We start from the raw sequence: 49235 nt of genomic DNA, 5'->3' as shown, positions 1-49235 counted from the left end.
TCTCCCAAGGCTTCGCCATGCCCGTTCAACGAGCAAACCCGAAACCCTGCACCGGACAACCAGTCCGATCGCCAACGAACTTGAAACCAGTTCTAAGAGGGAGCATCTGAAGTACCGTTGCTTGCGGGATTTTTGCAGTCCAGTAACCCTGCGGGCGAGAGCTGACCACAAAGTCGTTTCGGGAGTGCTTGGAGATCTGGTCCTCGATCCACCAGGAGACGGCCACGCGGTCCTTCCTACGGGCGACCTCGTCGAGTCCGTCGAGCATGACCACACAGTTGCCTTGCCTGAGCTGTTCTTCCCACCATCCGGCAGGTTCCTTAATGTCCAGTTCCCCTACGCTGTTTCGAATTAGTTGCGCCAACGTAGTATTGTTTTCGGAAGCGATGGACAGGGCATGGTCGCGAAGCAATACCACGACAGGAATTCGACGACATTGTCTCTTGCCTCGGCGCGCTATATGAAGCGCTGTATGCCGTAGCAGGGTGCTCTTGCCGCTTCCCGGCGCACCGATGATCGCGCATACACTTCGCTGCGGATTGTTGACGAATACCCCAATCGATTGTCTCCCAGAGCGATCGATGGGCTCATAGGGGAGCAATCCGCCAACTCTCGATGACTCCGATCCCAGCACTAGCCCTACATCGACATAGATGCCATCGAGCTCGGGGAGATAGCCAGGGGTATGGGTGAGGTCTTTGGTATTGATGTAGCTGTTCCGCTCCGCCACCCATTTAAGATAAACGCGCGTGTACCGCGACATTTTCCGTCCGAGGGCGAGGTCAAGGAAGTTCGCCAACTGCTCGATACGCCGGCGGACGACATCTTGGGTGGCAGAGGCTGCGGTCGCGGCCATAAAAACGACACACTCGTAGAGCACGAGCAACAGCCCAGCGATCCAAGGTTCTGCCAGCTGGTTCCATGCAACCAATCCGGCGAGCGGAACCCCTGCCACTCCACACAGACCAGCGAGCGTTTTGCCTGTTGCCGACATCGCCTAGCTCCCACCCGATTTACGTGATCACATGGCGACTGCGTGGCTCCCCTCCAGCTCAGTCGCCAGGAAGTACAAGGAGTATTTCATGGCTGGGCGAAGGCAGGGTTCCCGTGTCCACTAGCCACAGAGGCCTCCGAGGCAGATGGAGAGTCTTGGGGGCTAAGGTGAAATCATCTGGCACGAAGGCGATCTTCAGTGCTTCAAATCGTTACACTCCGAAGCAGGAGTGGAATCCTGAGACGACCAGATTAACGGCGGTGAGGTTGAAGTGTCTGATCGCGTGGCCTGGGACGATCCGGGGACTGTGACCTTGACGAATTTGTCGGAGATACGGGCGTGCAGAATGTAGCCCAAACCGTCTGACCGGGAGGCCATCGAGCAGACCCAGGCTACTAGTCAGGAACTGTGAAGTTGGGTTCCGGGTAGTGGTGCGAGAATGCTTGCATGGCAAACGGAAAGCCGCACGCGAGTGCGGAGCTTCGGGCCAGGGCCCTGGAGATGAAGGCGAGCGGGTTTACGGCCGCGTTCATCACCGGGGCGCTGGGGGTCTCGTCGAACTCGGTCTACAACTGGGCGCGGTGGGCCCGTGAGGGCTGGCCTGCGGGGCTGGACGACAAACGACCCGAGCGCAAGAGCGCGATGGACTCCTCGATGCGCGCCGAGCTGGCCTCGATCATCGAGTCGACCACGCCCGAGGAGCACGGGTTCGATTCGCTGTTGTGGACTCGCGAGATCGCCGCGGCGGTGGTGAAGGAGCGGTTCGGGGTTGTGTTCTCGCCCAAGTGGATCGGTCGGATCCTCACCGATCTCGGGTTTACCCCGCAACGGCCGCGGTATCGCTCGGACCGGGCCGATCCCGCCTTGGTCGAGCAATGGCGGACTGAGACCTTCCCGGCCATCGCCGCCCGGGCCCAAGATGCGGGCGCCGAGATCTTCTTCGGCGATGAGTCCGCCGTTCAGCTGGGGTTCCATGCCGGGACCACCTGGGGCCGGAAAGGGCAGACGCCGGTCGTGACCGCTGCGGGCCCGGTCGGGGGCCGCAAGACGATCATGATGGTCTCGGCGATCTCGCGGCGAGGGCAGCTGCGGTTCCGTCTGCATTCGGGCTCCTTCGACGCGGTCGCGGTCGTCGACTTCTGCAAACGGTTGCTGTCGACTGCCGACCGGCCGGTGTTCCTCATCGTCGACAACGCCCGTGTCCATCACGCCAAGATCGTGAAAGCGTTCGAGGCATTGACCGAGGGCCGCTTGTGCTTGTTCTACCTGCCGCCCTATTCGCCTCAGCTCAACCCCGACGAACTGGTTTGGAGCACCGTCAAGAACGGACGCATCGGGAAAGCCGTCATCAGGAACGAACACGATCTGAAACGAGTCGTGCTCGGCGCCCTGCGCAGCCTCCAGAAGCTCCCCGAGACCGTCAAGCGCCTCTTCAACCACCCCGAACTCGCCTACATCACTGCCGCCCAACCGGAATGACACCCCGAACCCCAACTTCACAGTTCCGGACTAGTAGCCCACGGCGTCCGCGACGAGGCGATCGATGGGAGGACCGCCGCCGATCTCGCCCGTAAATGGGTCGCCTGCGGTTCTGACCACTACCAGACCGCCATCGATCTCATCGAGGCGAGCGCTGACCAGTGGCCGTGACGTAGATACAAGGCCACCAGGCCATCCCTGAGAAACCCGACCGAAACCCCCGATCCTGGGCATCAGCTACCAACCGAACCCTTCAGGAACTTGGCTGCGGTGCTGGTCAGAATGCCCCGCGTGAACACGAGTGAAGCCCCTGCTTGATAATTCTTGTTGCGACGCAAGAACATCCATATAGCAAGGGCTTCGTTTGTCTGTTCTCCCTGAACCAGGCGCCGCTGCGGGCGTCGGGGCACTGACGGCGTTCCGCGCTGGCTTCTATCAGTGCCTGACCGCTCGAGCGGACATACTGTTCGATCCGGCCGAGGCACTACTGTGCCAGAGCGGCCCGGTTACCTCGCTCCCGGCCTTGTCGCTGTCCGGGGTGTTCCGGCGCGGACACGGTGCGCTCTATGACGCGCTCGGAGCTGGCCAGGTCGACACCAACCATCTCCGGGACCTGCTCGCGGGCCAAACGATCGGGCGCGTTGGCGGCAGGATCGTACTGGCGGTGGACGTCACCAACTGGCTGTGCCCGGACGCGAACCGCAGCCCCGACCGGCTGTTCTGCCATGTCTACGGACGCGGCAGATCGGCCGACCAGTTCATTCCGGGATGGCCCTATTCGATGGTGGCCGCGCTGGAATCGGGCGCGTCGTCGTGGACGCAGATCCTGGACGCGGCCCGGATCGGCCCTGACGACGATGTGCAAGCGGTGACCGCGGGACAGGTCCGCAGTGTCGTCGAGCGGTTGATCGCCGCCGGGCAGCATGCCATCGGTGACGAGCCGATCCTGGTCGTCGCCGACGCAGGATACAACGCGGCCCGCCTGGCATGGTGCCTGCGGGACCTACCGGTCACCGTGACCGCGAGAGTGCGGTCGGACCGGGTGTTCTATGCCCGCCCGAAACATCAGGTAACGGCAGGCGGGCGGGGTGGACGGGCACCGAAGCACGGGACCGCGCACCGACTGTCCGAACCAGACAGCTGGGAAACGCCAACGCGCATCACTGCCTGTAACAATGCTCGTTATGGCAGGTTGGAGGCCAAGTCATGGGATCGGCTGCATCCTCGTCTGACCCAACGGTCCGCCTGGATCGATGCCGGCGCCCAGCTGCCGGTCCTCGATGGCACCCTGACACGCCTCACCGTCGACCATCTCCCGCACGACGGCAGTCCGAAACCGGTATGGCTCTGGACCTCGGCCGCCGGCCTGTCCGAAACCGAGTTGGACGGGATCTGGACGGGGTGGCTGCGCCGCTTCGATATCGAGCACACCTTCAGGTTCCTCAAGCAGACCCTCGGATGTACCACCTCCAGGCCGCGCACGCCCGCACAAGCCGACCTCTGGACCTGGTTGGTCATCGCTGCCTTCACGCAGCTCAGGATCGCCCGCACCCTCGTTGCCGATCTGCGCCTGCTTTGGGAGGCACCTGCCGAGCTCGGGAAACTCACTCCCGCACGAGTGCGCCGCGGGTTTGCAAACCTCCGCCTGGACCTGGACTGCCCGGCCCGTGCTCCGAAACCATCCCGGCCAGGACCCGGCCGACCTAAAGGCCGCCGCAACACCCGACGCGCACCTGTCTATGACCCCGGCAAAACCACGAAACGCGACAGAAACCTGACTCAGCGCAAGAAGCCACTGAAGGTCACCAAACCATCCACAAGTTAAAGGACAAGCTTAGATTGGCTCTTCCCATATCATCTATATTGGCCCCATGTTCCAAGGCCGGGTCATCGAACATGGTGGACGGAACGTATCGATACCGGCCAGTTTTCGGGGCCTTGCGGTGCGTCCGCTCAGAAACATCTCGGGCTGACGGCAACACGGCAACTTCCTTAAACTAGAGGCGGTCACTGTCGCGCAGAAGGGCTGGTGGGATGCGGATCGCCGAACTGTCAGCCTCGATCGATGCTCGGATCCGGGCCTACGAAGACGGTGATCCGTCTCAGGTCCTCGATTCTCAGGCGTTGGCCGAAACCACTGCGCTGCTTCGGGAAGCGACTCAGGGCGAACGCGGCGTCCCGGTGGCGACGGCGGCCCGGGCAGCGCGACTGCGATGGGCGCGGCACGTGTCCTTGCCCGAGCAAGAGGGAGACGAGGACGCCTGGGCCGCCTTGAGCCTCTTCATGCCCCTGCTCGGCGTTCGGGCCGACATCGTGCCTGTCGACGCGCTCAGGTTCTTCGTCGAGGCGACGGCAAGAGGCACGTCGGTCGACCCCGAGCCCCTGGCCTACGCGGCGGCGCGGTTGCTGCCGTCCGCGATCGACCGTCTGGATCAGGTGCTTCTGGACTGGGTGCTGGCGATGCTGGGCGCCGCGTTGACCAGCACTCCGCTCGACCATCGCCATCGCGCGCGATGGCTGTCGCTGTTCTCCACGGCGGCAAGCAGTCGCTTTCAGTCGGCCGGGGCCCCCGGCGACCTTGTACTCGCAGTCGACGCTGGATCCGCGGCGATGAACCTAGTGGCCGACGACCACCCTGATCGTCCCGTGATCGCATCGAACTTCGGCGCAGTCCTCAAAGTGCGATTCGAGCAAACCGGTGACCTCGCGGATCTGGACGGGGCGGCCGCGGCGATGCGTGCCGCCGTCGCGGGAACGAGTCCCGACGCACCGCAGCACGCAGACTTTCAATCGAATCTGGCCGCCGTGCTGACCGATCGGTTCGGCCGGACCGGTGACTTGGCCGATCTCGACGCCGCCATCGAAATGGTGCGGGCCGCGTCCGCCGCCAGCCCGGCCGACCATGAGCACCGTGCGGTAATGCTCTTGAACCTCGCGGCCGCCTCAGCTCGGCGGTTCGAGCGGACAGGCGACTCCGCGGACCTGGAGACGGCGATCGCAGCGGCGAACGCGGCCCTGGCGCACACGCACGAACAGGTCACTGACATCTTCGCTATCCGTTCAACGCTCGGATCGGCCCTCGGGTCACGATTCCAGCGGACTGGCGACCTCGCCGACCTGGACGCCGCGATCGGATCACTGAGCGCGGCCCTGGACCAGCTCGCACCGGACGCACCTGGCCGTCCCGAAACGCTCTCGGCGCTGGGGTCGATGCTGCGGGGGCGATTCGAGCGGACCGGTCGCCTCCAGGATCTGGATGCGGCCGTCGTCGCCGGACGCACCGCCGTGACCGCGCTTCCCGAAAGGCACCCCGACCGCGCCGCCGTCCTCTCGAGCCTCAGCACCGCCCTGTGGTGCCGGTTCGAACGGATCGGTGACCTCACCGACCTCGAAGAGGCGCTCAGGGTCAGCCGAGAAGCTCTGCAGGCCTCGCCCTCCGACCATCCCAACCGCGCTTACTGGATAGGGCATCTCGGCGCCGTCCTACAGTCTCGGTACGAACGCATCGGCGATCTGTCCGATCTCGACGCGGCCATCGATGCCGGACGCACCGCTGTGGCCGCCCTCCCTGAGGGACATCCCGGCCGTGCCGCGTGCCTGACCTCGTTGGGATATTCGCTGCGATTGCGGTCCAATCACACCGGCTCCATCACGGAACTCGACGATGCCATCGAATCGACCCGCGCCGCCGTGGTCGCGACCCCTCAGGATCATCCGGCCCGTGTGGGCCGATCGGCGAACCTCGCGCTGGCCTGGCGCAAACGGTACGAAGGCACCGGCGACCTCGCGGATTTGGACGCCGCCGTCGACGCCGGACGAGACGCCCTCGATTCGTGTCCACAAGACCACCCCGACCGAATCAGACTGCTGGCCAACCTGGCCCAGACGTTGCGCACCCGCTCCGACCGGACCGCGGCGGCGACAGACTTGGCAGACGCACTCGCGACCGTCAAAGCGGCGATGGCGGCCCTCCCCGCCGATCACGCCGACCGGGCGATGGTCTGGATGACCGCGGCGCATGTCCTGTTCACCTGGGCCTACCGCTTCGACGACCCGGCGGTGCTGCAGGGCGCCATCGAATACGGGAAGGCGGGCACGGCCGCCACTCCGGAAGACTCGCCCGCCCGTCCCTTGCGGCTATCGAGTCTGGGATCGATGCTGTTGGAACAGTCCAACATGACCGGCGACCTCGCGGACCTCGAAGCGGCGGTGAACGCCTGCGGGGATGCGGTGACAGCGGCGGACGACCATCCCGATCAGGCCGTACGGCTATGGAATTGGGGCCTGGCGCTGCAGGCGCGGTTCGAGCGGCTCGGCGACCTCACCGACCTCGACACCGCCGTCCGATCGTGGCAGCGGATACCCGACATTCCCGGTGTCGGGAGCGAAGTACAGATGTTCGCTTCTCGGCATGCTGCTGAAGCGAGCGTCCTGCGCGCACGACGGCGGGCTTCGGAGGCCGCTGACCAGCGATCATCCTCCCAGATGCTCGCCGAAGGCTTCCAGGAGGCGCTGCCGTTGTACCGGCGGTCCATGGACGTCCTTCCCATGCTCATGCTTCGGGGTCTGGACCGCGCCGACCGGCAGCATCTCCTGCAACGCCACGCTGGTGCTTTGGGCCGCGACGCCGCCGCATGTGCCGTCGCCGTCGGCGATTTCGAGCTGGCGACCGGGTTGCTCGAGCTGGCTCGCGGAGTGCTCTGGGGTCAATTGCAGGACCTGCGCGCCGACCTGGCAGGACTCAGGACGTCCAGGCCCGATCTCGCCTCCGAGTTGGAGCGCTGCAGGACGGTCCTGGACACTCCCTCTCCCGAACTCGCCGACTTCACCGGCCCGTTTGAGGCTGAGCGGTCCCGCCAAGCCCGGATCTCCGCAGGTCGGCGCTTCGATGCGCTCCTCGCGCAGATCCGCGCGCTGCCGGCCACCGACGACTTTGCCGACCCCGCCGCATTCCTGCGGCTGCCGCGATGGGGGCGACCGCTCCCGCCGTCGGCCCGGCCGTAGCGATTGACGTGGCCGGTTTCGCTCTGTCACACTGCAATATCGGTGCGACATCGAACCATGTAGGACGAGCGGGGCTATGACGGATTTCGAACTCGGCCCGGGCATGCTGTCTCCTGACCAGCGCCTCGCTCTCGCGCGCGAATGGGACGAACTGCTGGACGAGATTCAAGGTGTTCCCGGGTTCGAGGATTTTCTTCGCCCGCCGTCTTACGAGGCGCTGCTCCCTGCTTCGGCAGAGGGCCCCGTCATCGTCGTGAACGTGAGTCGATGGCGTTGCGACGCCTTGATCGTGACCTCCGCCGGGGTCGCCACCGTGCCGCTGCCGGGTCTCAGTCTCGAGGACGCCCACGATCGGCTTGTCGGCCATCTTCATGCTCTCGAAGTACTCGAGACGGCGGTGCAGAAGTGGGAGACTGCGAAATCCGCGCGTCGGGAGGGCGACCACAAGTCCATTCTCGATCTCCAGTCCGCGGGGCGAGCGCGCGGGACGGCCGCGGTCATGGTCGAGACGGCACTCGGGGAGACCTGCGAGTGGCTCTGGGACGCGGTCGTCGCGCCGGTCCTGCCATACCTTCCGATACCGGAGGTCAGTGCCGAGTCGCCGCGCGTGTGGTGGTGTCCCACAGGGCCACTCGCCCTGCTCCCGATCCATGCCGCCGGTCGCGGCGACGACTGGCTCGCCGACATGGTCGTCTCCTCGTACACGCCCACCCTCCGGGGACTCGTCGAGGCCCGCTCTCGCGACGTCGACCGCGCGGCCGCACGCGACCGCTTCCTCCTGGCATCGACGATGCCCGAGGGTGCGGCGCTGGGAGAGGGTCCCTTGGCCGGGCTTGACAGGACCGACCTCATCGATTGCAGCACCAGAGAAGCAACCCTCGCTGGGCTATCCGAAGCCCGCTACGTCCACTTCCACTGCCACGCCGACCAGAACCTGCAAGATCCCGCGCAAGGGGGCTTTCAGCTCGACGACGACGTCATCCGGGTCTTCGACCTCGCCGAACTCGCACTTCGCGGCGAGTTCGCCGGCCTCGCGGCGTGCAAGACCGCCGTGGGCGGCACGGAGCTCTTGGACGAGTCGATCACACTCGCCGCCGCGCTGCACTACAGCGGGTTCCGCCATGTGGTCGGCGGGCTGTGGATCGTGGCCGAGGACGCGGCCGCATCAGTATTCTCGTCCGTGTACACCGAACTGGCGGCCACGGGGCGCTTTCTTCCTGACGAGTCCGCCCGGGCGCTCGCCACCGCCGTAAACGACCTGCGGCGCAGCGGAGAGGAACTGCACCGGTGGGCCCCCTTCATCCATATCGGCCCTTGATCTGACCGTGAACGGAGCAGCGATGAGCCCGCCCCCGCAGCACCAAACCGTGAAGTACTCGCTGACCAGGCTGGCCGACGTCTCGGCCGGCTCGATGCCGCAGGCCAAGGTCGCTGGCGGCATCGAGTACACCGTGATCTGCCGCCGCTGCAACGGCAGCTTCAAGGTCATGAACTACGAGGGCCAGTATCTCTCGGGGTTCGGGGCCCGAAAGAAGGCCACAGCACCGCAACCTATAGGTGTGGTGTGCGATTGCGGGCTCGACCACAAGAACCGTCCCGCCGGCTCGGCCGGGTGCGGCGCTGTCTGGGACATCGTGCATTGAACCCGGAACAGGGCGGTGAACGTCCGATCGAGCAGGTCGTCGCCGACAACGAGCGGCGTCGGCGGACGACGGCCGAGGAACTGCTCCTGTCCCGGACCAGGGCCGCCAGCTGGGCGAAAGGCGTCGGTGCAGTTCTGGTAGTCGGGCTAGCATTCAGCCTGGTCAAAGGGCGGTCGGACATCTCGGCCCTCGCGCCGGCCTGGGCGATCGCCGTCGGCGCCGTGCTCGCTTTCACCGTCGTGCTCTCCGCGGTCACCGCGTACTACCTCTTCCAGGCCGCGTACGGGCCCTTGAAGTCGGTGCCGCCTGCGACCACTGACCGGGAGCTGTCCGATACGACGATGAGGAACCTCCGCAAAGGACTCGTGAGCGCCTGCGTCGCGGTGGCGGCACTGATGGTGGGCGTCGCGATCTCCTGGTACGGACCCGCGGCCCGGGGCCCCTTCCTCGAGGTGTCCGAGGACTCAGGGGGAACCTGGTGTGGTAAACCGGTACACATCGACAATGGAGTGCTCGCGCTCGAGTCGAACGGGCAGAAGGTCACCATCGACCTCGACGAGGTGGCGCGGCTGCGACCGGTGACCTCATGCCCTCCCCCGCGTTGAGCCGGTGCCTCAGCGGGCGCGCGCCCGCCGCAGCTCCTCAAACCTGAGGGCGAGATCGGCACGTACCGCGTGCAACCGCGCCTGTTCGGCCGACAGTCGCACTTCGCGGGCCCACATCTGCGACAGCGTGCCGTCGAGCAGGGCAAGTGCAGTCTCGGGCCCGTGCGAGGCCAGTTGCGCGGCGCTCGCATCGCGTGCGAGGCCCTGCCAGGCCTTCAGCCGTCGCAGGCGGCTTTGCGGACCGATGCCGTGCCATGCCGCTTCGGGAAGCAGTTCGGCGGCCGTCCTGTAGGCGGCCGCCCGCTCGCCCGACCCTGGGGGATGCGCCTGCGCAACCGCCACGCCGGCTTCGATGCGCAGCGGAACCGGGCTGGACCGATTCGCCGCGACCTGCTCCCAGAGGCGGAGCGCCCGGTCAGGCTCACTGTTGAGATTGTCGAGCATGCGAGCGAAGTTGGCGGTATAGGCCGCGTTCGCGGCACCGCCGGTCTTGAGCGAGCGATCGTATGCGGTTCGTGCGTTCGCCAGAGCTTCCTGATATTCGCCCGCGACCCAGAGGCTGAGGGCGAGGTTGGTCTCGAATCCGGCGAGGTCGCCGTCTTCCGATGAGGCCTCCGCGACCGCGCGGCGTGCGGCCGCCATGGCGACGGCGAGGTCGTCGGCGACGGCGGTCCGTTCGAAGCGGGTTCGACTGCACAAGGCCAGGTTCGAGTAGGCGGTCGCGAAGGAGGCGGACGGACCGCTCACGTCCGCCGCGCCGACTTCGGCGTGGTGCACGGCTGCGTCCAGGTCTTCGGGCTGCTCATACGCTTCAAAGCGCGCGAGCAGGTGCATGGAGAGATTGGTGTGGAGCAACCACGGGCGGGCGGCGGGCGTCGCGTCGCCGACCGTTTCCCTGCCCAGCGCAACCGCGGCGTCGATCGCGTCCAAGTCGCCGGTCCAGTCGAACCAGGTCATCGCCGCACCGGCGGCATTGCTCAGGAGATCGAGCCGGTCGGCATGGCCGTGCGGCAGACGGTCGGCCATCTCCCTGCCGAGCCGCAGCGCCTCCTGAAGATCGGCGACCTGACCGTAGCGACCGCCTCGCGTCTGGAGCGCCAGCATGAGATTGGAGACCCGGCTCTGGGCTCCGTCGGCGAGTCCCGGCTCCAGCGAGAGCCGGCCGAACTCGACGGCACGGTCGAGGTCGGATCGGTCGCGGGTGACGTCGAACCGTGTCGCGAGGACGACGCACAGGTTGCTCTGGCGCCGGGCCCGTTCGGGCAGGCCGGCTTCGCCGTGTTCCAGCGCCTGCTCGGCGAGGTCCACCGCCTCCCTGAGTGCGTCCGCGTCGGCGCTCACCTCGTACCGGGCTCGATACACCATCGAGAGGTTCGAGAGCCGCGCCGGCAGCGAAGGGTCGCCCGCGGAGGTCGATACGACCGCCGAACGGCCGTGGCGCTCGGCGCGGTCGAGGTCGGGAGGTTCAGCGAGGGCCTCGAAGCGGGTCAGGTGCGCCATGGCGGCGTTGGCATGGTCGGCGGCCGATCCTCGATCGGCGGCGGACGCGGCATAGAGCCCGACCGCTTCGTCGAGCGCGGCGCGATCAGTCCACCGCTGGTACCTGCTCAACAGGGCCGCAGCGAGATTGGCGCCACCCGCCTGTACTTCTTGGACGGAGGCGTGCGGATCCGCGAGGACCGCGCGGCCGGCCCGCACGGCATCGTCGAGATCAACATCGCGGCCACCGCGCTCGTACCTGGCGACGAGATAGGCGGCAAGTGCGACCAGCCAGCGCGTGCGCTGTTCCCCGCCGGCAGCCAATTCCTCGAGTTCGCCGATGGCGGTGTTCATCTGCTCGTCGGTGAGGAACTCCGGATCGGCGAACTCGGGATCACCGGGGATGAACTGGCCATTGTCGAAGAGCGCCGCGATCCCCGCCGGGACCAGGTCGGGGCGGAGGCGCCGCAGCCTGCTGAACCAGAGGACGGCCTGTTCCAGTTCGCGCATGCCTTCCGGTTCGGGGAGCACCTGAAAGCGTGCGAAGCGGGACTTCCCCAGCAGGGCGATGAGTGTTGGCGGAGCTAGGATCTCGCGTCCGCGAAGCGGTGCGTCGATAGCACCGAGGAGCGTCAGCGTGTCGGGGGCCAGCAGGCCGGACGCATCATCGTCGGCCAGGTAGCGCTGCAAGCGCACCTGCAGTTCGGCGATTTGCGCTCGAAGGTCGGAGTTCACAATGAACCCCTGCGGGCCAAAGGATCCGCTTCGGTCGCTTCGAGTCGCTCCGCGATCACCCGCAGGCGCCCGACGAGGTCCGGCCGTTTGTCCTCCAGGCGCGTCCACTGCTCACGGTGGCGGCGCTCCCGCCCCAGCAGGAGACCCCGCCACAGGTGGAAGCGAACCAGGCCTTCGTCGACGCGCCCCAGGTTGATGCTCGCGGCCATGGCGTCCTGGCTCGCCTCGGCGAGCTCTTTGACCAAGTGCATGCCGTCCAACGGCGGCAAATCGGGAGTGAGCAGCAGTGGGATCAGCCGCTGGCCGCTGTCGTACGCCGCGATCGACCGCTCCCAGTCCGATGCGATCGCGGCGCAATGCGCCAGCAGCAGCGCGGAGCGAATACGGGTTCTCGGACCAGCCGAAGGGACGTCGAGTGATCGCGCGAAGAAGGTGGCGGCGTCGTCCAATGCCTCGGCCCGTCCGGATCCGCGGAACTCGGCCAGGACGACTTCTCCCGCGGTGCCCAGGAGGCGGGCCTTCGCGGGGCTGTCGTGCGGTGCGAACCGAACCGCCGCAGCCGCCGCGTCCCTCGCGGTTGCGAAGTCGTTCCGCTGCTCGGTCTCGTCGCCGCGGTCGACCAGCCCGTCGGCGTAGGCGCCCCAAAGCCAGGGCGCCATGGACGGATCCAGGTCGCCAGCAGTGAGTTCGGCGAGTAGTGCGATGGCGCGATCCAGGTCGCCGTGCTTGGCGGCGGCGGAGTCCGCTCGCTCCATGAGAGCGACGGAGAGATTCGCGCGGTGGCGCACTTCCTGCCTCGTCTCGGCCTCGCCTGCTGCGAGCGATTCGAGCAAGGAGATCGCCGTATCGATATCGTCGCCCTCATGCGTGCGCTGGAACTGCTCGGCAAGCGCGACCGCCAAACTCGCGGTTCGGTCTCGACGGTAGTGGACGTGCGTGAGCGGTGTCGCCTCCAATGCGAGCCGCAGTTGTGCGATCGATCGGTCGAGGTCGTCGATCCGGCCGGTGCGCCGCAGCGCGCTAGCAAAGGCGGCACGCGCATGCGACACCTCGTGACCAGCCGCTTCTGCGACACTCACGGCGGTGTCGAGCCGGTCGACCGCGGCTTTCAAGTCCGCGGACCGACCTGTCAGTTCGGCGATGTTCAGCAGCGCCTTGCCCCACGTGACCTGAACGATCACATCGGATCGATCATCGGATCCCAGCTCCTCGACGGCGAGGGTGCACCAGCGCACGCACTCGCGGGCGGCACCGAGGTCGTTGTGCGCCTGGGGATGCAGTGCCGCCGCAGCGGCGAGGTTCGTGGCGATGACCGCTCGATCCGGATGACCCTCGGTGCAACCGAACCATGCCCGCTCCAATGCCGATGTGGCCGCCTTGAAATCGCGGTCACTCCCGGAGCGTTCGAAGCGCTCAAGCAGAGCGGACCCGAGATTGCTGAGGACGGTCGTACGCTGGGGATCCCCGGACGGCATGCACCGCTCCGCGGTCGCGTGAGCGGCGATGGCCGGTGTCAGCAGCTCCGGGAAACCTCGGCGCGACAGCTCCTCATAGGTTATGCCGAGGTTCGACAACAGTTCCGGGAACAACGAAGCATGGCGGTTGATGCGCACTACCGCGTTGCGCTGCAACCATTCCGCGATCCGTTGACCGCGAATGCCGCTGCTCCTGACCGCGAGTGCGACACCGGCGTACCCGGCGAGGACCGCCACCGGGGCGAGCGCCCATCTCCACACCAGGCGAATACGGTTCACAGGACACAGTGTCGCACTTGTGATGACCGCACCTACGCGAGCATCGAGCCCTCACAAAAGGGCTCACCGACCGTCGCACCACCCTTGGGCCCATGGAACGGGGTAGCTTCTGGCATGATTGAAGCATCGGGATCTCGCGAAAACAACGTCGCAGACTCCGGCGAAGATGGCTCCACGTGTCGTTGAGCGCCGCCGGAGCGGTTGCCTTTGCAACTTGGCTGGCAGGCCCGGCCAAGGATATCCCGCTACTGACGCCGTACAGCCATCTCCTGGGCATAGCAGGATCCCTTCTAGCGGGAGCTGGAGTGTTCATCCCACTATGGGCGTCCCCCCCTTGGGGGGCAGAGCCAGGAAAAAGTGATTGGACCGAGGTACTCGGCCTGCTTGAAAACCTTGCCATGGCTGCATAATCTGCTTCACGCTCAAGTGGCTTCGCGAGCAGCCGATATCGCCACGACTTTGTGTTTTTCAATAGTCCCGACAACGAGGATGCGAAAGTTGTCGACCTCCTCCTAAAGGCTGTCCCGTTATTGTTCCGAGCGTTGCCAATAACAGTGGTGTTCTGGCGAACTCGGTGTCGTTCAGGCGGTGCGTGCGAGGTTGTGAAGCCGGGCGATTCCGAACATCGCCACCGCGACGCCGTCGCCGCGGAGGCGGCAGTCTCGCAGCACTTTCCAGGTCTTCATCCGCGCGACACCGACCGCCACTGGCACCTCGGCGGCCTCGTCTACGCCAACCGCGACGACCCCGCCGTACTCGTCCACCAACGCGTCGGTGGATCACAGTGGACGGTCAACCTCGGACATCCCATCGGCCGCATCACCGGAGCGCTCCTCGCCGCGCTTCTCCTGGCCGCCCTCGCCGCCGCCGTACTCGACGGCATCGGCATCCTCGACCTGCCTGACACACAACGTCTCTAGTGCGCTGGCGCCCAAGAAGGAACCCCGACGAGTCCGGCCAACAGTTCGCACGGCCCGGCTGACGGTGTGGTCGTTGCCGCCGGATTCGCCGTTGCCGTGGGTTGGCCAGCGGTCGACGCGCCCCTCGCAGTAGCGCTGCTCCCTAGCTCCGGAGTCGTTCATGGAGGAGGCTTCACGGTCCCCATGCCACAAGGCCGTCGGTGCGTTCGGTGCGTGGCCTTCGAGGTTCGATGGAGCCGGATTCGGAGTACGTGGGATGACTCCAGTCGTCAGGTTCGGATGGCGAGCGGTCCACGATCCCTCCGGTTGAGCGGAAAGCGGCGAGAGACACTCGAGAGTTCAGCGGACTGTAAGAAGGATTCGCGGGCCCGGGGCCGCGGGCGCGGGACAATTCCCGCATGGTCGAACTCCCTCTCGCGTTCGCGCTCATCGCGGGCGCGGTCGCCGCGGTCAACCCGTGCGGTTTCGCGCTCCTGCCGGTGTACGCCGGCTTCCTCATCAGCGGCGAAGCCGGGGAAGTGGTCACGCGGCGGCAGGCCCTGGCCCGGGCCGGCCTGTTCTCGCTCGCGGTGACGACCGGATTCGTGGCGGTCTTCGGCGCGTTCGGGCTCGTCATCTCGTTCGTCGCGGTGAACCTGGCAGCGGTACTGCCGTGGGTCACCGTGGGTGTCGGCGTGTCGGTCGCCGCAGTCGGGATGTGGCTACTGCTCGGCCGCGAGCTGCCGTCGTTCCTGCCGCGCATCGGCGGCCGCGAGGTGCGGCGCTCGTTCGGATCGATGACCGTGTTCGGGCTCCTGTACGCGCTCGCGTCGCTGTCGTGCACCGTGGCCCCGTTCCTGGCGGTCATGGCGCAGACGTTCCGCTCGGCCTCAGTGCTCGGCGGGACCCTGGTGTTCCTGACCTACGCGCTCGGCATGGCGCTGGTCGTCGGCGCCGTCTCGCTCGCCATCGCTTTGGCGCGCCAAGGCATGGTGGCCTGGATGAAGCGGCAGTACCCGAAGGTCACGCGAGTCGTCGGCGCCCTGCTGCTCGTCGCCGGACTCTACGTGGCGTACTACGGGTGGTGGGACATGCGGGTCCTCGGCGGCGGCGACCCGTCCGACCCGGTGGTCGAAGGGGCGCGGACGGTGCAGCGCTCCCTCGAGGAGATCGTGCGGTCGGTGTTCGGCGGATGAGCGTTCAGCTCAGTTCGGCGACCTTCTCGTCCAGTTCACCGCCCGAGAACGAGCCGCTGTCGACGATCTCACCCGATGAGTCCAGGAGCACGTAGGTGCTCTGGGAGGTCACACCGAACCGGGTCCACAGCTCCCCATCGGGGCTCTGCAAATGTGTGGCATCGCCCGTGCCCGTGTCCTCGACGAATGCTTGACGCTGCTCGTCGGTGCTCGTGCGGTACAGGCCGGTCCCGGCGATGCCGACGACGGCGACCCGGTCCCCGTGATCGGCGATCAGCGCCGCCACATCCGGCCCCTGGCTCTGGCAGATCGGGCAGTCCTCCTGCCAGAACCACAGCACCGCGGGCGAACCGGCCAGCGACGCGCCCTCGAAGGCGTCACCGTCGATGTCGGTGGCGGTGAAGCCCAGCAGTTCCGGGACGGCGGCATCCGGTTCGGTTTCGGCCGTCGGCTCGTTCGGGGCGGTGGTGGTTTCGCCCGAGGAGGTGGTCTCGTCCACGGCGCCGTCGGGCGCTCCTGCACTGCAGGCGCCCAGTGTGAGCACGGCCGCGACGGCCACCGCTCCGATGACGGTGCGCTTCATCGCAGTACTCCATTCGACAGGGGGTTCGCCCTTCCATCCTGCCTGTCGGGCACGGTGAACGCACGCCGAGATCCTTACGATCCGATGAAAGAACGCGGAGGTTCCTCGTACAGCCCCACAGCGGGTTCTCGTCCAGGAACTATTGCGGCGGCTTTCGCAGCTTGTCGCCAAGCGTGGCGATGACCTCGGCGACTTTGGCCGGTGCGAGACTGGTCGCGGCGTGACCCTGGCGGCGCAGTCGCACCCGTTCGGTGTTCGGCATGACGCGTTCCAGTGCGTCCAGTCGTTCGCCCAGATGTGCAGGGCTTCGTTCACCGCCGAGCAGGACGACGGGCAGGTCGATACGCGCGTACACGTCCAGCCGCAGGCCGACTTCGTCGATGGTCGCGCAGTCGTCGAGTTGGTGCTGGGCAAGGCGACGCATTCGAGGAAACAGCGGAATCGCGGCCGCCGACATCCAGGCGGCCGACGCCGGGGCCTGCACGATATCGCGCATGAAGATCGCCAGCGCCCTGCCCGGCTTCGCGGCGTCCATAGCGGCCTGCGCCCTGGCCAGCGCCTTTCCGCCGAGCGGCGGTCCGATCACGCAGGGCGGCTCGTACAGCACCGCGCCGGCGAACGCCTCAGGCATCGCCGCCAGTGTCTCCAGCGCCAGCACCGCGCCGGACGAGTGTCCGACGATCAGCGTCGGCTCGCCGACGAGTTTCACGAGAGCGCGCACGTGTTCGACTTCTTCTGCCATCGTGCATCTGCCGCCGGCCGTGAGGTCCAGCCGGTACTGCCGGCGGTGCAGGCGCAGCGTTCTGAACCGCGGGCTGAGGCGACGGGTGACGAGTTTCCAGGACGCGCCGTCGTCCATGCCGCCGTGGAGGAGCAGGATCGCCGGGCCCTGTCCTTCGTCGTGGGCGCGCACACTGGTGCCGTCGAGTGCCGTCGCCGTGATCATGGGTGGGCCTTTCTGCAGGGGCTCAGGCTTTCTGCGAGGCGAGTCGTTTGAGCAGCCACCAGCCGATCGCGCCGGCGTAGGCCGTTCCGGCCGCGAGGTAGGGCCACGGGTTGCCGCCGTCCCAGACCTCCCAAAAGGCCTTGGCGGGCCAGTAGGTGGGGATGAGTCCGAAGCCGAGCATCGCCGGGTGGTCGAAGAAGAACGGCACCATGGGGAGTCCGAACAGCAGCATGCCGATCGCACGGACGATCGCCAGGCCCTCGACCTTGTTGCGGGCCAGGGCTGCCAGGCCGAAGCCGACCATCGCGGCGTTGAGTCCGCATAGGACGGTAATTGGGACGGAGGCGGCAATGATCTCGGCGGGGACCTGCCCGGTCAGCGCCATCGCGGCCATGAGCGAGACCGCGGTGGCGGCGACGGTGGTCGCCGCGCGGTACAGCGGGTAGCCCGTCGGCGGTGCGGGCGTCACCCGCAGCGCTGCGAGGGTCCGCTGGTCCTTGTCGTCCATGAGCAGCATCCCGCAGACGGCGCCCAGTACGGCGATCGGTCCGACCACGATGAAGGCGCTGAGGATGAGTCCGTGGTAGGGCACCAGGTCGAAGCCGTGGTCGCGGTCGAGGTATCGGGTGAACACGGGCAGCAGCCACATCGTGGCCGCGTAGATGAACGGGCCGAAGACGATCCCGGCGAGCAGGCTGTCGCGGCGGATGTTGCGCAGGTCGTTGCGGCCGAACGCCGCGATGGCGCCGGGCATGTCACTCGCCTCCTTCGCTGGCGGCGATGTGCCGATCGAACATCCTGCGGGAGAGGAGGCCGAGCGCGGCGAGCGCGGCGACCGGATAGGCCAGAGCGTAGACCCACTGCCACGCGGCCAGCTCGACCTGGCCGAACGAGTGGCCCATCAACAGGAGCACTCCCTGGGTCGGCACCAGGTAAGTGATCGGGTGCTCCCACAGGCCCGAGTAATTGATGAGCGGGACGTTGAGGACCGCGAGCACGCCGGTGGAGGGGATGATCCACTCGCTGATCGAGGTGAACGGCGTCGCCGAGATGAAACTGCACGTCAGGAACAGCAGCGCGCACAGCACCACTCCGGCCGTGAACGAGAGCGGCTCGAAGTCGAGTCCGACACCCGAGAGCGCGATGACCAGCGACAAGAGCAGGCTCAGCGCGGCGAGTGCGGTGAGTTTCGCGGTGTAGTAGTCGCCAAAGCGCAAGGGGGAGACCAGGAGCGCGAAGAGCGTGCGTTCGCCGCGTTCGAAGAACACCGCCCCGGCGATGAAGAAGAACCCGACCAGTGCCAGGTCGCCGAAGATGATGTAGGTCATCGAGGCGGCCTTGAGCTGGGCGGGAATGAGGTAGACGACGACTTCCCAGAGCAGCGCGGAGAACGCCGCCGCGTAGAGGAACCCGTACCGCCATTGGAGGCGCAGTTCGAGTCGCAGGGCTTGGACGAGAACGCCGGTCATGACAGCTTCCTCCCGGTGACGTCGATGAAGACGTCCTCCAGGTCGGCCTCCTGGCTGTGGACGGACTCGACGGCGGCCTCGCGCAGGAGCGAGCGGAACGCCTCGTCCTCGCCGAGTCCGTCGAGTGGGAAGTCCTTGGTGGACAGCTGATCGGACTGCTCGGCCCGGTACGTGACCGTGACCGTGCGCCGGGAGCGGGAGAGCTTGTGCTCGGTGGGAGAGGCCAGGGCGGTGATGCGCCCGTCGACGACGAAGGCGACCCGGTCGCACAGCTGGTCGGCGGTGGTCATGTCGTGGGTGGTGAGGAAGACGGTGCGGCCCTCGGCGCGCAGTTCGCCCACGATGTCCTTGACGATGCGGGCGTTGGCCGGGTCCATGCCGGAGGTCGGTTCGTCGAGGAACAGCAGCTGCGGGCGGTGCAGGAGGGCGCGGATGAAGACCAGGCGCATCTGCATGCCCTTGGAGTACTTGGCGACGCGGGTGTGGGCCGCGTCGGCGAGCCCGACCCTCTCCAGCAGTTCCATCGGGTTCTCGGTGGGGCCCTGGTAAAGCGAGGCGAAGAACTGGAGGTTTTCCAGACCGGTGAGCTTGAGGTAGTGGTTGGGCAGCTCGAAGGACACGCCGATGCGCTCGTAGTACTCGGACTTCCAGGCGGCGGGGTCCTTGCCCCACACCGCGACCGAGCCGCCGTGGCCCGTCAGCAGTCCGGTGAGGATCTTCTGCGTGGTGGACTTGCCGGCGCCGGAGGGGCCGAGGAAGCCGAAGACCTCGCCGGCGTCGACGGTGAAGCCGATGCCGCGGACGGCCGGTTCGGCGGCCTTGGGGTAGGTGAAGGTCAGGTCCTCGATGTCGATGACCGGGGTCATAGTCGTCACTGCTTTCGCTGCTCGTGCCAGAGGGATTCGATGCGTTCGTACTGGTCGGCCAGGAAGGTGTACATCTCCTTGGCCTCTTCGAGGCGCCGTCGCGATTCGGAGGGCGCTTCGGCGAGGAGGTCGAGGCCGCGGTCGGCCTTCTTGATCCATTCGCGCGCCTGCTTGGCCTTCGCGGCGGCCTCCTCGAGCCAGAAGCCCGGGCGCAGTCGCCAATGCGTGGCACGCGAACCGGCCACGGCGACGCGCTCGACGGCGTTGTTGCTCTGGAGCATCCGCATCGCCATGCTCACCGAGCCGCGGCTGATGTCCAGTGCCTCGGCGAGCTGCTCGGGTGACTGGTGCGGCGGTTCGCACACCATGAGCCAGCCGAGGATGCGACCGGGGATCGGGGGCAGGCCGAAGTCGGCGAAGTACACGCCGATCTCATCGGCGTAGTCGTGACGGGCGGTGCGTTCACCGCTCATGGGGGTTCTCCTCTTGGCGCGGATCGGACCGCTTCGAAATGTCAATGAATTCAGTAAATACTGAAAACTGAGAAATCTCAAGAGTCTTGACGGAATATTGACGCCGCCGCAAAGCGGGTCAGGTCCGACCTCCGGAACCGCGATTCTCGCGATTTCGGGCTCTCGAGGCAGTCCTGAACTGCAGCGATGTCCACGCATGAGGCTCGGCGAAGGAGCGGTGGCATCGGGGCGGGCGCGGTTATGGTCCAGGGGTGATCCGAGCGCTGCGACATCCGGCCCGACTGGTGCCGTCGGCGTTCTTGGCGTTCATCCTGGTCGGCACCGTCCTGCTCATGCTGCCGATCGCCACCGAGAGCGGCCGGGCCGCGCCGCCGTTGACGGCGCTGTTCACCGCCGTATCCGCGGTATGCGTGACCGGACTGGTCGTGGTCGACACCGCCACCTACTGGTCGGGTTTCGGCGAAGTGGTCATCACCGCCCTCATCCAGGTCGGCGGATTCGGCATCATCATGGCCGGAACGCTCCTGGGAGTGCTGGTCATCGGCCGCCTGCGCCTGCGCGGCAGGCTTCTGGCGCAGACCGAGAACAGCTCCGTGCGGCTGGGCGACGTCCGCAGTCTGGTCGGGCAGATCGCGCTCATGACAGCCACCGTCGAGGTCGTCGTCGCGATCGCCCTCGCCGCGCGCTTCCGCTTCCATTACGAGTACGGCGTCGGGGAAGCGGCCTGGCACGGCGTCTTCCACTCGGTCGCGGCGTTCAACAACGCCGGGTTCGGCCTCGAAGCCGACAGCCTCATGGGGTTCGTCGCCGACCCGGTGATCACCCTGACGATCAGCGCCGCCGTGATCATCGGCGGCATCGGCTTCCCGGTCATGGTCGAAGTGCTCCGCAACACCCGCCGCGCGATGCGACCGCGGACCGCCGGCCGCAGAGGCGCCCGGATCTCCTGGTCGCTGCACACTCGCATCACCGTCCTCATGACCGGCGTCCTCCTCGCGGTCGGGTTCGCCGCCTACGCGGCCTTGGAGTGGCGCAACCCCGCCACCCTCGGTCCGCTCGGCGCCGGCGACAAGCTCCTGGCCGCCTTCACCGCCGGCGCGCAGACGCGCACCGCCGGGTTCAACAACCTCGACGTGAGCGCGTTCCGCCCCGAGACGCTGCTGGCGACCGACGCGCTCATGTTCATCGGCGGCGGACCCGCCGGGACCGCGGGCGGTATCAAGGTCACCACGTTCGCGATCCTGGCCGTGGTGATCTGGTCGGAGATCCGCGGCGAACCCGACGTCGCCGTCTTCGGTCGCGCCCTGCCCGCCGAGACCCAGCGGCAGGCGCTCACCGTCGCGCTCCTGGGCGTCGCCGCCGTCGCGATCGGGACCGCGGTCATCATGCTCGACACCGGATTCGGTCTCGACCAGGTCCTGTTCGAGGCCGTCTCGGCCTTCGCGACCGTGGGCCTGTCCACCGGCATCACCCCCGATCTGCCCCCGGCCAGCCAGGTCGCCGTGATCGTCCTGATGTTCATCGGCCGCGTCGGCACCGTCGCGGTCGCCGCCGCGCTCGCCCTCAGGACCCGCCGCCGCCTGTACACCCATCCCGAGGAACGCCCCCTCGTCAGCTGACCAACGGTGGCGAATCACCAGAATGTTAGATGCTAACATTTAGGGGTGAGTGCGAAACGCGAGCGAACCCGCCAACACCTGGGAGAGTGCGCGCTCGACCTCTTCGAGGCGCAAGGATTCGAAGCCACGAGCGTCGCCCAGATCGCGAACGCCGCCGGTGTCACCGAGATGACCTTCTTCCGCCACTTCGGCAGCAAAGAACAGGCGGTCCTGACCGACCCGTTCGACCCGGTCATCGCCGAAGCCGTCGGGGCCAGGCCCGCCGGCGAAGCACCGCTCGACCGGGCCGTCCGGGGCCTGCGGTCAGCGTTCGCGGCGCTGTCCGCGGCGGACCTTGAGACGGCCCGCAGGCGTATACGCATCGTGGCCTCGACGCCGGCACTCCGCGGCGCGGCCGCGGTGCAGAACGAGACCACCGCCCTCGCCATCAGCGACGCCCTGGCCGCCGACGGGACCGACCCGCTCGCCGCCCGGGTCGCCGCCGCGGCGGTCCTCGCGGCGGTGACGACCGCCCTCTACGCCTGGGCCGCCGACCAAGACGCGAACCTGCCCGACCTATTTGACACCGCCCTCGACACCTTGGAGAGCGGACATGGCTGAGCGCCTCGCCATCACCGACGCCGTGCGCGAATACAGCGCCGACGCCGGCGTGCTCGGCGCGTCCCTCCACGTCGCCGCCGGCGAAGTGCACGCGCTGATCGGGCTCAACGGCGCGGGGAAGACCACGCTCATGCGCGCCGTCCTGGGCATGGTCCGACTCGACTCCGGCACCGTCCGCATCGGCGGCGTCCCGCTCGACCGAGTGCCGACCGCGGCCTGGTCCCGCGTCGGACACCTCATCGACCACCCTTTCGCCTACCCCGACATCGATACGCGCAGCAACTTGGCCATCGCCGCCCGCCTCCGTACCGTCCCGCACGGAGAGGTCGCCGCGACCGTCGAGGCCGCGCTCGAGTACTGGGGACTGGCCCCCTACACCGCCGTCAGGGCCGCGACACTTTCCAAGGGCAACCGGCAGCGGCTCGGCCTGGCCGCCGCGTTCGTCGCCGGTCCCGACCTGGCGGTGCTCGACGAGCCCACCGACGGACTCGACCCCGCCGGGGTGATCGCCCTGCGCGAGGCCCTGCGCGACCACGCCGACCGTGGCGCCGGCGTGCTCGTCTCCAGCCACCACCTCGACGAGGTCGCACGCTTCGCCGACCGGATCTCGGTGATGAACCACGGCCGCATCATCGCCGCGCTCGACCCCGCCGGCACCGACCTCGAACGGGAATTCTTCGCGCTCCTCCTCGACGACGACGCGCAACGCGACCTGGAGGCGCAGGCATGACCGGCCTCCTTGCAGCCCTGCGGGTCGAGACGCGAAAGGCCGCGGCCGCGCTGGTCCTTCGCGTCGGCGGCGCGAGCCTCGCACTGGGCACGGCCGTCCTCGCCGCGGCCCTGGTCGCGGCCGTCGAGACCGGGAACGAGCAGATCGCCGCCAAACTCGGCACCTTCGCCGAAGCCGCAGGCTGGGACCTGCTCATCGCCATCGCCACCCAAGTCGTCGCCGCGGGCGCCCTCCTCGCCTTCGGTACCACCCTCGGGTGGAGCTTCGGCCGCGAATTCACCGACGGCACGATCAACGGACTGCCCGCGATCCCGGTCTCCCGTGCGGCAACGGTGGCCGCCAAACTGCTCGTCCATCTGATGTGGACGGTCATCGTCGCGGTGTCACTGGTCTGCCTGCTGATAGCGGCCGGGCTCGCCACCGGACTCGGCGCCCTCGACGCGCCGGCCGCGGCGTCGCTGGCGCGATTGTTCGCCCTCACCCTCCTGACCGGCCTGATCGCGACACCCGCAGCCTGGGCCGCCACCCTCGGCCGCGGGCCCCTGCCGGGCGTCACCGCGGCCGTCGCCCTCATCGTCACCGCACAGATCGCGGTCGTCGCCTTCCCCGCCCAAGGCGCCTGGCTCCCGATCGCCGCACCCGCCCTGTGGGCCATGCAGCCCACCGCCGTCACCGGGGTGCAACTGCTGCTGGCACCGGTCTTCGCGCTCGCGTTCACCGCCGTGACCGTCAGCGCGTGGCGGCGGCTCCAACTCGACCGCTGACCCGGGCAATAAGGCGATCAGTGTTGCCGGGGCCGCCGTGACCCTCGGACCGGGGTCCTCCCGCGCGCCTGCTCAGCCTCGCGGACCTGCGCGTCGACCCGCGCTTGCAGTTCATGGCGTTCGGTCGCCTCCCGGACCTGCTCCTCGACCGGGGGCCTGCGGGGTCGGGTTGATCCGTTCGGCCAGTCCAGCCGCTGCGAGGGCCTCGGCGGCGAGGATGAGCACCGCCCCGAGCGGACCGGCCACGCCGACGGCCAGCGCCATCCACACCTCCCCCAACCCGTCTGCACCCGCTTCCGTTTGCACCGCCCACGCCAGGCGATGAGCCCGGCGGCGAGCACGATCACGGCCCCGGCCAGGGCCGCCAGCGCCCACATGGCGAACGCGAGGCCCCATCCGGGCATCGTCCACATCGCCTCCGGGTTCACCGCGGCTCATTCATCGTCGTGGCGCTCTTCGGCCGGTTCGGCCTCGGTGTCGTTCTCGTAGGCCTTGACGCCGCCCGCGGCGCCGCGCCAGCCCGTCGCGGGCAGTCCCCCGGCGGTGTCGGCGAGGTCGCGCAGGCCCTTGGTGTTGCCGAGGGCGTCCCGACCTCAGTTCGCGCGGTTGGCGTACACGTCCTGGCGGCGTCGTAGGTGGTGTTGATGCCGTGGTCGTTGCCGAAGCGGGGTTTGTTCGAGAAGGCCAGCACATTGTCGATGTTCTTGACCATCGCCTTGGCGTCGGTCTTGGCCATGCTCTTCATCATGCCCTGGGCCATCTCGTCGAGGGAGTTCGCGAGCTTGCCGAACGCGCTCTGGAAGACCTTGATCTTGCGCAGCAGCTCGGCGACCTTCTGCATCGTCTTCGAGTAGCGGTAGTTCTTCGACTTCGCGGCCACCGATCGATCCCGGGTCGGGACGAGGGTGTCATCGACGATAAGGACAGTCCCGGGCGCAAAGCGCTGCCGGGGCCGAAGCGCGAACCTTGGGGCAAGGTCGTCGACAATGCGGTTCGCGGCGGATTTCGAAGTCCGAACAGGGCCGCGATCTGGCGAACAGTGAGGTTGGTGTGCCAGTAGGCGGCGACCAGCAGCACCCCATTTTCGAAGGCGACCTTCCACGGCCGGCCCTTCAGTGGCGGTTCGGCGCCCTCGACTCGCAACTGTCGCACCAGGTTCGCGAACCGTCTCGCCGACAAGCCGCTGAACAGCTCGATCATCGTCTCGTCCGCCACGCTGATCACTCCCGCCATTCGGGCATGATCGCATGTGCCCCAATAACATGCGGCAGCGTACTCCAGCGCCTACGGAGCTGAGCGTGTCGGTTCCGGTCAGGATCCCAAGGACGCCCGGAATGAGCTTCAGCGAGCGCTCCGGGCATGCATCAATAACACCAGGTTCAACTTGTTTGAGTTCCGTTGCTGTGCAATAAATATCGTGCTGGCGGGCAGGTTCTGGCCTGAGGTAGCACGTGAGGGGCCGTCCGCGGTTCGGCGGGAACTCTTCGCAGGCTTGTGCCGGTCAGGCGGGCGGGTACGTCACCGTGCGCACTGGATCAGTTCAGTCGCAGGTAGATGCGCATGGTGGTTCCGCGGGCGCTGGTGTACGTGCGCAGGAGGTCGACGACCTGATTGACCAGTACCAGGCCGCGGCCGTGGGCACGGTCCGGGTCGACCGGGAGGCGTCCGGCGAGCGGGTCGGTGAGGTGCCCGGTGTCGCTGACTTCGCAGACAAGCTGGTCCTCCTCGGTCCAGATCCGCAGCAGACCGGTGCCACCGCCATGGGCGACGCTGTTGGTGATCAGCTCGGTGACGGCGATCTCCAGGTCGATGAGCCGGGTCGCCGTGAGTCCCGCATTGCGTCCGTAGGCAGTGGTGAACCAGCGGGCGTTGTCGATCGTGTCGCGGTCGACGGCCCGCTCGATCGCGGTCCACGGCCGGTCCTGGAGCGGCTGATTGTAGACGGTGACGATGTGGTCGGGGTCGTAGGCGTCGCTGGCGCGGCGCCCATCGCGGCTCTTCAAGAGTGGATGCGTCAGCAGTGAGTCGGCGATGACCCGCTCGTCGAGCCCGTCGATGTCATACGGACACAGGGCGGCGATGTCGCGGCCGGCGAAGGCACGATTGACCAAGGCCTCATGCTGCGCGCATGCGGGATACTCGGCGGCGGTGCGCGAGGGCCAGATCGGTTCCCCGACGATGCGCATGCGCTGCCCAGGGCGACAGTCGGCGAACGCGCGCAGCACGTTGGGGATGATGCCGGCAGGGTTGGCGCCGATCGCGCTCATGTCGAGCGTGTGGACGCGTGCGGTCGCCGCCCCCAGAGAACCTTGCAGCAGTTCGAGTTTCGGCCCCGGTACGGCGACGGCCACCGGCTCGTCGAGGGCCAGCGCCTCCTCGATGAACGGGACCGTGCCCTCCAGGTACTCCCGGTGCCCGGAGTAGTGCAAGGCGGTGTGCTCGAACGGATCTGCGGTCATGCAGCTGGCTCCTCCACTGGACGGGGTCGACGGCGGGCCAGGATGGTGCCGCCGACGATCGCCGAGAGCGCGGACCCGGCGAGGACGCCGGTTTTGACCAGTCCCTGCTGGACCGGGTCGGTGAAAGCGAGCTCGGTGATGAGCAGGCTGACGGTGAAGCCGCATCCGCACAGCACCGCCACTCCCGCGATGTCGCCCCAGCGCAGGCCTGGGGCGAGGCGCCCCCAGCCGAGGCGGTGGGCGGCGATCGCGCCGACGCTCACACCGATCGCCTTGCCTAGGAAGAGCCCGGCGACGACGGCGAGCGCGACGCGATCGGAGGCGAAGGCGCTCAATGCCGCACCGTTGAGAACGACCCCGGCGGAGAAGAACGCGAACACCGGGACCGCGACGCCGGCGCTGAAGGGTTGGAGGGCGTGTTCGGCCCGGGTCGCCGGGGACTCATGCTCGCCCGGGTCGGGCTTGACGCGGGTCGCCAGGCCGATGGCGACACCGGCGAGGGTGGCGTGCACACCGGCCTCGTACAAGGCCGCCCATGCCGCCAAACCGAGGGGAATGTAGATCCACAGGCCGCGGACCCGCTTGGCCTGCAACAGGACCCATGCGGCGATGATGAGCACGAAGGCGGTCAGCGGCAACGGCTCGGGCCGGGAGTACAGGGCGGCGATCATCGCGATGGCACCGAGGTCATCGGCGATGGCCAGGGTAAGCAGGAAGATCCGCAGGCTCGAGGGCAGGCCCCGGGCGCAGATCGCGAGGACCGCGAGGGCGAAGGCGATGTCGGTGGCGACCGGCACCGGCCATACCGCGGTCGCCCCCGCTTCGCCCCAGGCCACCGCGAGGGCAATGAGCGCGGGGACGATGATGCCACCGGCCGCGGCGATGACCGGCAGCATCGCTTGTTTGAGATCGCGGAGCTCGCCGACGACGAGTTCGCGTTTGAGTTCGAGGCCGACGACGAGGAAGAAGAACGCCAGGAGGAAGTCGGCGGCCCAGTGCTGGAGGTTGAGCGTGAAGACGCCGTCGATGCCGATGTCGGTGTGGCGCACGTCGTCGTAGAACCCCGCCAGTGGTGAGTTCGCGACGATGAGGGCCAGGGCTGCGGCGATGAGGAGCAGGATCCCGCCGGTGGTCTCGATGCGCAGGAAGCGGATTGCCTCGGCGGGCACCTTCTTGACGGCCCGGCCGACACGGTGCCGGGATATCTGTGGCATGGGAGTTCCGGGGCGGCGACGGGGTGGATTCGGCGGGGTCGGGCGTGCGGGCACGGGTGAGCCTGTCCGTTCGGAGGGGTCAGCGGGCGTCGAGTTCGGCGACCATGAGGTCGACCAGGGCGGTGACGGCTCCGGGGCGTTCGTCGGCGGCGAGGTGCCCGGCGCCGTTGATCGTGTGGAGCTCGGTGCCGAGCTTGGCCCGGGTCGCGGGGGCGAGGCGTTCGGGAGGCAGGAAGCAGTCGTGGGCGCCGGTCGCGATGATCAAAGGCGATCCCAGGCGGCGGTGCAGGATCGCTTCGGGCAGGGGCGGGGGTGCGAGGGTGGACCGGCAGTGAACGGCGACCAGGTGGAGCCACTCGACGATCGAGTCGGGGACGGGTGTGGCGGGTGCGGTGAAATCCTCGAGCATCGAGGCGGTCCGCTCCTCGCTGGGGGCGAGGAGCCAGTGGAGTGAGGGGACCATCATGCGCATGTCCACGTGCAAGGGGATGATTCCGGCCGGTGCCAGGAGCACGCGTCCGGCGATCCGATCCGAATCGCACGAGAGCACCACCGATCCGCCGAGCGAATGGCCGAGGGCGACCACCTGCTCGGCACCGGTCACTTCGAGCACTTCGGCGAGCTTGCTCCCGTACCAGCCGCGGTGGGCGGCGTGGGGACGTTCGCCGCTGCTGAGACCCGGCTGCCCGGGGAGGTCGACCAGTACGACGCCCCAGCGGCGCGCGAGGGCTCGGGCGAGGGTGAGGCCGGCGGCGGCGTTGAAGTTCGTGCCCGGCACGAACACCACGCGCGTCGATCCGGTGCCGGCGTAGGTCAGGTGCACGATTGCGTCGTCGAGGGCGACGGTCTCGCGGCGGTGGGGAACGTCCCAGGCGTCGAGGCGGGTACGGCACCAGCGGGCGATGACCTCGCGGTCGGCGTGGGACTTGTACAGGCTGCGCAACATGGCTCCGTTCGGCGGGCAACACCTTCACCGCCGACCAGACTTCCCGGCACACCAGTAGCCACCCTACCCCAGAGCGTCAGTGCGCAGGGTGACCAGAACAAGTGCCGAGCTGATGATCGGCCCTGGACTGGGGTTCTCCGCCTCTGGCAAGAAACCCGCCACCGAGGCGGGGACTGTCGACCGCGATCACGGCGGTCGTGTGTGGAAGGGGTTTCGCGGAGGACGTCGACGAGCGGGTACCGGTGGACTCGGCGCCGAGCTGGCATTGCTGATGGCGTCTAGAGCCTCGCCGCGCCCGGCCGACACTCACCGGTTCCGAATCGGGTCATCAATGCCGGGACTGCTCAGCGGCGGTGGCTGTCGTGGAGGCGTTCGAGGATGTCGGCGCAGATCTCCCCGGTGGCGGCGGTGAGTGCTTCACGGTCGGGGACCCCGAACTGGGCGAACCGGCAGACGACGTGGGCGATGTTGACGGCGCTGCCGGTCGCGAAGGTGGTCGGATCGGACCCGTCGAGGGCAATGGCCGGTTCGGTGCAGGTCTGGTATTCGGTGCCGTCGCTCAAGGCCGCGGTCTCGCAGCCGTCGGAATGCGACAACCGGTTCGAGGGCGAGCCGGTCGAGTACCGGAGTCAGGTCGGCGAGCAGGCAGGGGTTGAGGATCGGCTCGTAGGTGCCATCGAATGCGAGGTAGTCAGTGTCAAAGCGACCGGCTGCCGGGCCGGGGCCGCCGACGCCCCAGACGAGAATCCCCAGTTGCACCGCGGCGGTGCCTACCGTCGAGGGTCGCAGTGGCTCGAGCTCGTACGCACTGCCTTGGGATTCGGCTTTCTCGATGAGGCGCACCGGGCTCCTGCTGAGCACAAGAACCAGCGTGATGAGCCCGGCGATGCCGACGCCGCCGACACGGAGGATCCGCGCGCTCGGGTACCCGTCGTCGGTGGGGAACGCGAACCCGTAACAGATGATGAGCGCAGCCCAGGCGAGGAGCGCGAGGCCGAGCAGCGGCCACCGGAGCCGCTCCACCTCGTCACGGTGGACCCAGACAAGCACGCCGATGCCGACCGCACCGAGCGCAACGGCGAGCAGTGCGGGCAGAACGAACCAGTACGCTACCGCACCCAACCGCCCGTAGTTCACGAGCGCGAGCTGCGCCTAGGGCAGGACGGAGGCGGCGCAGATCGCGAGGATCGCGTACAGGCCGATCGCGACCAGCAGCGCGAGGCGATATCGATGATAAGGGGATAGGGAGCCGAGGGGTCGAGAGGACTTCATGAATCGAAGCCGAGCCCAATGTCCTGATTGGTCGTCCCCCTAAGGTCGGCGGCCCTGCCTGGCGGCCATGTCCCTGGTCGACCAGTGCGTAGCGTTGTCCGGTGGCGTCTCCAGGGTATCGACTACGACCCGCTCGACCTGGTCGATCGTCGCCGAGGGCGGCCGGCCCGGCCCTCCAGACGATGCTCGACGAACTGCTGCCGCCATTTGCCATCGACGCTGTCGCCCCTCTTGAGCTCTGCCATACCGAGCCGCCAGATCCGAGGTACCGGTCAAGGCGATCAACACGACGCACGCCTGAGGTCTTGGCGCTACAGCAGCCCGATCGCGAGCGACATCGCCAGGAGCAGTGCAAGCTGGTAACCGGTGTTGATGAACGTCAGCTTCGCGGGCTTCAGCTCGAAGGCGTTGTGCTGCAGGAGCGTGGTGGCCGAGAAGGCCAGCCATGTCGCGAACCCGACCAGCAGCGCCAGCCCCACCGAGTCGTCCCCGGTCGCCTCGGACGTGATCGCGATCCCCGCGGCGAGGCCGATGGCGGTCACGGCGTTCGCGACGAGGAGCTGGGTCATGTTCCTCGCCCGGGCGGGCCTGGAGCGCTCCGGCGTGACGCCCGTCAGCTTCTCCCAAGCGTCCGCGATGAAGCCCTTCTGGTACCAGATGAACGCCACGACCATGCCCGCTACGAACGCGAGCGCGGCTCCGAGCCAGTTGATTTCCATTGCACAGCTCCTCTGAGGTCTCCGAACGCGACGTTGACCGAGTCCAGACGCGACATCCGGAACAACAGGTTGATATTATCAACCATGATGGAAATCGTAAAGCAGTCAGGTGGCCGCTCCTACGGCCAGTACTGCGGGCTGGCCCGGGCATTGGACGTGGTCGGCGACCGCTGGAACCTCCTGATCGTGCGCGAGCTGCTGCCCGGGCCGCTGCGGTACAGCGAGCTGAAGGGCTCCCTCGCAGGCATCGCGACCAACCTCCTGGCCGAGCGGCTGCGGACGCTGGAGGAGAACGGGATCGTGGAACGGCGGCTGGGGGGCGCAGGCGTCCGCTACGCGTTGACGGCGTGGGGCACCGAACTCCGAGAGCCAATGGAGGCTCTGGGCAGGTGGGGCGCGCCGCTGCTGGCGACAGGCCGGGGCGACGACTCGTTCCGACCGCGATGGCTGGCCCTCGCCCTACCCGCCATGCTCCAGGGCAGGACCGCAGCGCCGCCGGTGGAGATCGGCTTCGAAGTGGAAGGCATCCTCATCGTGCTTCGCATCGACGGCGGCGGCCCGAGCGCGGGCATCGGTACCGACCAGCGACCAGCGACCGTCTTGACGGCCGACCCGGAGACCGTCGTCGGACTCGTGGCCGGTGCGCTCAGCGTGGATCAGGCGCTCGCATCGGGAGAGCTTCAAGGAAACGCCGACGTACTCCACCAAGCCTTCCCAGAGAGGCGGCCCGCGACTCCCTCGTCCGATCCCCAGTAGGGGCACGCTGATCTGCGGAACAGCCAGTAGACCGTGGGCCAGGGACCGAAGTGTTCGGGCACGTCCTGCCAGGGCGAGCCGACCCGCACTCGCCAGGCCACACCGTTGAACAACGCCCGCCGCGACCTGGTGACCGGTCGCCCTTTCACCGATGGTTCGGGGACCCACTGGCCCAACCGAGCCCACTGATCGTCGGTCAAATCCCCGCGCCCGGCTTCACTTGCCACAGAAGCCTCCTGATATTCGAACCTTGTTGCAGCACAACAGATTCAACAAGAGACTTCCTCCAAATTCTCAAACACCCCCTAACGACCTCGTACGTGGTTGTGGTTGGCGCGCAAGGACCTCGGCGCGGATCATGGGTTCATGGTGGGGACCGGTGTGCGTGAGGCGATCGTTGGCGACCCACGCCCGGAGTGATCGCCGCGACCGCAACCGAGATCGGACCGATGTGGGAGCAGCAGCGCATCGACCGCCTGGTCTCCCGGCCACGGAGCAGAGCGACCGGCGCCGGCGCAAAGCACCGCCTGGTCTTCATCGATCGGCTCCTTGTCACCCTGGTAAGCGACTGATCGGACAGTAGTTGTTGGTGAGCGAACGCCCAGACTCGTACGCGGGGCGGACCGCAGCACCTACCCGTCGCGCTCCAGGCCCCTCGGGGTCCTCCCCCTGGGGTTCGATGTTCATCCCGGGACCGGTCCCGGCCGGCTTAGGTAAGCATGTTCGGATGGTCCTGAAGAAGTTTCGACGCTCCAGAGAGATCGTCGTTGGTCGCGAAGGATCTGAGTTCGTCCCGGACCGGAGTCGTTAGCGAAAATACCGGCCTACTTCATGGGGAGGAGGGCTATGGGCGCCTATGGATTGTCACACGACGAAAGCATCTGGCCGTACCGCTTCGAGATCGATCTGAAACCTTTCCGACGTCGAGCGAACCTGCCACGGAGTACGCCTAACCCGTACTTCGATCTCTGGCTTTTCGATGATCCGGACGCGGATCATCAGCTCTTGGAACGCTACAGCGGGTTGCAGCCAGGACAGAGTGCTAACCCGCGGTCCAGCTGCTACGTCGCAGCAAGCAGCGAGGAAGTTCGACACTGGGCCAAGAAGTTGCGGGCGGTACTCGCGGAGCTTCGCTGGATCGCGACCGACACGGAGCGCGATCTCGAAGCCGGAGTCGGCATAGTCGCGGTCCAACTGTGCCGCGAACTCATGGTCGTCGTAGCGGAAGACCATTGGACAGTGTTGATGGAAATCAACGAGGCGCTCAGAGACAACCCTGTCAGAGTTCGCTATCCCGCACCGTGGACGGCAGAAGCCCGACGACGACGGGAGGTACACAACCACAACGCGCAATATGGAGGCGGCTACTCCTCGGGATGATGCCGCGATCTGGACGCGTCGATACAGATGGACCCGAAGCCCGCTACTGACGGCCCGGGCTTCGCCATCCAGTGCAGATGGTTCACCTCTACTGGAATTTGTGCTCAGCGCCTGTCTTCCCGCTCCCCGCCCCATCACGTCCGGGCCCGTTTCAGTTCCATTGGTGTCGCCATCCGCCGTACCCACTTCATGTGCCCCGTCCACGATCCGCGGTCTAGACCCACCACTACCGCTGGCTGCAGCGCGCCGCACGCCGCGCCTCGACGATGTCAGACGACCCGGAGACACGAATTGCGGACGTGGCCACCTTCGTCGCGCCGACCAGCGACCAGGAGCGCCGGGCGAACATCACCCTCGAATACCGTGTCATGGCTCGCACGGACCCGGGGCTTGCTGAACAATCCCGAAGCCGACGAGCAGTCACGGAGCTACAGCTAGTCGCGCGGATTCGAAGTAGTTGCAATCCGCCAGGTCGGGCAAGACTGCCGAACGGCCTACTCGGTGAAGTTGAGCATCGAACCCTTGCCGCTCCCCCAGGCACCGGCCAGACCGACCTCCGACATGATCAAAGTCTGCCCGAAGCATCCGACACCGACTTCGACGACGCGCCCGGCGCCAAGCTCGCCATAGTGCTCTTGATGATCGTGCGCCGGCCGGTCGCAGCCCGCCGGGACCGGGGACCGCTCGGCCGCCGGCCCTGCCCCGTGCCTCAGGTGTTCGGGAAGGCGTGCCGTTTCCCGCCGATCACCGCGATCGCGGCGGCGGTGAGGAGCATCAATGACGCCCAAGTAATCGAGGCGGTGCCCGGTCCTGCGATCAGGAGCCCGCCGACGAGGCCGCCGATCGCGATCGAGGCGGAGAAGACCGTGATCGTGATCGCCTGCGCGACGTCGGCGGACTTCCCGGTCGCGTTGATGGCGGCGCCGACGAACAGGCTCGGAGAGCTGCCGAACGCGAATCCCCATGCCGCCACCGCAATGTAAACGAGCACCGGCGATCCGGACACCAGTGCGAGAACGAGCACGCCGGCGGCGAAGAGCAGGGTGCTGCCGACCGTCAGCATGCGCAGGTGGCGGTCGATCTGCGCCCCGACCACGATGACGCTGAGGACCGAGGTGACCCCGAAGGCGAAGAGCGCCCATTCGGCCTGTTCGCCCATGCCCACGTAGTCGAGGAGGTCGGTGATGTACGTGTAGACGATGTTGTGGGCGATCATGTAGGCGGCCAACGCGAACAGGATCAGGCGGAATCCGGGGACGCCGAGGGCTCGGGAGAGCTTCAGCGGCGCGCCTGCCAACCGGCCGGGCAGGTCGGGGAGGGTCGCTCGGACCCAGGCCATGTTCAGCAGCGTCAAGCCGGTTGCGGCGTAGAAGGCGAACTGCCACCCGCCGATCCCGCCCAGCCAGGTGCCGAGGGGAATGCCCAAGGCGAGCCCGATCGGGGTCCCGGCCAGAGCGATGGCGATCGCACGCCCTTGGCGCCCTTCGGGAGCGAGCTGGGCGGCGTAGCCTCCCAGCAGCGGCCAGATGAGGGCGGTGCCCAGTCCGGCGGCGAAGCGGAACGCCATGGCCACGGCGTAGTCGTCCGTGACGGCGGTCAGCGCGTTCGCGACCGCGACCGTGGCGAGCGCGATGAGCAGAACGCGTCGGCGCGGCCACTTGGCCGTGGGCTGCGCGAGCGGGATCGCGCCGAGTGCGGTCGCGAGCGCGTAGATGGTGACGGTCTGCCCGGTCAGGGCGACACTGGTGTCCAGGGTCCGGCTGATCTGCGGGAGCAGGCCCGCGGGGAGGCATTCGGTCAAGATGCCGACGAAGCCGCTGAGGAACAGGCCGAAGAGCGCCCGGCCGGGCAGGCGGTCGCGTCCGAGGTGGGATGCGACAGGTGTCGATGCGGTGTGCTGTGCCATGTTGCAGTCCATGAGTCGTGTGACGCGGGCGGCACGGTTGGGTCGCCGCCGCGGTCGTGGTTGAGCTCGCGGACTTCGGCGTCGGCGGGCGTGGATGGCTTCACCGCGGAACGTTGTTCGACCCTTGCCGACCGGCCGCTTCGTCAGGCGTATGCCGGTTGGTGGTGGGCCGCGTTCTCGCGGGAGCGTCTCCAGGATGCGTCTCCAGCAGGGGCTTAGCCAGAGGGCTGTTTCGCATACGTTCACGGTGCCTACCACTGGCAGGATCAGGCTGAAGACGGACCAGAGGTGCCGACGAGGGGGATACTGGCGGTATGACCACCGAATCCACCCCGGCCGAGCCCGCCGGACCCGGGCATGGGCTCGATGTGCGTGCCGAGTTGAGCGAGTTCCTGCGCACCCGGAGGGCCCGCCTCCAGCCGGCCGATGTGGGGCTTCCCGAGTTCGGACGACGCCGACGCGTACCTGGGCTGCGGCGCGAGGAGCTGGCCCAGCTCGCCGGGGTGTCGGTGGCGTACTACACGCGCCTGGAGCAGGGGAACGGCCGCAACGTCTCGAACGAGGTACTCGATGCCATCGCGACCGCGCTGCGGTTGTCGGAGGCCGAGCACTCCCATCTGTTCCACCTGGCACGGGCGAAGCGCGGGCAGCGCCGTCCGGTGGTGCGCCGCCAGCAGGTCCGGCCCGCGCTCGCGGAACTCCTGGCCTCGCTCGAGGGCGTTCCCGCTTACGTGTGGGGGCGCCGCACCGAGGTGCTGGCGTGGAACAGGACCGCCGCCGCGGTCTTCGGGCGGTGGATGGACCGTCCCGCGGCGGACCGGAGCTGGGCGAAGATCGTCTTCCTGGACCCCGGGGCACACGAGTTCTACATGGACTGGGAGCACAAGGCGTCGGACGTGGTGGGGCAGCTCCGCTTCGACGCGGGGCAGCACGCGAGCGACCCTCTGCTCACCGAGCTGATCGGCGAGCTGTCGGTCAAGAGCGGCGACTTCCGGCGACTGTGGGCCGCCCACGATGTCAAGCGCAAATCGCACGGGGACCTGCGCATCAGACACGAGCTCGTCGGTGAGCTGCCGCTGCGGTACGAGACGTTCACCCTTCCCGACGACGCCGAGCAGTCGCTCTCGACCTACCACGTCGAACCGGGACCGGCACGGGAGTCGCTACGGCTCTTGACGAGCTGGAACGCCGACACGGCCGACGACCTGTCTCCCGCCTCGGACGTCTGACCCGCGTTCAGGTCGAGGACAGCCCGGAGGCCCGCCGAGACGGCCCTCCGGGCAGTTCATTCCTCTATGCTGCGTCGCCCTCGAACCGAGGACGCGCCGCGTCGGGCTCCAGCCAGTCCTGGGCGCGGCGCCACCAGACCTCGGCCGCAGGGCGCAGCCCGCTGGTGTCGTCGAGCGTCCCGGCCTTGACGATCACCACGTCGGGCCGCTCGTGCAACACGGTGAAGATCGGCGTGCCGCAATCCCCGCAGAACTGCCTGTCGCGAAGGTTGCCGTTCTCGGACCCGACCGTCCGGTAGGACCTGGGGCCCCCTCGATCTGCAATGCCCCGCGCGGCACCAGGACGTTCACCGAGAACGCGGCGCCGGTGTGCCGCTGGCAGTGGCCGCAGTGGCACAGGACCACCGCTTCGGGCGCGGCGTCGAACCGGTAGCTGATCGACCCGCACAGACAGTGCCCTGACCGCACCGCACCGCCGACGGCGGTGTCTGCCGGGCTCATACGTTGGCCCCCTGGCGGTCCGCGTCGGCGACGCGGATCAGCTTTCGATTGAGGAACTCGCCGATGCCGATCTCGGACAGTTCGCGTCCGAGCCCGGAGTTCTTGACCCCGCCGAAGGGCAGGCCGGGTGAGTCCGCGAAGCAGGAGTTGACGTACACCATCCCGGACTCGATTCGAGAGGCGATCTCTTTGGCGTGCGCGGTGTCGGCGTCGAACACGTAGGCGCCCAGACCGTACTTGGTGGCGTTGGCGAGCGCGATCGCCTCCTCTTCGTCGTCGACGATATAGAAGGACAGCACGGGCCCGAACGCCTCCTGATGGAAGAGCGGGTTGTCCTCGTCGATGCCGGTGATGATCGTCGGCTCGAGGAAGAAGCCCGGACGGTCGACGCGCTTGCCGCCGTAAGCGATCGTGGCGCCCGCCGCCTCGGCGGCCTGGATCTGCTCGAGCAGTCCGTCGAGGGCGCGTTCACTGGTCAGCGGTCCCAGCTGCGTGGCCTCGTCGGTGGGATCGCCGATCGTGATCGCCGCGAACTTCTCCTTGAGTGCGGCCAGCATCGTCTCGCCGCGTTCCCTGCCTACGACGATGACGCGCTTGATGTTCACGCAGCCCTGCCCCGAATTGTAGGTACGGCCCATGACCACCTGGTCGACCGCATGGTCCAGGGGCGCGCGCTCCAGGATCAGCGCCGGGTCGCTGCCGCCGAGCTCCAGGATCACCTTCTTGAGGTTGCGACCGGCGCGTGCGCCGACCGAGGCACCGGCCCGCTCGCTGCCGGTGAGCGCGACACCGCGGACCCGGAAGTCGTCGATCAGGTCGGCGACCTGGTCGACGCTGCAGAACAGGTTGGTATAGACCCCTTCGGGGGCGCCGGCCTCCTCGAAGAGGCGCGCGAAGGCGAGCGCGCACTGCGGCACGTTCTCGGCGTGCTTCATCAAGACCACGTTCCCCGCGACCAGTTGCGGCGCGGCCACCCGCACCAGCTGGTAGAAGGGGAAATTCCACGGCTCGATCGCCAGGATCGGCCCGATGGGCTCGGAGACGAGGACCGCGCCGGGCTCTCCGGGTATCGCCTGCTCCGCGAGGAGGCGCTCGCCGTGCTCGGCGTAGTAGGCCAGGATGTCGGCGACGAGGTCGACTTCGAAATAGCTGAAACGCGCTATCTTCCCCATTTCGAGCACAGGGTACTGCGCGTACTCGTCGCGCTGTTCGCGCAGGATCTCGGCGGCCCGGCCGACGATCCGCGCCCGTTCCGCGACCGGCCTGTACCTCCAGTCTCCGCGGAATCGGCGGTCCGCGGTCCCCAGCGCCGCGAAGACCTCCTCGTCGGCCTGCATCGGGAACTCTTTCAGGAGTTCACCGGTGTTGGGATTGATCGTGCTGAAGCCCATGTCCTTTTCCTCCATCTCACCGTCATCGTCGCATCAGAGCACCGTTTTCACCCACCACAAGGGATGTAAATGCGCTGATCCGATTACGAATACGGCTTCCGACTCGAGTCTCACATCGAACACAGGGAAGCGCCTCCCATCAGTTGTCGTATGCAGCGGGAGCGTATGCACGGGAGTGACAGTCTGGCCCGAACGCGAAGCAGGCCCATGGTGTGAGGAGCGGTCACGGCCGCACGGTCAGCACGAGCGTTCCGGTCGCGGAGGGCGCCGCGGACCTCGCTTATGCCGGTGGCCCCTCGGGTCCGGGACCTTCGTCTCTGCTGCTCTCAGTGCCCGGCGAACAGACTGGAGTTCCGAAGGAAAGGGGATGGACATGTCAGATCGAGAGCGCGAAGGCGGAAGGATCGTGGTCGGCGTCGATGGTTCGGCGTCGTCGCAGCGGGCCCTGGAATGGGCCCTGCGGCAGGCCGGATACCAGGGCGCCGACGTGGTCGCCGTACACGCTTGGCAGACGCCCGTCACCTACGGGACGGGCGCGATGCTCATGCCGACCGAGGTGTTCGCCGAAGACGCGAAGAAAGCGCTCGACGACATCCTCGAGACGGTGGCCCCCGACGAGCCGGGCATCCGCATCGAACGCGAAGTCGTGGAGGGCAACCCGGCGAAGACGCTGATCGATCGTTCGAAAGGCGCCGACCTGCTGGTGGTCGGCAACCGAGGGCACGGCGGCTTCGTGGGTGCGCTCTCGGTCAGCAGCTACTGCGTTCACCACGCGCACTGCCCGGTGATCGTGATCCGCGGCGAAGATTGAAGGCCGGGATCCACGGGCGGGGCGGCGTGTGCCGCCCCGTCTCTTCTCATCGCTCAGTCGCGTCGTCCGGACGTTCCTGTGGAGCCACGCCCCTGCGGCTCTTCCGTGAATCGTCGGCAGGGCCAGCATGGCATGCCCGGGAGAGTCCTAGCCGCGGCCGGCGCGTTGAGTGCGGTTAGGACGGAATGCCCTGCGTTGCAGGACCAACGTCGCTGTGTTCCGGGTAGACCCCGAGCCACGGTTGGAGTGTCCAATCCTGTTGAGCGCGCGATGCGCTGAGAGAGGAGCGAACAGTGGACGGCTTCACTCGGTTCACGCTCAGTGGCGATACCGGCGGCGGGGGGCGACCGCCGCCTAAGAGTCCGGCCGAGGTGCCGGCTCCAAAAGTCGGCAGTGATTTCGCCGAACTGTCGCGCAGAATCAACTCCGCCGGTCTCATGCGCCACCGTCCCCGTTACTACACGATCCGGTTCCTGCTCGTCGGTACCGTGTTCGCCGGTTCCTGGGCTGCTTTCGCGATAATCGGCGACACGTGGCTCCAGATGTTCACGGCCGTGTTCATGGCCCTCGTCAGTGCCCAGGTGGCGCTCCTGGGCCACGACCTCGCGCACCGCCAGGTCTTCCGATCGCGCTCCACGTCCGAGCGGGTGGGCTGGTTGACCGGCAACCTCGCCAACGGCATGGGCTACGGCTGGTGGAACGACAAGCACAACCGCCACCACGCCAACCCCAACCACGAGGAGCTGGACCCGGACGTCTCGCCGGGCCTGTTCGTGTGGTCGAAGCGCCAGGCGGGCTTGGCGCGGGGCATCGGCCGGTTGTTCGGCAGGTACCAGGCGCAGCTGTTCTTCCCGATCCTCCTCCTCGAGGGCATCAACCTCAACTGGTCGGGCATCAAGTCGGTCGTCAAGCCGGGCCTGAAGAACCGCGCGGTGGAGGCGGCGCTGCTCGCGGTGCACTTCACCGCCTACATCGCGGCCGTGTTCCTGGTGCTCTCGCCGGGGAAGGCGGTCGTGTTCCTCCTGGTGCACAAGGCCGTGTGGGGCCTGTACATGGGATCGGTCTTCGCGCCCAACCACAAGGGCATGCCGACGCTCGTCGGGAAACACCAGCTCGACTTCCTGCGCAAGCAGGTCCTGACCTCGCGCAACGTCAAGGGCGGCCGGTTCATCGACGTCGCCCTCGGCGGCCTGAACTACCAGATCGAGCACCACCTCTTCCCCGGCATGCCCTCAGTGCACTTGGGGCGAGCCCAGGCGATCGTGCGCGACTTCTGCGCCGAGAAGGCCATCCCCTATCACGAGACCGGTCTGATCCGGTCGTGGCGCGAGGTGCTCACTGAGCTGCATCGCAACGGCGAACCGCTTCGCAGGCCGCGGGGCCGCACTCACCTTCCGACCGGCTGAGCGGATGCGGCTCGGGATCGACGCGGTCCCGGTCATGATCGTCGCCCTCCCCGCGGGCCCGCGGGGAGGGCGACGCGCCGCTTCCGCGCGGTCTCGGCCACCGGCATCAGACTGAACGCGTTCTCCTCCTCCTGGGCGTTGTGCAGCAGCACGATCGCGTACAGGCCGTATAGCGCTCCTCGCAGGTCGGTGACTTCGTCGGGTTCCGGCGGGTCACCGATGTCGACGCAGGCGCGGCGCAGCCGTCGCACCCGGTGCTCGATCTCGGCGTGGCTGCGGCTGAGCGCACCGAACGGGTCGGGCCCGAGCGCGTCGGCGACGATCGGCACCAGCTGGACCTCTTCGGCCCGCTCGTGCGGCAGGAGCTCGGTCTCGAGCCGGTCGACCAGTTCACGCAGCGGCGCCGAGTCGGGAGGGTCGTCGTCGAGGCCGTCGGCGACTTCTCGAATCCGCTCGACCAGCGGTGCCACGGCGGTGTGCTCGGCATGGAGTCGCCGCACGACCGCCAGGTCCGCAGGCGGCATCGCGACGGTGTGGACGCGACCGGGCAGCAGGGCCGTGAGGGCCAAGGCGATCGCGGCGACGTCGATGGCTTCCTGGAGGATCGCGCCGGCTGCGGGCGCGAGCATCCCGGCCGCGGCCGGAGCCATGGCGGCGAGGGACAGCGCCATGCCGAATCCCGCCGCGCGGCGGGCGATGCGGATGCTGCGGCGGGCGATGAGAATCGCGTCGGCGAGGCCGTCGATGCGGTCGGTCGTCAGCACGACGTCGGCGGCCTCGGCCGAAGCGCCGGCGCCGCGTGCGCCCATGGCGACTCCGGCGCCCGCCGCGGCCAGTGCCGGGGCGTCGTTGACGCCGTCGCCGACCATGATCGTCGGGGCGCGATCCTGCTCGGCCCGTACGATGTCGAGCTTGTCGGAGGGGTCGCGGTCGGCGAAGACGGCGTCGGCGCCGACGAGGCGGCCGACGGTCTCGGCCATGTCGGCACGGTCGCCGGTGATCAGTACGGTCCTGGTGATGCCGGCTTCGCGCAGGGTCCGCATCATCCTCGGCGCGTCCGGTCGCAGCGGGTCGGCCAGGAGCAGCACTCCGGCCGGTCGCCCGTCGACGGCGATGTAAACGGTCAGCGAGCCGTCGAGCGAGGCGCGGCGCCGCGCCCGGCGCGCCCAGGACGGCGGGGGGCCGTCGATGACCCACGCCGATTTGCCGAGCCGGACGCGGTGGCCCTCGACGATGCCCTCGACGCCGTAGCCCGGCCGCTCGCGCACCTCCTCGGCCGAGGCGGGTTCCAGGCCGCGGTCGCGGGCGCCGGTGACGACAGCGGACGCGAGGACGTGCGCCGACATCTGATCGAGCGAGGCGGCCGCCCGCAGCACCTCGTCGCCGGAGAAGCCGTCCGCGGCAACGACGCCGACGAGCACGGGGCGGCCGCGGGTGAGCGTGCCGGTCTTGTCGAGCAGCAGTACCCGGCCGTCGGCGAGCCGCTCCAGGGCCGACCCGCCCTTGAGCATCGCGCCGCGACCGGCTGCGCGCGAGAGCCCGGCCGTGATCGCGATCGGCGCGGCCAGCAGCAGGGGGCAGGGAGTCGCCACGACCAGGACCGCGACCGCCCGGACAGCTTCCCCCGACAGCGCCCATGCGAGTCCGGCGACAACCAGGGTCAGCGGGACGAACGCGGAGGCGAACCGGTCGGCGACGCGCACGAACGGCGCGGTGGAGGCCTGGGTCTGCTCGACGAGGCGCACCACGCCGGTGTAGGTCGAGCGTTCCGCCGTCTCGGTCGCCACCAGTCGCACGGCGTTCCCCGCGTTGGCGACGCCGCTGCGGATGTCGTCCCCGGCGGGATGCTCGACCGGCAGCGCCTCGCCTGTGAGCGCCGACTCGTCGAAGACGCCCGCCTCGAGCAGTCGGCCGTCCACGGGGACGAGCTCGCCGGTTCCGACAACGATCCGGTCGCCGACGAGCAGCCGGCCCACTGGGATCGTGTCAACGCCGTCCGGGCCCTCGCGGCGTGCGAGGCGGGGTGCGCGAGCGGCCAGGTGGCGCAGCGACCGCTCGGCGTGCGCCGATGCCCGGGCCTCCAGCGTCCCTCCGGTGAACAGCATGACGGCGATGACGGCCCCGGCGAGGGGCTCGTCCGTCAGGAGTGCGCCGGCCATCGCCAGCCAGGCGATCAGGTCCACTGACGGCTGCCGTCGCCGCAGCGCCGCGGTGATCGCCGCGGTCGAATACGCCAGGCCCAGCGCTGTGGCGAGAGACCATGCGATCCGGCCGAGCGCGGCGGCCTCGAACAGGAGGGTCGCCGCGCCGGCGACCAGCAGCGAGGCCGCGACCGCGAGCAGCAGCGCCTCCCTGGCATCCCACAATCGGCGCATCGTTCACCCCGCCTTCCCTTTCCGAGGGTCCACCTTCGATCGGGCGGCTTCCAGGGGCGAACGTCCTCGTCGGGTGGGTCTTGGACAGGTCGGCGCGTGCGGGGTCGCCGCAGGATCGGATCCGGGTCGACGGGCCGCGCTCATCCGACCGTGAGGCGCAAGCCCGTCACGTTCTGCGGACTGATCGCGATGACCGTGTCCAAGGGGCGGTCGATCCACGACCGGACCTGCGGCCCGAGACGTTCGGCGCGGTGTTCGGCGGTGATGTCCGCGGCGGTGCCGGTGACCAGGACGCTCCAACCGAGCCTGGTGTGGAGGCCGATCTCGTCGGCCTGGTAGGCCACTTGCAAGCCCGCATGGTCGCGCACGGCTTTCGCGAACGCCGAGGAATGCCCTGTGCAGACGATGATCTGGCCGTCGACGACGACGTGGTTGAGGGGCCTGATCGTGGGCCGGCCCTCGGCGTTGAAGGCGACTCGGCCGAATTCGGCGTGCCCGAGCAGGCCGAGCGCGAGTTTCGGGTCGAGTTCGACCGGGATTCGTCGGTTCTCCACTGTCACTCCCCCATTGATCTTCTTCGGAATCGCCGTGACCGCAGAGGCGGTCAACCATGGAGCCGGCGACCGTGCCGCTCGGTCATCAGGAGGCCGCGGCCCTTCGCAGGGTCGCGGCTTCCCGGCGGTGCGGGCTATTTGAGCCAAGGGTTCTTGGTGACCAGTGCGGTCCGTCCCCAGGCCTTGCCGAAACCGAGCGTGTTCTCGGCGCGGGCCAGGGCCAGGCCGATCAAGAGCCCGGCGTAGACGAGGTGATCGTCCATGAACGGGTTGTTCTCCGGAGGCAGCGCCGCCGTCCACATCAGCACCAACAGCAGTGCACCCGCAGCTGCGGCGATCCGCATCCCGATGCCCAGGATCAGCGCCGCGCCGATACCGGCCAGGCCGATCATGAACAGCCAGTCGGCGAACGCCGACCCCGCCATGCCCTGGTAGAAGTCCGCGAACGGACCCTTCGTACCGAAGGCCAGGAAGCCCTCCGTGGGGCTCCCGCCCTCGAGCCACGCCCCCTCACGCTCGGTCGCGAAACCCAGCCCGAACGTCTTGTCCAGGAAGGCCCACAAGAAGACCCAACCCAGAGCGATCCGCAGGCCGGCCCACACATAGGCGACGAGGCCACGAGCGGGCGTGTTGTGCGGAGTGGCGATGTGATCGGTTTGGTAAGAGGTGGTCATTTCGCAATCCTTTCGAGTCGGCCACCGCTTCCGGTGACAGTTCCATCAAACTGCCGGTTCGGCTCCGATTCGAGAGGCCGGAGGGTGTGAGGTGCGGGGACGAACGTCCCGACCCGCGCCGCGCGCATGGGCCGCGCGTCCGTGAACGCGGTCGTACGGGACCGACGTCCCCTTCGAGGAGCCGTTCGACTCTGGCGAACCAGTGCGGCTCGGCCGAGGGTGATAGGCAACCGGATCGCGGAAGACCCTCGTGACGGCCGGGACTATCGGCCGTTCGACGTCCTGGCCGCGGGCGGGCGAGCCGTCCACCGAGCGGTGGACTGGAAGGAGTTGTCGATGATGATGTACGGGAACGGGTCGAGCGGCTGGGGAATGGTCGTGATGTCGCTGCTGTGGATCGCTCTGATCGCGACAATAATTTGGGCCGCCGTCGCCGTGGCAGGGCGGCGCGGGGCGGTCGCCGTCGATCGCCGGGCTCCCGAAACCGCGCGGGAGATCCTCGACCGCCGGTTCGCGCAAGGCGAAATCGACGCCGACGCCTACACGCGGGCAGTCGATCTCCTCGCCAGGGGTGGTCCGGCACCGCAATGACGATGCTGGACCGTCAGGCGGCCGTGCTCTGAAATGAGCGATGGCCGCCTTTCCTCTGCCGCCTTCGGACCGCGATCAAGAAGCGGGTCGAACAGGCGAGGTCGAGCGGCGAGCGGTCCCCTTGCGACAGCCGAGGAGCCTGCCCGGTTCGGGGTCTCACCGTTCTCCGGTCGCGACCGGCGGAAGCGATCGGAGTGCCGCTTCGAAGTCGGCGAGGTCGGCTTCGACGTGTTCGGCGATGTGCTCGGCCGCCGATGCGACCGCCGGGGACATACGGTCGCCGAAGGCGTATTCGCTGATCTCCACCGCGTAGACGATGAGCCGCTCGGGGAGCCGACCGAGTTCGCGTGCGAGCCGCGCCGCGGTGCCCAGGCCGAGCCCGTGCGAACTCGCCGAGGGGGCGTGAACCCCTTCGACCGCGTCGATCTCGATCCGGTGAACGGCCCCTGGAATCGCCGCGCGCACCGCCAGCGCGTCGACCACGATCGCGAGTTCGGTCCGCGACCACAACTCCACGAGCTGGGCGGGCTCGCCGTCCGACACCGCGCTCGTGACCCAGTCCGGCAGCCCTGTCTCGCGCAGTCGCTGCACCACGGCCACGCCCACACCGTCATCCCGCCGGTAGACGTTTCCGACTCCGATGATCACCACGGGTCGCATGGCGGTCTCCTTCCCCTTGAGGCCACGGTAAGTCGGCTGAGTCCATGCGGCGCAGGCCGAACGTCCCGGTCAGAGGGGTACCAGGACCCGTGCGCGGGACGCGCGCCGCGGCGATGCTCGAGATGACGGACGGGAGGTGCCCATGAGGACCGCTGAGCGCACGGCGCAACGCATCGAGCTGCACGGCATCGTGCAGGGTGTGGGCTTCCGCCCCTACGTCTACCGTCTGGCCCGCGACTGCGGCATCGCCGGGCAGGTCTACAACGCCGGCGGCGACGTGGTCATCGAGGCCCTCGGTTCGAACGAGGACCTGGAGTCCTTCATGAACCGGCTGCCGCGCGAGACACCGCCGGGAGCGGTCATCACGACGATGGTCAGCACCCCGTTCGACGCCCAGGTCGGGAAGCGGTTCTCGATCGGTCCCTCGGTGGCCGCGCGAACGGCGGCGCACGGCCTTACCCCCGATCTGGCGACCTGCGACGACTGCCTCCTCGAGCTGTTCGATCCCGGCGACCGCCGCTACCGGTACCCGTTCCTCAACTGTTCCTCGTGCGGGCCCAGGGCCAGTGTCGTCGAGGCCCTCCCCTACGACAGGGAGCGCACCACGATGCGGCGCTTCACCCTGTGCCCGGACTGCCGCGGAGAGTACGAGAACCCCGCCGACCGGCGCTTCCACGCCGAGCCGATCGCCTGCCCGGCCTGCGGTCCCCGCCTGAGTTGGAGCGGCGGGTCCGAGGAGGGGGCGGCGCTCGCCGCCGCCGTCCGCACTGTCGCCGCCGGAGGCTTGATCGCGGTCAAGGGCGTGGGCGGCTACCAGCTGGTCTGCGATGCCGCGGATGAGGACGCGATCGCGCGGGTCCGAGCCGTCAAGTCCCGCCCTGTCAAGGCGCTCGCGGTGATGGTGCCCGACGTCGGCGGCGCGATGGCCGCCGCCCGGCTCTCGGACGCCGAACTGCGGCTCATGCGCGAGGCGGCGCGGCCGATCGTGCTGGCCGAGTCGCGCGGGTCGCTGCCGCGGCAGCTGGCACCCGGATCGGACCGCATCGGCCTGTTTCTGCCGTACAGCCCCCTCCACCACCTGCTCCTGACCGATCTCGACCGTCCTCTGGTGGTCTCCAGCGCCAACCTCCGCGGGGAGCCCATGATCGTCGACGACGAGATCGCCTTCAAGCTCGGCCCTTCCGTGGACGGGATCCTCGCCCACGACAGGCCGATCGCGGCGCGCTATGACGACTCCGTGGCACAGGTCGTCGACGGCAGGCCGCGGCTGCTGCGCCGCGCCCGCGGGTATGCTCCGGCTCCGATCCCAATTCCAGACATGGTCGCGAAGCCGCTGCTCGCGGTCGGGGCGCAGCGCAAGCACACGTGCGCACTGGCGGTCGCCGACCAGGCCGTCCTCGGACCGCACAACGGGGACCTCGCCAGCGCCCAGGCGTTCGCATCCTTCACCGGCACGGTCGACCGTCTGAGCCGCCTTTGCGGGGCCGATCCGGTCGCGGTCGCACACGACCTGCACCCCGGGTATCTGTCCACGCAGTACGCCGAAGGACTCAAGGGACTCGACCGCGTTGGCGTGCAGCACCACCACGCCCACGTCGTCGCCTGCGCCGCCGAGCACGGCGTGCCCGCCCCGTTCGTCGGAGTCGCGTACGACGGCCTCGGATACGGCTCGGACGGCGAGCTGTGGGGCGGCGAGGTCATGGTCGCCGACTACACGGGTTTCGAGCGCACCGGTCGCTTCGCGATGGCCCCGATGCCCGGCGGCGAGCGCGCGGCCGAACGCCCTGCTCGCATGGCCATGGGATACCTGTTCGGCCCCGAGCCGGGCCTGGGCAAGGTCGATCTGGGCTACGCCAGGGGCTTCCTCAACCAGATGGACGGGCAAGAGGTCGCCCTCATCCGCCGCATGATCGAACGCGGGGTGCACTCGCCGCGGATCTCCAGCGCCGGCCGGCTCTTCGACGCCGCTGCGAGCCTGCTGGGCCTGTGCGACGACAACACCTTCGAGGGGGAGGCGGCGATGCGTCTGGAGGCCGCCGCGCGCGACCACGGCGGCAGGGCGTTGCCATGGCAGATCACCCGGCGCGACGGCCTATGGGTCCTCGACCCGGCCGTGACCTTGCAGGCCTTGCTCGTCGAGGCCCGCACCCGGCCGATCGGGCAGGTCGCCGCCCGCTTCCACGCAGCGATCGTCGAGGCCACCGCGACCTTGGTGATGATCACCGCCGATCGCGCCGGCACCGATCGGGTGTGCCTGGGCGGCGGGGTGTTCGCCAACCGCATCCTCGCCGAAGGACTCATGGACCTCCTGCGCGGCCAGGGGTTCGAGGTCTACCTCGGGGAGCGCGTTCCGCCCGGGGACGGCGGGATCGCGTACGGGCAGGTCGCGATCCTGGCAGCCCGCCTCGCAAGGCAGGGGGCGTCGTGATGTGCCTGGGCATTCCCGGCGAGATCATCGCGGCCGACGGCGGCGTCCCTCCGATGGGCACTGTCGATTTCGGAGGCGTGCGGCGCGAGGTGTGCCTCGTCTACACCCCGGAAGCGGTGGTCGGCGACTTCGTGGTGGTCCACGTGGGCTTCGCGATCAGCCTGATCCGGCCCGACGAGGCCGCCCGCACCCTCGCCGTCATCCGGGCGCTGCCGGGGGCCCTGGAGGCCGAACTGGGGGTGGAGCGGTGAGATACCTCGACGAATATCGCGACCCGGCTCTGGCCCGGACCCTGCTCGCCGAGCTCTGCGCGACGGCGACGCGGCCGTGGACGCTCATGGAGGTCTGCGGCGGGCAGACCCACACGCTGGTCAGGCAGGGCATCGACGAACTGCTCCCGGCCGGGATGCGCATGGTCCACGGCCCCGGCTGCCCGGTGTGCGTCACGCCGCTCCAGGCGATCGACCGCGCCATCGCCATCGCCGCGCGGCCAGGCGTGATCTTCACGAGTTTCGGCGACATGCTCCGCGTTCCCGGGTCCGAACGGGACCTGCTGGGCGTCAAAGCTTCCGGCGGCGATGTCCGGGTGGTCTACTCGCCGCTGGACGCGGTCCGCCTGGCAGTGGCCGAACCGGGCAGGCCGGTCGTGTTCTTCGCGGTCGGCTTCGAGACCACCGCGCCGGCCAACGCCATGGCCGTGCTCGAGGCGGCCCGGCTCGGTCTCGACAACTTCTCCATGCTCGTCTCGCATGTGCTGGTGCCCCCGGCTATGACCGCGATCCTCGAATCCGAGCACAACGAGGTCCAGGGGTTCCTCGCCGCCGGACACGTGTGCGCCGTCATGGGCTGGCGCGCCTACGAACCACTCGCCGCGAAGTACCGCACCCCGATCGTCGTCACCGGCTTCGAGCCGCTCGACCTCCTCGAAGGCATCCTCCTGGCCGTGCGGCAGCTCGAGACGAGCCGGTGCGAAGTGGAGAACCAGTACGCCCGAGCGGTCCTGCGCGACGGCAACACCGCCGCCCAGCACGCCATGGCCGAGGTCTTCGCCGTCGCCACCCGGTACTGGCGCGGCATCGGGTCCATCCCCGATTCAGGGCTCGTCCTCGCCGAGCGGTACGCGGCATTCGACGCCGAGCGGCGCTTCGACGTGGACGGCCTCGACGCCGCCGAGGACCCGCGGTGCATCGCCGGGGCGATCCTGCGCGGCAGCGCGGTACCCACCGAATGCGGCGCCTACGGCACCGCATGCACCCCGCGCCACCCACTCGGCGCACCCATGGTCTCAACCGAAGGCACCTGTGCCGCTTTCCATCTCGCTGGGAGATCCCGATGACGACCGACCCGCTCACCGCCACCTGCCCGCTGCCCCGCACCGACACCGACGCCGTCCTCATGGGGCACGGCGCGGGCGGGCGGCTCTTCGCCGAGCTCCTCGACACCGTGATCGGCCCGATCATCGGCGCCGACCCGGTCGCCGAGGACGCCGCCGTCGTCGCCGTCGACGGTGTCGGGGTGGTGGTCTCCACCGACAGCTTCGTGGTCACGCCGCACGACTTCCCCGGCGGCGACATCGGATCGCTCGCGGTGCACGGCACCGTCAACGACGTGGCCATGCGCGGGGCGCGGCCCGTCGCCCTCACCCTCGCCTACATCGTCGAGGAGGGCTTCCCCGTCGCCGACCTCGCCCGCATCACCGCCTCCGCCGCATGCGCCGCCGCTGGGGCCGGCGTCGCCATCGTCACCGGCGACACCAAGGTGGTCGAACGCGGCGGCGCGGATGGGATCTACATCAACACCACCGGGATCGGCGAACTCCTACCGGGCGCCGTGGTCACCGCCGCCGGGGCCGACCCCGGCGACGCCGTGCTCGTCTCCGGTCCGGTCGGCCGCCACGGCGCGGCTGTCATGGCCGCCCGCGAAGGCTTCGCCTTCGACCTCCGATCGGACTCGTGCGCACTGAACACGATGGTGGAGGACATGATCACCGCGGCCGGACGCGACGTGCACGTACTGCGCGACGCCACCCGCGGAGGGATCGCCGCCGTCCTCAACGAGCTCGCGTTCGCCTCAGGGGTGGGCATCGCGATCGACGAATCCGCCGTCGCCGTCCCCGACCAGGTCG

At 68.4% G+C, this 49235-nt stretch carries 45 protein-coding genes and 3 pseudogenes (1 of these 48 only partly in view); 22 read left to right on the top strand and 26 right to left on the bottom strand.

From position 1 onward, the window contains the following. Positions 1-25 precede the first annotated feature (25 nt). Positions 26-994: an NACHT domain-containing protein gene (locus BLQ63_RS14310; RefSeq protein ID WP_091035925.1), complete on the bottom strand. Its 969-nt coding sequence runs from the start codon at positions 992-994 to the stop codon at positions 26-28. A gap of 447 nt (positions 995-1441) precedes the next feature. Here BLQ63_RS14310 and BLQ63_RS14305 point away from each other — a divergent pair, with 447 nt between their 5' ends. The 6 genes from BLQ63_RS14305 to BLQ63_RS14280 all read left to right on the top strand — a co-directional run bounded on the left by BLQ63_RS14305 (position 1442) and on the right by BLQ63_RS14280 (position 9725). Further along, on the top strand, positions 1442-2473 hold the full coding sequence (locus BLQ63_RS14305) for an IS630 family transposase (RefSeq protein ID WP_091035921.1): 1032 nt from the start codon (positions 1442-1444) through the stop codon (positions 2471-2473). A 364-nt stretch (positions 2474-2837) separates the two neighbouring features. Next, positions 2838-4298 carry an NF041680 family putative transposase gene (locus BLQ63_RS14300; protein ID WP_091035915.1) on the top strand — a complete coding sequence of 487 codons (1461 nt, stop codon included), beginning with the start codon at positions 2838-2840 and terminating at the stop codon, positions 4296-4298. A 209-nt stretch (positions 4299-4507) separates the two neighbouring features. Then, on the top strand, positions 4508-7477 hold the full coding sequence (locus tag BLQ63_RS14295; protein WP_091035912.1) for a tetratricopeptide repeat protein: 2970 nt from the start codon (positions 4508-4510) through the stop codon (positions 7475-7477). A gap of 76 nt (positions 7478-7553) precedes the next feature. Further along, positions 7554-8795, top strand: a complete 1242-nt coding sequence (locus tag BLQ63_RS14290) for a CHAT domain-containing protein (protein WP_091035908.1) — start codon at positions 7554-7556, stop codon at positions 8793-8795. A gap of 49 nt (positions 8796-8844) precedes the next feature. Beyond that, a complete protein-coding gene (locus tag BLQ63_RS14285) occupies positions 8845-9120 on the top strand; it encodes a hypothetical protein (protein ID WP_143014900.1) in 276 nt (91 codons plus the stop codon). Continuing rightward, positions 9117-9725, top strand: coding sequence for a hypothetical protein (locus tag BLQ63_RS14280; protein ID WP_091035900.1), 609 nt, complete (start codon positions 9117-9119; stop codon positions 9723-9725). The genes BLQ63_RS14285 and BLQ63_RS14280 overlap by 4 nt, the downstream gene beginning before the upstream one ends. A 9-nt stretch (positions 9726-9734) precedes the next feature. Here the strand turns inward: BLQ63_RS14280 and BLQ63_RS14275 are convergent, their stop codons facing one another. From BLQ63_RS14275 to BLQ63_RS14260, 4 genes and pseudogenes are all read right to left on the bottom strand, one after another. Further along, positions 9735-11939 (bottom strand): hypothetical protein, encoded by a 2205-nt coding sequence (locus BLQ63_RS14275; RefSeq protein ID WP_091035897.1) that lies wholly within the window; start codon positions 11937-11939, stop codon positions 9735-9737. Next, positions 11936-13693: a coiled-coil domain-containing protein gene (locus BLQ63_RS14270; protein ID WP_143014899.1), complete on the bottom strand. Its 1758-nt coding sequence runs from the start codon at positions 13691-13693 to the stop codon at positions 11936-11938. Before BLQ63_RS14270 ends, BLQ63_RS14275 begins: the two co-directional genes overlap by 4 nt. 581 nt (positions 13694-14274) lie before the next feature. Continuing rightward, positions 14275-14385 (bottom strand): annotated as a pseudogene (locus BLQ63_RS27855) (IS5/IS1182 family transposase); the annotation flags it as partial. 87 nt (positions 14386-14472) lie between these two features. Continuing rightward, entirely contained in the window at positions 14473-14775 is a 303-nt protein-coding gene (locus BLQ63_RS14260; protein ID WP_143014898.1) for a hypothetical protein, read from the bottom strand. Between the two features lie 236 nt (positions 14776-15011). Between BLQ63_RS14260 and BLQ63_RS14255 the strand changes: the two genes are divergently transcribed. Next, entirely contained in the window at positions 15012-15788 is a 777-nt protein-coding gene (locus tag BLQ63_RS14255) for a cytochrome c biogenesis CcdA family protein (protein ID WP_091035883.1), read from the top strand. 4 nt (positions 15789-15792) lie between these two features. Here BLQ63_RS14255 and BLQ63_RS14250 read toward each other — a convergent pair whose 3' ends face one another. The 6 genes from BLQ63_RS14250 to BLQ63_RS14225 form a co-directional block, all read right to left on the bottom strand. Then, a complete protein-coding gene (locus tag BLQ63_RS14250; protein ID WP_091035878.1) occupies positions 15793-16371 on the bottom strand; it encodes a redoxin domain-containing protein in 579 nt (192 codons plus the stop codon). 139 nt (positions 16372-16510) lie between these two features. Next, on the bottom strand, positions 16511-17317 hold the full coding sequence (locus tag BLQ63_RS14245) for an alpha/beta fold hydrolase (RefSeq protein ID WP_091035874.1): 807 nt from the start codon (positions 17315-17317) through the stop codon (positions 16511-16513). A 22-nt stretch (positions 17318-17339) separates the two neighbouring features. Continuing rightward, complete coding sequence (locus BLQ63_RS14240; protein WP_091035869.1) at positions 17340-18071, bottom strand: hypothetical protein; 732 nt, start codon at positions 18069-18071, stop codon at positions 17340-17342. Between the two features lies 1 nt (position 18072). Continuing rightward, positions 18073-18786, bottom strand: coding sequence for a fluoroquinolone export ABC transporter permease subunit (locus BLQ63_RS14235; protein WP_091035865.1), 714 nt, complete (start codon positions 18784-18786; stop codon positions 18073-18075). Next, positions 18783-19652 carry an ABC transporter ATP-binding protein gene (locus tag BLQ63_RS14230; protein WP_091035860.1) on the bottom strand — a complete coding sequence of 290 codons (870 nt, stop codon included), beginning with the start codon at positions 19650-19652 and terminating at the stop codon, positions 18783-18785. The genes BLQ63_RS14235 and BLQ63_RS14230 overlap by 4 nt, the downstream gene beginning before the upstream one ends. 5 nt (positions 19653-19657) lie before the next feature. Beyond that, the gene (locus BLQ63_RS14225) at positions 19658-20125 is read right to left on the bottom strand and encodes a GbsR/MarR family transcriptional regulator (RefSeq protein WP_091035855.1); all 468 of its coding nucleotides are present in this window, start codon (positions 20123-20125) and stop codon (positions 19658-19660) included. 251 nt (positions 20126-20376) lie between these two features. Here BLQ63_RS14225 and BLQ63_RS14220 point away from each other — a divergent pair, with 251 nt between their 5' ends. From BLQ63_RS14220 to BLQ63_RS14205, 4 genes are read left to right on the top strand one after another with little or no spacing between them, the layout of a single operon-like run. Then, positions 20377-21744 carry a TrkH family potassium uptake protein gene (locus tag BLQ63_RS14220; RefSeq protein ID WP_091035851.1) on the top strand — a complete coding sequence of 456 codons (1368 nt, stop codon included), beginning with the start codon at positions 20377-20379 and terminating at the stop codon, positions 21742-21744. A gap of 45 nt (positions 21745-21789) precedes the next feature. Further along, a complete protein-coding gene (locus tag BLQ63_RS14215) occupies positions 21790-22344 on the top strand; it encodes a TetR/AcrR family transcriptional regulator (protein ID WP_091035846.1) in 555 nt (184 codons plus the stop codon). Next, positions 22337-23074 (top strand): ABC transporter ATP-binding protein, encoded by a 738-nt coding sequence (locus BLQ63_RS14210; RefSeq protein ID WP_091035843.1) that lies wholly within the window; start codon positions 22337-22339, stop codon positions 23072-23074. Before BLQ63_RS14215 ends, BLQ63_RS14210 begins: the two co-directional genes overlap by 8 nt. Next, positions 23071-23838, top strand: a complete 768-nt coding sequence (locus BLQ63_RS14205) for an ABC transporter permease (protein WP_091035839.1) — start codon at positions 23071-23073, stop codon at positions 23836-23838. The genes BLQ63_RS14210 and BLQ63_RS14205 overlap by 4 nt, the downstream gene beginning before the upstream one ends. An 823-nt stretch (positions 23839-24661) precedes the next feature. On the opposite strand, the pseudogene BLQ63_RS29275 reads toward BLQ63_RS14205, so the two are convergent. The 5 genes and pseudogenes from BLQ63_RS29275 to BLQ63_RS14180 all read right to left on the bottom strand — a co-directional run. Further along, a pseudogene (locus BLQ63_RS29275) lies at positions 24662-25071 on the bottom strand (helix-turn-helix domain-containing protein); the annotation flags it as partial. A 302-nt stretch (positions 25072-25373) separates the two neighbouring features. Then, the gene (locus BLQ63_RS14195; RefSeq protein WP_091035833.1) at positions 25374-26297 is read right to left on the bottom strand and encodes a sensor histidine kinase; all 924 of its coding nucleotides are present in this window, start codon (positions 26295-26297) and stop codon (positions 25374-25376) included. Beyond that, on the bottom strand, positions 26294-27511 hold the full coding sequence (gene nhaA, locus BLQ63_RS14190; RefSeq protein ID WP_091035830.1) for a Na+/H+ antiporter NhaA: 1218 nt from the start codon (positions 27509-27511) through the stop codon (positions 26294-26296). The genes BLQ63_RS14195 and nhaA overlap by 4 nt, the downstream gene beginning before the upstream one ends. A gap of 79 nt (positions 27512-27590) precedes the next feature. Then, positions 27591-28457 carry an alpha/beta fold hydrolase gene (locus BLQ63_RS14185; RefSeq protein ID WP_091035827.1) on the bottom strand — a complete coding sequence of 289 codons (867 nt, stop codon included), beginning with the start codon at positions 28455-28457 and terminating at the stop codon, positions 27591-27593. A 344-nt stretch (positions 28458-28801) separates the two neighbouring features. Beyond that, a complete protein-coding gene (locus BLQ63_RS14180) occupies positions 28802-29020 on the bottom strand; it encodes a hypothetical protein (RefSeq protein ID WP_143014896.1) in 219 nt (72 codons plus the stop codon). Here BLQ63_RS14180 and BLQ63_RS14175 point away from each other — a divergent pair. Next, the gene (locus BLQ63_RS14175; RefSeq protein WP_143014895.1) at positions 29007-29702 is read left to right on the top strand and encodes a hypothetical protein; all 696 of its coding nucleotides are present in this window, start codon (positions 29007-29009) and stop codon (positions 29700-29702) included. The two genes, BLQ63_RS14180 and BLQ63_RS14175, sit on opposite strands and share 14 nt — an antisense overlap. 338 nt (positions 29703-30040) lie before the next feature. Here the strand turns inward: BLQ63_RS14175 and BLQ63_RS14170 are convergent, their stop codons facing one another. After that, positions 30041-30448, bottom strand: coding sequence for a DUF1761 domain-containing protein (locus tag BLQ63_RS14170; RefSeq protein ID WP_091035817.1), 408 nt, complete (start codon positions 30446-30448; stop codon positions 30041-30043). 87 nt (positions 30449-30535) lie between these two features. Here BLQ63_RS14170 and BLQ63_RS14165 point away from each other — a divergent pair, with 87 nt between their 5' ends. Then, positions 30536-31204 carry a winged helix-turn-helix transcriptional regulator gene (locus tag BLQ63_RS14165; RefSeq protein ID WP_218125263.1) on the top strand — a complete coding sequence of 223 codons (669 nt, stop codon included), beginning with the start codon at positions 30536-30538 and terminating at the stop codon, positions 31202-31204. Here the strand turns inward: BLQ63_RS14165 and BLQ63_RS29965 are convergent. Continuing rightward, a complete protein-coding gene (locus BLQ63_RS29965; protein ID WP_177154940.1) occupies positions 31129-31431 on the bottom strand; it encodes a transposase in 303 nt (100 codons plus the stop codon). The genes BLQ63_RS14165 and BLQ63_RS29965 overlap by 76 nt on opposite strands. A gap of 619 nt (positions 31432-32050) precedes the next feature. Between BLQ63_RS29965 and BLQ63_RS27845 the strand changes: the two genes are divergently transcribed. Next, the gene (locus BLQ63_RS27845) at positions 32051-32584 is read left to right on the top strand and encodes a hypothetical protein (RefSeq protein ID WP_143014894.1); all 534 of its coding nucleotides are present in this window, start codon (positions 32051-32053) and stop codon (positions 32582-32584) included. Between the two features lie 709 nt (positions 32585-33293). Here BLQ63_RS27845 and BLQ63_RS14150 read toward each other — a convergent pair. Further along, the gene (locus BLQ63_RS14150) at positions 33294-34490 is read right to left on the bottom strand and encodes an MFS transporter (RefSeq protein ID WP_177154939.1); all 1197 of its coding nucleotides are present in this window, start codon (positions 34488-34490) and stop codon (positions 33294-33296) included. Positions 34491-34804: 314 nt separating this feature from the next. Here BLQ63_RS14150 and BLQ63_RS14145 point away from each other — a divergent pair, with 314 nt between their 5' ends. Further along, positions 34805-35719: a helix-turn-helix domain-containing protein gene (locus BLQ63_RS14145; RefSeq protein WP_091035797.1), complete on the top strand. Its 915-nt coding sequence runs from the start codon at positions 34805-34807 to the stop codon at positions 35717-35719. Positions 35720-35783: 64 nt separating this feature from the next. Here the strand turns inward: BLQ63_RS14145 and BLQ63_RS14140 are convergent, their stop codons facing one another. The 3 genes and pseudogenes from BLQ63_RS14140 to BLQ63_RS14135 form a co-directional block, all read right to left on the bottom strand. Next, positions 35784-36116, bottom strand: coding sequence for a GFA family protein (locus BLQ63_RS14140; RefSeq protein WP_284075285.1), 333 nt, complete (start codon positions 36114-36116; stop codon positions 35784-35786). Beyond that, positions 36092-36220, bottom strand: a pseudogene (locus BLQ63_RS30030) (GFA family protein); the annotation flags it as partial. The pseudogene BLQ63_RS30030 and the gene BLQ63_RS14140, both read right to left, overlap by 25 nt. After that, positions 36217-37611 (bottom strand): aldehyde dehydrogenase family protein, encoded by a 1395-nt coding sequence (locus tag BLQ63_RS14135; RefSeq protein WP_091035794.1) that lies wholly within the window; start codon positions 37609-37611, stop codon positions 36217-36219. The gene BLQ63_RS14135 and the pseudogene BLQ63_RS30030, both read right to left, overlap by 4 nt. Positions 37612-38017: 406 nt before the next feature. Between BLQ63_RS14135 and BLQ63_RS14130 the strand changes: the two genes are divergently transcribed. Both BLQ63_RS14130 and BLQ63_RS14125 read left to right on the top strand, forming a co-directional pair. Next, entirely contained in the window at positions 38018-38422 is a 405-nt protein-coding gene (locus BLQ63_RS14130) for a universal stress protein (RefSeq protein ID WP_218125257.1), read from the top strand. Between the two features lie 437 nt (positions 38423-38859). Further along, the gene (locus tag BLQ63_RS14125; RefSeq protein ID WP_091035791.1) at positions 38860-39828 is read left to right on the top strand and encodes a fatty acid desaturase family protein; all 969 of its coding nucleotides are present in this window, start codon (positions 38860-38862) and stop codon (positions 39826-39828) included. 32 nt (positions 39829-39860) lie between these two features. On the opposite strand, the gene BLQ63_RS14120 is transcribed toward BLQ63_RS14125, so the two are convergent. The 3 genes from BLQ63_RS14120 to BLQ63_RS14110 form a co-directional block, all read right to left on the bottom strand. Next, positions 39861-42203: a heavy metal translocating P-type ATPase gene (locus tag BLQ63_RS14120; protein ID WP_091035786.1), complete on the bottom strand. Its 2343-nt coding sequence runs from the start codon at positions 42201-42203 to the stop codon at positions 39861-39863. Between the two features lie 140 nt (positions 42204-42343). After that, entirely contained in the window at positions 42344-42757 is a 414-nt protein-coding gene (locus tag BLQ63_RS28455) for a pyridoxamine 5'-phosphate oxidase family protein (protein WP_177154938.1), read from the bottom strand. A 134-nt stretch (positions 42758-42891) separates the two neighbouring features. After that, on the bottom strand, positions 42892-43431 hold the full coding sequence (locus BLQ63_RS14110) for a DoxX family membrane protein (protein ID WP_091035779.1): 540 nt from the start codon (positions 43429-43431) through the stop codon (positions 42892-42894). Positions 43432-43767: 336 nt separating this feature from the next. On the opposite strand from BLQ63_RS14110, the gene BLQ63_RS14105 reads away from it, so the two are divergent. Next, a complete protein-coding gene (locus BLQ63_RS14105) occupies positions 43768-44022 on the top strand; it encodes an SHOCT domain-containing protein (protein ID WP_091036010.1) in 255 nt (84 codons plus the stop codon). 156 nt (positions 44023-44178) lie between these two features. Here BLQ63_RS14105 and BLQ63_RS14100 read toward each other — a convergent pair whose 3' ends face one another. Then, entirely contained in the window at positions 44179-44682 is a 504-nt protein-coding gene (locus BLQ63_RS14100) for a hydrogenase maturation protease (RefSeq protein ID WP_091035775.1), read from the bottom strand. A gap of 142 nt (positions 44683-44824) precedes the next feature. Between BLQ63_RS14100 and hypF the strand changes: the two genes are divergently transcribed. The 4 genes in view from hypF to hypE are tightly spaced (each overlapping or abutting the next) and all read left to right on the top strand, a layout consistent with a single transcriptional unit that may run on beyond the window. After that, entirely contained in the window at positions 44825-47110 is a 2286-nt protein-coding gene (hypF, locus tag BLQ63_RS14095) for a carbamoyltransferase HypF (protein ID WP_091035771.1), read from the top strand. Beyond that, a complete protein-coding gene (locus BLQ63_RS14090) occupies positions 47110-47361 on the top strand; it encodes a HypC/HybG/HupF family hydrogenase formation chaperone (protein ID WP_091035767.1) in 252 nt (83 codons plus the stop codon). The genes hypF and BLQ63_RS14090 overlap by 1 nt, the downstream gene beginning before the upstream one ends. Further along, complete coding sequence (gene hypD / locus BLQ63_RS14085; protein ID WP_091035762.1) at positions 47358-48446, top strand: hydrogenase formation protein HypD; 1089 nt, start codon at positions 47358-47360, stop codon at positions 48444-48446. Before BLQ63_RS14090 ends, hypD begins: the two co-directional genes overlap by 4 nt. Then, on the top strand, positions 48443-49235 hold the 5' portion of the coding sequence (hypE, locus tag BLQ63_RS14080; protein WP_091035757.1) for a hydrogenase expression/formation protein HypE. Its footprint extends 251 nt past the window's final position; only the first 793 of its 1044 coding nucleotides appear in the window; it begins with the start codon at positions 48443-48445; its stop codon lies beyond the right edge, outside the window. The genes hypD and hypE overlap by 4 nt, the downstream gene beginning before the upstream one ends.

The sequence above is a fragment of the Glycomyces harbinensis genome (genome assembly GCF_900101745.1).
GTDB classification, from domain to species: Bacteria; Actinomycetota; Actinomycetes; order Mycobacteriales; family Micromonosporaceae; genus Glycomyces; species Glycomyces harbinensis.
This window is presented reverse-complemented; position numbering and strand designations above follow the sequence as displayed.

Coding starts and splice junctions, on each gene's coding strand:
- BLQ63_RS14310 (WP_091035925.1), bottom strand. CDS start 994: ATGTCGGCAACAGGCAAAACGCTCGCTGGTCTGTGTGGAGTGGCAGGG.
- BLQ63_RS14305 (WP_091035921.1), top strand. CDS start 1,442: ATGGCAAACGGAAAGCCGCACGCGAGTGCGGAGCTTCGGGCCAGGGCC.
- BLQ63_RS14295 (WP_091035912.1), top strand. CDS start 4,508: ATGCGGATCGCCGAACTGTCAGCCTCGATCGATGCTCGGATCCGGGCC.
- BLQ63_RS14290 (WP_091035908.1), top strand. CDS start 7,554: ATGACGGATTTCGAACTCGGCCCGGGCATGCTGTCTCCTGACCAGCGC.
- BLQ63_RS14260 (WP_143014898.1), bottom strand. CDS start 14,775: ATGAACGACTCCGGAGCTAGGGAGCAGCGCTACTGCGAGGGGCGCGTC.
- BLQ63_RS14255 (WP_091035883.1), top strand. CDS start 15,012: ATGGTCGAACTCCCTCTCGCGTTCGCGCTCATCGCGGGCGCGGTCGCC.
- BLQ63_RS14250 (WP_091035878.1), bottom strand. CDS start 16,371: ATGAAGCGCACCGTCATCGGAGCGGTGGCCGTCGCGGCCGTGCTCACA.
- BLQ63_RS14245 (WP_091035874.1), bottom strand. CDS start 17,317: ATGATCACGGCGACGGCACTCGACGGCACCAGTGTGCGCGCCCACGAC.
- BLQ63_RS14240 (WP_091035869.1), bottom strand. CDS start 18,071: ATGCCCGGCGCCATCGCGGCGTTCGGCCGCAACGACCTGCGCAACATC.
- BLQ63_RS14235 (WP_091035865.1), bottom strand. CDS start 18,786: ATGACCGGCGTTCTCGTCCAAGCCCTGCGACTCGAACTGCGCCTCCAA.
- BLQ63_RS14230 (WP_091035860.1), bottom strand. CDS start 19,652: ATGACCCCGGTCATCGACATCGAGGACCTGACCTTCACCTACCCCAAG.
- BLQ63_RS14225 (WP_091035855.1), bottom strand. CDS start 20,125: ATGAGCGGTGAACGCACCGCCCGTCACGACTACGCCGATGAGATCGGC.
- BLQ63_RS14210 (WP_091035843.1), top strand. CDS start 22,337: ATGGCTGAGCGCCTCGCCATCACCGACGCCGTGCGCGAATACAGCGCC.
- BLQ63_RS14205 (WP_091035839.1), top strand. CDS start 23,071: ATGACCGGCCTCCTTGCAGCCCTGCGGGTCGAGACGCGAAAGGCCGCG.
- BLQ63_RS14195 (WP_091035833.1), bottom strand. CDS start 26,297: ATGACCGCAGATCCGTTCGAGCACACCGCCTTGCACTACTCCGGGCAC.
- nhaA (WP_091035830.1), bottom strand. CDS start 27,511: ATGCCACAGATATCCCGGCACCGTGTCGGCCGGGCCGTCAAGAAGGTG.
- BLQ63_RS14185 (WP_091035827.1), bottom strand. CDS start 28,457: ATGTTGCGCAGCCTGTACAAGTCCCACGCCGACCGCGAGGTCATCGCC.
- BLQ63_RS14170 (WP_091035817.1), bottom strand. CDS start 30,448: ATGGAAATCAACTGGCTCGGAGCCGCGCTCGCGTTCGTAGCGGGCATG.
- BLQ63_RS14165 (WP_218125263.1), top strand. CDS start 30,536: ATGGAAATCGTAAAGCAGTCAGGTGGCCGCTCCTACGGCCAGTACTGC.
- BLQ63_RS27845 (WP_143014894.1), top strand. CDS start 32,051: ATGGGCGCCTATGGATTGTCACACGACGAAAGCATCTGGCCGTACCGC.
- BLQ63_RS14150 (WP_177154939.1), bottom strand. CDS start 34,490: ATGGCACAGCACACCGCATCGACACCTGTCGCATCCCACCTCGGACGC.
- BLQ63_RS14145 (WP_091035797.1), top strand. CDS start 34,805: ATGACCACCGAATCCACCCCGGCCGAGCCCGCCGGACCCGGGCATGGG.
- BLQ63_RS14135 (WP_091035794.1), bottom strand. CDS start 37,611: ATGGGCTTCAGCACGATCAATCCCAACACCGGTGAACTCCTGAAAGAG.
- BLQ63_RS14125 (WP_091035791.1), top strand. CDS start 38,860: ATGCGCCACCGTCCCCGTTACTACACGATCCGGTTCCTGCTCGTCGGT.
- BLQ63_RS14120 (WP_091035786.1), bottom strand. CDS start 42,203: ATGCGCCGATTGTGGGATGCCAGGGAGGCGCTGCTGCTCGCGGTCGCG.
- BLQ63_RS14110 (WP_091035779.1), bottom strand. CDS start 43,431: ATGACCACCTCTTACCAAACCGATCACATCGCCACTCCGCACAACACG.
- BLQ63_RS14105 (WP_091036010.1), top strand. CDS start 43,768: ATGATGATGTACGGGAACGGGTCGAGCGGCTGGGGAATGGTCGTGATG.
- BLQ63_RS14100 (WP_091035775.1), bottom strand. CDS start 44,682: ATGCGACCCGTGGTGATCATCGGAGTCGGAAACGTCTACCGGCGGGAT.
- hypF (WP_091035771.1), top strand. CDS start 44,825: ATGAGGACCGCTGAGCGCACGGCGCAACGCATCGAGCTGCACGGCATC.
- BLQ63_RS14090 (WP_091035767.1), top strand. CDS start 47,110: ATGTGCCTGGGCATTCCCGGCGAGATCATCGCGGCCGACGGCGGCGTC.